General features: G+C 42.3%; 45 protein-coding genes and 2 tRNA genes. 28 read left to right on the top strand and 19 right to left on the bottom strand.

The annotated features are described in order from the left end of the window. Nucleotides 1-543 precede the first annotated feature (543 nt). The 4 genes from idi to PR766_RS03335 all read right to left on the bottom strand — a co-directional run bounded on the left by idi (nucleotide 544) and on the right by PR766_RS03335 (nucleotide 4,693). Nucleotides 544-1,065, bottom strand: coding sequence for an isopentenyl-diphosphate Delta-isomerase (idi, locus tag PR766_RS03350; protein ID WP_154636312.1), 522 nt, complete (start codon nucleotides 1,063-1,065; stop codon nucleotides 544-546). Between the two features lie 177 nt (nucleotides 1,066-1,242). After that, nucleotides 1,243-1,881, bottom strand: coding sequence for a two-component system response regulator NarL (narL, locus tag PR766_RS03345; RefSeq protein ID WP_006662852.1), 639 nt, complete (start codon nucleotides 1,879-1,881; stop codon nucleotides 1,243-1,245). A gap of 38 nt (nucleotides 1,882-1,919) precedes the next feature. After that, the gene (narX, locus tag PR766_RS03340) at nucleotides 1,920-3,698 is read right to left on the bottom strand and encodes a nitrate/nitrite two-component system sensor histidine kinase NarX (protein ID WP_006662851.1); all 1,779 of its coding nucleotides are present in this window, start codon (nucleotides 3,696-3,698) and stop codon (nucleotides 1,920-1,922) included. 74 nt (nucleotides 3,699-3,772) lie between these two features. Continuing rightward, entirely contained in the window at nucleotides 3,773-4,693 is a 921-nt protein-coding gene (locus PR766_RS03335) for a DUF808 domain-containing protein (RefSeq protein WP_006662850.1), read from the bottom strand. A 210-nt stretch (nucleotides 4,694-4,903) separates the two neighbouring features. Here PR766_RS03335 and PR766_RS03330 point away from each other — a divergent pair, with 210 nt between their 5' ends. The 5 genes from PR766_RS03330 to PR766_RS03310 all read left to right on the top strand — a co-directional run bounded on the left by PR766_RS03330 (nucleotide 4,904) and on the right by PR766_RS03310 (nucleotide 10,471). Continuing rightward, nucleotides 4,904-5,890, top strand: coding sequence for a glycosyltransferase (locus PR766_RS03330; RefSeq protein WP_154636313.1), 987 nt, complete (start codon nucleotides 4,904-4,906; stop codon nucleotides 5,888-5,890). A gap of 236 nt (nucleotides 5,891-6,126) precedes the next feature. Further along, complete coding sequence (locus PR766_RS03325) at nucleotides 6,127-6,873, top strand: helix-turn-helix transcriptional regulator (RefSeq protein WP_006657081.1); 747 nt, start codon at nucleotides 6,127-6,129, stop codon at nucleotides 6,871-6,873. A gap of 348 nt (nucleotides 6,874-7,221) precedes the next feature. After that, nucleotides 7,222-8,523: an NAD(P)/FAD-dependent oxidoreductase gene (locus tag PR766_RS03320; RefSeq protein WP_006657082.1), complete on the top strand. Its 1,302-nt coding sequence runs from the start codon at nucleotides 7,222-7,224 to the stop codon at nucleotides 8,521-8,523. Nucleotides 8,524-8,579: 56 nt separating this feature from the next. After that, nucleotides 8,580-8,948, top strand: a complete 369-nt coding sequence (locus PR766_RS03315; RefSeq protein ID WP_006657083.1) for a cupin domain-containing protein — start codon at nucleotides 8,580-8,582, stop codon at nucleotides 8,946-8,948. 29 nt (nucleotides 8,949-8,977) lie between these two features. Then, the gene (locus tag PR766_RS03310) at nucleotides 8,978-10,471 is read left to right on the top strand and encodes an aldehyde dehydrogenase family protein (protein ID WP_036960937.1); all 1,494 of its coding nucleotides are present in this window, start codon (nucleotides 8,978-8,980) and stop codon (nucleotides 10,469-10,471) included. A gap of 58 nt (nucleotides 10,472-10,529) precedes the next feature. Here PR766_RS03310 and PR766_RS03305 read toward each other — a convergent pair whose 3' ends face one another. Next, nucleotides 10,530-11,198 carry a helix-turn-helix domain-containing protein gene (locus tag PR766_RS03305; RefSeq protein WP_006662847.1) on the bottom strand — a complete coding sequence of 223 codons (669 nt, stop codon included), beginning with the start codon at nucleotides 11,196-11,198 and terminating at the stop codon, nucleotides 10,530-10,532. A gap of 398 nt (nucleotides 11,199-11,596) precedes the next feature. Between PR766_RS03305 and PR766_RS03300 the strand changes: the two genes are divergently transcribed. From PR766_RS03300 to PR766_RS03280, 5 genes are all read left to right on the top strand, one after another. Beyond that, nucleotides 11,597-13,090 (top strand): APC family permease, encoded by a 1,494-nt coding sequence (locus PR766_RS03300; RefSeq protein ID WP_036974943.1) that lies wholly within the window; start codon nucleotides 11,597-11,599, stop codon nucleotides 13,088-13,090. Beyond that, nucleotides 13,065-13,670, top strand: a complete 606-nt coding sequence (locus tag PR766_RS03295) for a DUF3156 family protein (RefSeq protein WP_230082061.1) — start codon at nucleotides 13,065-13,067, stop codon at nucleotides 13,668-13,670. The genes PR766_RS03300 and PR766_RS03295 overlap by 26 nt, the downstream gene beginning before the upstream one ends. Nucleotides 13,671-13,820: 150 nt before the next feature. Further along, nucleotides 13,821-15,260 (top strand): alkaline phosphatase, encoded by a 1,440-nt coding sequence (gene phoA / locus PR766_RS03290; RefSeq protein WP_154630301.1) that lies wholly within the window; start codon nucleotides 13,821-13,823, stop codon nucleotides 15,258-15,260. Between the two features lie 188 nt (nucleotides 15,261-15,448). Next, on the top strand, nucleotides 15,449-15,979 hold the full coding sequence (locus PR766_RS03285) for a GNAT family N-acetyltransferase (RefSeq protein ID WP_036960931.1): 531 nt from the start codon (nucleotides 15,449-15,451) through the stop codon (nucleotides 15,977-15,979). 152 nt (nucleotides 15,980-16,131) lie between these two features. Beyond that, nucleotides 16,132-16,386 carry a DUF1435 family protein gene (locus tag PR766_RS03280; protein WP_154636314.1) on the top strand — a complete coding sequence of 85 codons (255 nt, stop codon included), beginning with the start codon at nucleotides 16,132-16,134 and terminating at the stop codon, nucleotides 16,384-16,386. Between the two features lie 106 nt (nucleotides 16,387-16,492). On the opposite strand, the gene PR766_RS03275 is transcribed toward PR766_RS03280, so the two are convergent. The 3 genes from PR766_RS03275 to rsmC form a co-directional block, all read right to left on the bottom strand. After that, nucleotides 16,493-16,578: transfer RNA gene (locus PR766_RS03275), tRNA-Leu, on the bottom strand. A 122-nt stretch (nucleotides 16,579-16,700) separates the two neighbouring features. Continuing rightward, nucleotides 16,701-16,786 (bottom strand) — tRNA-Leu (locus tag PR766_RS03270). A gap of 176 nt (nucleotides 16,787-16,962) precedes the next feature. Beyond that, a complete protein-coding gene (gene rsmC / locus PR766_RS03265) occupies nucleotides 16,963-17,976 on the bottom strand; it encodes a 16S rRNA (guanine(1207)-N(2))-methyltransferase RsmC (RefSeq protein ID WP_006662842.1) in 1,014 nt (337 codons plus the stop codon). Between the two features lie 134 nt (nucleotides 17,977-18,110). On the opposite strand from rsmC, the gene PR766_RS03260 reads away from it, so the two are divergent. Both PR766_RS03260 and rimI read left to right on the top strand, forming a co-directional pair. Next, nucleotides 18,111-18,521 carry a DNA polymerase III subunit psi gene (locus tag PR766_RS03260; RefSeq protein WP_006657092.1) on the top strand — a complete coding sequence of 137 codons (411 nt, stop codon included), beginning with the start codon at nucleotides 18,111-18,113 and terminating at the stop codon, nucleotides 18,519-18,521. Beyond that, nucleotides 18,490-18,960 (top strand): ribosomal protein S18-alanine N-acetyltransferase, encoded by a 471-nt coding sequence (gene rimI / locus PR766_RS03255; protein WP_006657093.1) that lies wholly within the window; start codon nucleotides 18,490-18,492, stop codon nucleotides 18,958-18,960. The genes PR766_RS03260 and rimI overlap by 32 nt, the downstream gene beginning before the upstream one ends. 58 nt (nucleotides 18,961-19,018) lie before the next feature. Here the strand turns inward: rimI and PR766_RS03250 are convergent, their stop codons facing one another. After that, nucleotides 19,019-19,963: a LysR substrate-binding domain-containing protein gene (locus tag PR766_RS03250; RefSeq protein ID WP_036960924.1), complete on the bottom strand. Its 945-nt coding sequence runs from the start codon at nucleotides 19,961-19,963 to the stop codon at nucleotides 19,019-19,021. Nucleotides 19,964-20,059: 96 nt separating this feature from the next. Here PR766_RS03250 and PR766_RS03245 point away from each other — a divergent pair, with 96 nt between their 5' ends. From PR766_RS03245 to deoD, 11 genes are all read left to right on the top strand, one after another. Further along, complete coding sequence (locus PR766_RS03245; protein WP_006662839.1) at nucleotides 20,060-21,130, top strand: tartrate dehydrogenase; 1,071 nt, start codon at nucleotides 20,060-20,062, stop codon at nucleotides 21,128-21,130. A gap of 184 nt (nucleotides 21,131-21,314) precedes the next feature. Then, a complete protein-coding gene (gene prfC / locus PR766_RS03240; protein WP_006657097.1) occupies nucleotides 21,315-22,904 on the top strand; it encodes a peptide chain release factor 3 in 1,590 nt (529 codons plus the stop codon). A 294-nt stretch (nucleotides 22,905-23,198) separates the two neighbouring features. Continuing rightward, a complete protein-coding gene (locus PR766_RS03235) occupies nucleotides 23,199-23,342 on the top strand; it encodes a Hok/Gef family protein (RefSeq protein WP_071524961.1) in 144 nt (47 codons plus the stop codon). Nucleotides 23,343-23,610: 268 nt separating this feature from the next. Then, entirely contained in the window at nucleotides 23,611-24,024 is a 414-nt protein-coding gene (locus PR766_RS03230) for a BON domain-containing protein (protein ID WP_006657098.1), read from the top strand. A gap of 144 nt (nucleotides 24,025-24,168) precedes the next feature. Next, nucleotides 24,169-25,248 carry a patatin-like phospholipase family protein gene (locus PR766_RS03225; RefSeq protein WP_006657100.1) on the top strand — a complete coding sequence of 360 codons (1,080 nt, stop codon included), beginning with the start codon at nucleotides 24,169-24,171 and terminating at the stop codon, nucleotides 25,246-25,248. Further along, a complete protein-coding gene (locus PR766_RS03220; RefSeq protein ID WP_006657101.1) occupies nucleotides 25,238-26,038 on the top strand; it encodes a TatD family hydrolase in 801 nt (266 codons plus the stop codon). The genes PR766_RS03225 and PR766_RS03220 overlap by 11 nt, the downstream gene beginning before the upstream one ends. 280 nt (nucleotides 26,039-26,318) lie before the next feature. Beyond that, nucleotides 26,319-27,614, top strand: coding sequence for a NupC/NupG family nucleoside CNT transporter (locus tag PR766_RS03215; protein ID WP_006657102.1), 1,296 nt, complete (start codon nucleotides 26,319-26,321; stop codon nucleotides 27,612-27,614). A 459-nt stretch (nucleotides 27,615-28,073) separates the two neighbouring features. Then, entirely contained in the window at nucleotides 28,074-28,853 is a 780-nt protein-coding gene (gene deoC, locus PR766_RS03210) for a deoxyribose-phosphate aldolase (RefSeq protein WP_006657103.1), read from the top strand. A 101-nt stretch (nucleotides 28,854-28,954) separates the two neighbouring features. Next, nucleotides 28,955-30,277 (top strand): thymidine phosphorylase, encoded by a 1,323-nt coding sequence (deoA, locus tag PR766_RS03205; protein WP_006662838.1) that lies wholly within the window; start codon nucleotides 28,955-28,957, stop codon nucleotides 30,275-30,277. Between the two features lie 81 nt (nucleotides 30,278-30,358). Beyond that, nucleotides 30,359-31,582 carry a phosphopentomutase gene (gene deoB / locus PR766_RS03200; protein WP_006662837.1) on the top strand — a complete coding sequence of 408 codons (1,224 nt, stop codon included), beginning with the start codon at nucleotides 30,359-30,361 and terminating at the stop codon, nucleotides 31,580-31,582. 101 nt (nucleotides 31,583-31,683) lie between these two features. Next, nucleotides 31,684-32,400, top strand: coding sequence for a purine-nucleoside phosphorylase (deoD, locus tag PR766_RS03195; protein WP_006657106.1), 717 nt, complete (start codon nucleotides 31,684-31,686; stop codon nucleotides 32,398-32,400). 292 nt (nucleotides 32,401-32,692) lie between these two features. Here the strand turns inward: deoD and PR766_RS03190 are convergent, their stop codons facing one another. Next, nucleotides 32,693-33,184 (bottom strand): GNAT family N-acetyltransferase, encoded by a 492-nt coding sequence (locus PR766_RS03190; RefSeq protein ID WP_006662836.1) that lies wholly within the window; start codon nucleotides 33,182-33,184, stop codon nucleotides 32,693-32,695. 173 nt (nucleotides 33,185-33,357) lie between these two features. Between PR766_RS03190 and PR766_RS03185 the strand changes: the two genes are divergently transcribed. Beyond that, on the top strand, nucleotides 33,358-34,437 hold the full coding sequence (locus PR766_RS03185) for a hypothetical protein (RefSeq protein WP_051420280.1): 1,080 nt from the start codon (nucleotides 33,358-33,360) through the stop codon (nucleotides 34,435-34,437). A 61-nt stretch (nucleotides 34,438-34,498) separates the two neighbouring features. Here PR766_RS03185 and PR766_RS03180 read toward each other — a convergent pair whose 3' ends face one another. The 5 genes from PR766_RS03180 to PR766_RS03160 form a co-directional block, all read right to left on the bottom strand. Continuing rightward, the gene (locus PR766_RS03180; RefSeq protein WP_154636315.1) at nucleotides 34,499-37,288 is read right to left on the bottom strand and encodes a M16 family metallopeptidase; all 2,790 of its coding nucleotides are present in this window, start codon (nucleotides 37,286-37,288) and stop codon (nucleotides 34,499-34,501) included. Next, entirely contained in the window at nucleotides 37,278-38,984 is a 1,707-nt protein-coding gene (locus PR766_RS03175) for an ABC transporter ATP-binding protein/permease (protein ID WP_006662833.1), read from the bottom strand. Before PR766_RS03175 ends, PR766_RS03180 begins: the two co-directional genes overlap by 11 nt. Nucleotides 38,985-39,031: 47 nt before the next feature. Beyond that, the gene (locus PR766_RS03170; protein ID WP_154636316.1) at nucleotides 39,032-41,785 is read right to left on the bottom strand and encodes a TonB-dependent receptor; all 2,754 of its coding nucleotides are present in this window, start codon (nucleotides 41,783-41,785) and stop codon (nucleotides 39,032-39,034) included. A 118-nt stretch (nucleotides 41,786-41,903) separates the two neighbouring features. Next, the gene (locus PR766_RS03165) at nucleotides 41,904-42,905 is read right to left on the bottom strand and encodes a FecR family protein (RefSeq protein WP_154636317.1); all 1,002 of its coding nucleotides are present in this window, start codon (nucleotides 42,903-42,905) and stop codon (nucleotides 41,904-41,906) included. Then, nucleotides 42,905-43,441: an RNA polymerase sigma factor gene (locus PR766_RS03160; RefSeq protein WP_154636318.1), complete on the bottom strand. Its 537-nt coding sequence runs from the start codon at nucleotides 43,439-43,441 to the stop codon at nucleotides 42,905-42,907. Before PR766_RS03160 ends, PR766_RS03165 begins: the two co-directional genes overlap by 1 nt. Before the next feature lie 165 nt (nucleotides 43,442-43,606). On the opposite strand from PR766_RS03160, the gene PR766_RS03155 reads away from it, so the two are divergent. After that, nucleotides 43,607-44,389: an energy transducer TonB gene (locus tag PR766_RS03155; protein WP_036978404.1), complete on the top strand. Its 783-nt coding sequence runs from the start codon at nucleotides 43,607-43,609 to the stop codon at nucleotides 44,387-44,389. A 10-nt stretch (nucleotides 44,390-44,399) separates the two neighbouring features. Here the strand turns inward: PR766_RS03155 and PR766_RS03150 are convergent, their stop codons facing one another. After that, nucleotides 44,400-45,152, bottom strand: coding sequence for an AhpA/YtjB family protein (locus PR766_RS03150; protein WP_112860352.1), 753 nt, complete (start codon nucleotides 45,150-45,152; stop codon nucleotides 44,400-44,402). 142 nt (nucleotides 45,153-45,294) lie between these two features. On the opposite strand from PR766_RS03150, the gene serB reads away from it, so the two are divergent. The 3 genes from serB to nadR all read left to right on the top strand — a co-directional run bounded on the left by serB (nucleotide 45,295) and on the right by nadR (nucleotide 49,332). Next, the gene (serB, locus tag PR766_RS03145) at nucleotides 45,295-46,272 is read left to right on the top strand and encodes a phosphoserine phosphatase (RefSeq protein ID WP_006662828.1); all 978 of its coding nucleotides are present in this window, start codon (nucleotides 45,295-45,297) and stop codon (nucleotides 46,270-46,272) included. Nucleotides 46,273-46,627: 355 nt separating this feature from the next. Further along, entirely contained in the window at nucleotides 46,628-48,010 is a 1,383-nt protein-coding gene (gene radA / locus PR766_RS03140) for a DNA repair protein RadA (RefSeq protein WP_006662827.1), read from the top strand. A gap of 77 nt (nucleotides 48,011-48,087) precedes the next feature. Beyond that, nucleotides 48,088-49,332 (top strand): multifunctional transcriptional regulator/nicotinamide-nucleotide adenylyltransferase/ribosylnicotinamide kinase NadR, encoded by a 1,245-nt coding sequence (nadR, locus tag PR766_RS03135; RefSeq protein WP_006662826.1) that lies wholly within the window; start codon nucleotides 48,088-48,090, stop codon nucleotides 49,330-49,332. A gap of 43 nt (nucleotides 49,333-49,375) precedes the next feature. Here nadR and ettA read toward each other — a convergent pair whose 3' ends face one another. The 3 genes from ettA to PR766_RS03120 form a co-directional block, all read right to left on the bottom strand. Further along, the gene (gene ettA, locus PR766_RS03130; protein ID WP_006662825.1) at nucleotides 49,376-51,043 is read right to left on the bottom strand and encodes an energy-dependent translational throttle protein EttA; all 1,668 of its coding nucleotides are present in this window, start codon (nucleotides 51,041-51,043) and stop codon (nucleotides 49,376-49,378) included. Between the two features lie 360 nt (nucleotides 51,044-51,403). Then, nucleotides 51,404-51,601, bottom strand: a complete 198-nt coding sequence (locus PR766_RS03125; RefSeq protein ID WP_036978398.1) for a hypothetical protein — start codon at nucleotides 51,599-51,601, stop codon at nucleotides 51,404-51,406. A gap of 44 nt (nucleotides 51,602-51,645) precedes the next feature. After that, the gene (locus tag PR766_RS03120) at nucleotides 51,646-52,407 is read right to left on the bottom strand and encodes a hypothetical protein (RefSeq protein WP_036978395.1); all 762 of its coding nucleotides are present in this window, start codon (nucleotides 52,405-52,407) and stop codon (nucleotides 51,646-51,648) included. Between the last annotated feature and the right edge of the window lie 219 nt (nucleotides 52,408-52,626).

Genomic DNA, 52,626 nt, shown 5'->3' with positions numbered 1-52,626 from the left:
GGAAGAAAATTTGCGTATTTCTCAGCAGCTTCTCATCACCCCTTGAAAGGTCGTATTCACCGATATCGCATCATAACCACGACGCCCTATTTAGTGTGACACTCCAGAGAAATTTAGAATATGGTGCTTGTGCTGAACGGGGAGATGAAAAATGCTAAGCTTCGTTAATACCGATTTATTTGGATGGCACAGCCTAGATTGGCTTGATTGATTCGCTCGAAATGATGTTTGGGACAGTCAGCATCACAATGAAACACTGCCTATTAGCACCGCTTTCCTTTCACACAACAAAAAGTATCCGATCACAACCTAAGTGTTCATATAGCTCCCATATTTCACGTAGCCCGGAAGTGCGAGTATAGAATATTGAGGGAGAGTTTTAAGGAGGTTGGAAAATGAAGGCAGATGACAGTATTTTATGCTGATGAAAAATTCTAGACTTTCTCTACTTACCAAAGATAAGTATCTTTAAAATCAATGTGATATAAATAAATTACTATTCAACGCCAAAATTTATCTATGATGATTTGATGCTAATGAGTATCAAGAATAGAAATTTAATAGTGGGTATTTTTCCCAAATTTTTTTAAACCATGGTGTAAATTTTTCAGGATGAATACGGATTTCTTTGTCTAGAACGTCTAGGCTAACCCATCGAATAGCGCTGACCTCATCAGGATTTGGTATGACTAGTGCATCATAGTAACCTACAAATAAATGGTCATACTCATGTTCAATTAACCCGCCATAGACATCTGCTTTATAAATAAACTCACCAACATGTTTTAATTCGGTTGAGAAACTGAGTTCATCATTTAAGCGACGCAACGCCGCATCGTGGGTCTCTTCTTGTGGTCTTGGATGACTACAGCAGGAATTCGCCCATTGCCCTGCAGAATGGTATTTATGGAGAGCGCGTTGTTGAATGAGTAATTCGTTCTTATGGTTAAAAATAAAGATAGAGAATGCACGGTGTAAGCAGCCACGCTGATGAGCCAGCAATTTTGGCATTGTCCCAATTGGCGTATCTTGTTGATTAACTAAAATAAGCAGTTCTTCTATCATTTGGTTCATCTATCTAAGTAAGGGGCATAAGCAAGTGTATTATAACTGGAAAGAAAGGACTTGTAGATTAGAGCTATCGAGATTTGAGCGGATTAGCCATAAATAGTAGAGAGGACATTCATAGCTAAGTGAATGGCTCATTTAGCTATGAATGAAGTGAATATATTGAAAAATATATTATTTTTGTTGAAGAACCCAAACAGCGGCTTCAACTCTAGATTTTAGATTTAACTTTTTAAGTAAATGTTTTACATGTACTTTTACAGTACTTTCTGCGATATCTAAATTACGGGCGATCATTTTATTTGAGAGTCCCTGTGCAATAAGTTCTAAAATATCGGATTCTCTTGGTGTTAATGCAATGGCATCACTTTCGTTTTGAGACTGGTTTTCTCTTAATGATTCAGCAAGAACGGAAGTCAGTGTTGGGCTAACGACCATTTTTCCACTCGCAGCTTCTTTGAGGGCAATGATAAGCTCTTCTGGTTCCATATCTTTCAGTAAATAGCCATCAGCGCCTCTTTTTAGGGCACTGATTAGGTCATCGCTGTAATTGGAGACTGTAAAAAGAATAATTCGACCTGAAAGTTCGCGCTTTCTCAATTCATCGAGTGTCTCAAAACCATTCATACCTGGCATATTGAGATCTAGCAGGATCAGGTCAGGATCTTGCTCTTCTGCAATTTGAATTCCTGTTTTGCCATCTCCAGCTTCTCCAATAACTTGCAGTGAAGGCTCTAAGCTAATCAGCTGTTTTACGCCATTTCTGAGCATTGGGTGATCATCAATAAGAAGGATTGTTGATTTTTCAGTCATTATATTTTTAGTCTCCATGAATGATTTGATCCGGTGTTTTAAATGTCAGATAAAGGGAATGTGACTTTCACTTCTGTTCCCCCTTCGGCTCGTTGAGTAATGTAACACTCGCCATTTAGGCTGAGTGCCCTTTCTCTCATAATAATTAAGCCATAATGGTTAAGTTTATTTGGGTTATCGTCGATACCACTGCCATTATCATCGATCGTAATGGTGACAGTACCTCTATTTTGGCTTAATGAAACTTTAGCCCACGTTGCATTCGCATGCTTTAAAATATTACTTAGGGCCTCTCGAATTATTTGTATGATGTGGATAGATTGATGGGGTGAGATACTTTTTGCTGGGATCTCATAGTTAAGCTGGATGTTGAATCCTATTCGCCCGCTGAATTCTCCTAAGGTGCTTTTTAATGAAGGTAATAAGCCCGATTCAGTAAGCTTCAAGCGGAATGTTGTCAGCAATTCACGCAGCTGACTGTATGCGGTATTAATTTCTGTGCGCATTTCATTGAGTAAATGCAGTGTAGTTTCAGGTAGCGGCTCTGGTTGCATTTGGAGATAGCTTATTTGCATTTTTAAGCATGAGAGGGATTGTGCAATTGAGTCATGGAGCTCTCTAGCAATAGCCGCTCGTTCATCCATGATCAACAATTGTTGCTGTTGCTCTATCTGTTGTTCCATGGTGAGCATGCCAGAAATTTGTTTAGCGAGCATTAGAACTAGTTTATTTTTTTCGTCAGAAAAAAGTTGATTTTGTTTAATTTCACCGATAATCACACCATATCGATGCATATTATCTGACAGATCCCACTGCAATGTTTGGGAGTCTTCCGCCAGATTATCCTTGGATAAATGCGATTTAGTTGAAGCCAGTTTTTCGTCGTTGATGTCTAAATTGGCAGAAGCATACGAAATTTCATGAAAATACTGCTCGTTGCTATCTTCATATAATTTGAGGCGTAAATTTTCTAACTGCGTAATATTCTTTAGCTCAGTGAGGACTTTTTGTAACCTCAAATAGAGTGTTTCCGATGAATGTAATATTTGATTTGATTGATAGAGATATGACAAAACACGATTCTTAGCGAGAAGATCGGCAGTTTTTTCTGCGACACGTTCTTCAAGTTGATGGTAGCTTTGGGCTAATTCATCAGACATATGATTCAGGGTTTCACCAAGGGCATTAAGTTCATCTTGTCTATTGTTTTTCATGGGAAAACGCTGTGTGAAGTCTTTACGCCCAATCGCATTAACCATGGAGAGAAGCTTCATCCATGGGTAGTAAATTTTTCGTCTTAAATGCCAGATTGTCCCCATGAGTAGCAGGAAAACTAAACTAATAAAAATAAGTTGGGTCATGGCAACATAAGCGATTTTCTTCTCAGTAATATCATCAATATTGTGGACCAATTCATTGAGCATATTAACGAAAGTAATGACTTCATAGCGTGCATCATCCGGTGATGACGCGCGAGTGAGGGCGGGTCTTAACGTATTGAGCCAAAACGCATGGATTTTATCAAATTCAGGAGTAAGGTTTTCAATTTTAACGACTTGAGTTAGTTCAGGGCTGAGTAAGTCTTTTTCTAAGGCATCAAGATAATTTTGGTTATGTTCATTGATAGGTGTTAAAGAGAGTAAGCGATAACTTTGCATACGCAAGGAACCGGATGTATTAATAGCATGGGCATTGCCTTGTGCACTGATGATCATGCGATTGGAAATCGTCATACCGATGATCCCCAAAACCGCGATAAGCAGCATTAACCCGATAACTTGGTTGATAATCGAAAATCGTCGATAAAGTGTCGGCATTTTCTCTTTTTCCTGAAACAAAATAGACTGACTATTACCATAATGTATTTAAGGATATTAGTCAGTTTTTAGCGTTAATTTGTTTGTTTAAAACGAGCAACAAAGTTTATAACAAAAACAATAAGTAAACCGATTACTAGACCAAAGATTAAATTGAGGATAGAGGGTGCTAAAAATTGAAGTGTATTCCCGATGATGTGAATACCGCCTATCTTTCCTGCTATGTTTTCTATCCATGAGTGTAAATAGGTAATCCCGTGCGTGAGTATGCCGCCGCCAACCATAAACATAGCAGCAGTACCGACAACAGATAATGTTTTCATTAAATAGGGTGTTACATAGATTAATCCGTTACCGAGTTTACGGAGCAGAAAGGCAGTTTTTTTCTGTAGAAAGAATCCCAAGTCATCGAGTTTAACAATACCAGCAACTAACCCATAAACCCCGATAGTCATGACAATGGCAATAATCGATAACACGACAAGTTGGTTCAGGATTGTTGTTGAAGAGACAATACCTAGGGTAATTGCGATAATTTCTGCGGATAAAACAAAGTCTGTACGGATTGCGCCTTTAATTTTTTGTTTTTCAAATGCCGCTATTTCATGTTCTAAAAGCTGAGCTTTGTGTACGGTTTCTGCCGGTGAAGTCTCATGTTTTTGAAGAAACTTATGAGCAAGTTTTTCAGCACCTTCAAAACAGAGATAAGCGCCTCCAAGCATTAATAATGGAGTCACTGCCCACGGTATAAAAGCGCTGATCAATAATGCGAGTGGAACCAATATGAGTTTATTGATAAAAGAGCCTTTTGCGACCGCCCAGACGACTGGAAGCTCTCTGTCAGCTCGAACCCCGGTGACTTGTTGTGCATTTAAGGCGAGATCATCACCTAAAACACCGGATGTTTTTTTCGCTGCCATTTTTGTCATTACTGACACATCATCTAAAACGGCGGCAATATCATCTAATAAGGTAAGTAAGCTACTTCCAGCCACAGGAGGATCCTTTTGTTATTGTGAGGTATCATTAATGTTCCTTAGGTAAAGGAAGTAAAAATTAGTTCACAGCTATTTGATAATTTGAGTAATAATAAGGATAAGTGAAGTCATTTCTATCATAATAGTATTGATTTAATTATGAAATTTCTCATGAAACACAAAAATATATTTTGTTATCATCATTTCCAATGAGTGTAAGGTTAACCCATGTCTTTTCAACCAGTATTAAGTATTGTTGTCGCGGTTTATAACGGCGAAAAGTTTTTACCCCATTTTTTTGACAGCTTAATTGCCCAAAAGTTAGAGAATTGGGAATTGATCATTGTGAATGATGGTTCGAAAGATGATAGCGAGTCAGTGATTCGCCAATACGAAGATAAGTTTGAAAATATCAAGGTGCTCGCTCAGGAAAATCAAGGTGTTTCAGTCGCACGTAATACAGGAATGGCAGTAGCAACAGGGCAATATATCACTTTCCCAGATATTGATGATGAGATTGATGCGAGGATGTATGGTCGCCTACTGGAGATTGCACTTGCCGGTGACTTAGACGTTGCGACCTGCAATGGTACTTACGTGTACACCAATGGGGATGCGCCAAAGGCTATTTTTCCACCAAATAAAGTTCCTTCTACTGGTGTGATCTCGGGCTCTCAATGGTTACAAATTGGTTTGAGTTCCCGTAAATTTCTCCATGTAACTTGGTTGAATCTGTATCGCTTGTCATTAATTCGAGAACACAATTTTACCTTTGAACCTAGATTGCACCATCAAGATATTCCTTGGACTACCGAGATGCTGCTCGTTGCTAAACGAGTGCAGTTTATCAATGAACAATATTATGAATATCTGATTCATAACCAATCCGTTTCTCACTCTTTAACCGGAGATGAGCGCTCCGTACGTAAGATCAATACCTACCTGAAGATCTTGGATATGCTGATGGATATCTATAAACGTCATCCTGAGGAAGTGAAGCAAGCACCTGCTTGTTTATGGCAGGTGGGGAAAGAAGGTTTAGGCGTTGTTTTAGCGCTATTAGCGATTAAATCACCTGAAACGCAGAAGCAGATGGTTCAACTGTTTTTTGATAAAGGTTACTGGGATATTGTTTGGAAGCATGCCACAACACTGAAATTAAAATGGCGTTTGATCCGTCGTTACAGCAAATTGAAGGCCATTATCAATAAATAGTTCTCTAGCAGCCTTTCGGGGCTGCTCTCTTTTATTTCTCTTGTACTTTCCTCGATCCTTCAACTTATTAAATAATTGATAAAATACTATTAATATCTATAGTATATATTGTGATTTAATTAACATATTAATAACAAAAAAATTGAGCTTCCTCTCAGAATATGGTCTTTATAGGGTCATAGTTCGCCAAATATACAGGGTGATAAATTATTAATAAGTTAATGAGTGAGGGCTGAATGGATCATTATCTGCATAAATTACCTGACCTTATTGACTCAGTTGCCACCAATCAATTTTATCCAAACTTATTATCATGGTTGTCTTCGTTTGTGGTTTTTGATAATGCAATTATCTATGCCTTTGAAAAAGATGGTGCTCCACGTTTTCTATCGAAAGTTGAAAAGCGTAATAGTGATAGCGTTAATCGCATTTATCAGCGTGGGGCTTATTTGATGGATCCTTTCTATCAAGAACTACAAAAAGGCGGCAGTTCGAAGGTATTAACATTGAAAGATGTTGCCCCTAAAGGTTTTTATCATACGGATTATTATCTTAATTTTTATCGTAAGACGGGTTGGTGTGATGAGGCAGGTTTACTGTTGGAATTATCCGCTGATAAGCAATTAGGCATTTTCTTTGGGAATGAAGACCAACCGTTTCTTGCTGATGAGAAGAAACAAGGTTCATTAAAGGAAGCCTTTGATATTATTAGAAGTATTGCTCGATTACATAAGGAAGTTGTGCCCAATTCAGTATCCAGTCATTATCGTAATACGGACTTACAGACTTGCTTTGGTTTGACGCCGAGAGAGTGTGAAGTTGTGGCGTTAATTTTGGAAGGTAAAGGCTCCCCTCAAATCGCTGAATCGCTGTTTATCAGCTTAGGCACTGTCAAAAATCACCGCAAAAATATCTATCAAAAATTAGACATCAACTCGCAGGTTGAATTATTTAATTTGTTAATGACCCCAATAAAACAGTAAATTCCGTGGCTTAAAATGATTTTCGTTACCTGTTTAGTATTTAGACTGAATAATGAAAATATGTATTATTTTTCAATGAATTAAAAATAATTATTCACTTTAAAAACACGTGAAATTCTATTTTTATCATAAAGTATTATATTTTTTATTAATATAATAATAAATATATATCATTTTGAATTTAAATAGAAAAGTTTTTAATTGATTTAATCTTGTTTATAAGTAAATATTGTATCTGCGTCACAAATGTTGGTTTTATGTTTCAAATGTCCCTAAAGGGCTATGTAAATGTTAATGTTAGGTTAAGATAATCAAGGTTATTCCCAGATACTAGATAGGGTATCAATTATGAATAACCAAGTAGAATCATTAACTTATTACTCAGCAACCAAAAAATATGACCTACGTTTTCCGACATTGAAAGAAGACATTGATGTTGATGTGGTGATCATCGGTGGTGGGTTCTCTGGTATTAACACGGCATTAGAGCTGTGTGAAAAAGGCATAACTAACATTGCTATTTTGGAAGGACGCCATCTTGGTTATGGCGGTACAGGGCGCAATGGTGGGCAAGTCATGGCAGGAATTGGTCATGACCTTGATGCAATTAAAAAACATGTTGGCTCTGAAGGCTTAGAAACGATTTTTAAGCTAAGCAACATGGGGGCAGGGATCATGCGCGACCGTATTGCTAAATACAATATCGATGCGGATTTTTGTCATGGCTATGCCTATTTAGGTAGCAATAAGCGCCAAGAGAAAACGCTGCGCAGCTGGCTGGCTGATTTTAAAGCTGTCGCACCCGATGAAGAAATTGAATTTTATACAGGATCTGATTTAAAGCAGATCATCGGTTCTGATGCTTACACATGTGGAATCAAACACATGGGAGGCGGTCATGTTCATTCACTTAACCTGTTATTGGGTGAAGCGAAAGCGGTGAGCGAATATGGCGCAAAAATTTTTGAAAACAGCCAAGTTTTGAATGTTGAGTACGGCGATACGGTAACGGTTCGTACCGCGATGGGCTCCGTGAAAGCGAAAAAAATGCTGTGGGCATGTGATGGTTTTTTGAATGGTCTCGAGCCGACGCTATACCCAAAAACCATTAATACCTATGCGTATCAGTTAATGACTGAAGAATTATCTGATGAGCTGATTGAACGTATTAGCCCAATTCGTGGGGCATACAGTGATATTCGCCCGGTTATCGATTACTACCGTGTGACTAACGAGAATCGCCTGTTATTTGGTAGCTCAACGTACTTTTTAGAATACATTCCATCCGACTTGAAAGCGTGGAACCGTAAGCTGATGTTGAACGTTTTCCCATACTTGAAAGATGTGAAAATTGAACTGGCATGGGGTGGACCAATGGCATGTAGTGCTAATCTCTTTCCACAGATTGGGACTATTCCAGGGCATAAAAACGTGTTCTATGTACAAGGTTATTCAGGCTTTGGTGTTACACCGAGCCAGATCGTGTGTAAGGTTCTGGCTGAAGGCATGGTAGAAGGCTCAAGCCGTTATGACCTGATGAGCTCTATTCCTCATGCTGACATTATGGGCAAGGACAGTATGCGTAACGCCATCGTTTCTCTTGCTAAATGTTGGCATCAGGTATCTGGATACTGGCAAGGTCGCCGCTAGGTTTCTTAAATTTAATTTCCATTTTTGATTTCATTATATAAGAGAAGGTAAGAGAGATGATCAGCCCATTACTGTTAAATAAAGCACTTCCTGAATTACTGAACATTGGTAGCGTGAGCAATTTAGGTTCTGTGGTTGTTGAAGGCGATCCACAAGCTAGCGTGTCAATGATCCACGGTGAGCCAACCGATAATCTGACTTGTGGAATTTTTGCTTGCACAACTGGGAAATTTAAAATGGTTTACCCATTTGATGAGATGGCAACTGTCCATGAAGGTTCTGTGAAATTAACAGATGTGAAAACGGGTGTAACAGTGGAATACCATAAAGGGGATTCTTGGTTTGCTGCAAAAGGAACCGAAGTACTTTGGGAAATCAGTGCACCACGTTTTGTAAAACACTATTTAGCCTGCGTAAATGCATAATTGAATCAATTCACGAGGTGGAGAAAACGATGAGTGAGTTAACCCTATTACCAGAAGTTAGAGAATTCTTGAAACGTCAGCATGGTCATTTTATCAATGGATTGCCTGTTTCTGGCAAGGGAGAGGCTTATTTCGATGTCGTGAATCCAGCTACCGAGCAAGTGATTGCCAAAGTTAAAGAAGGGACGCGCGAAGAAGTTGATATTGCCATGAATGCGGCCTATGCCGCATTCAAAGGCTCATGGGCAAATACTACACCGATGGAACGAGGCAATTGTTTGAATCGTTTAGCGGATTTGCTCGAAAAACACTTAGAAGAATTAGCACAATTAGAAACCTTAAGTTCCGGCAAAACGATTCAGTTATCGCGTTTTCTGGAAGTGGGTTCAGCGGCACAGTTCTTACGTTACTTTGCGGGATGGGCGACGAAGATCAGTGGTGAAACTCTGAATGTCTCATTACCGTCTTTTAATGGTGAAAAATATTCGGCATTTACCCAGCGTGAGCCTGTCGGGGTCGTTGCGGGGATTATCCCATGGAACTTTTCCATTATGATTTCCATTTGGAAATTAGCGGCGGCATTGACATGTGGCTGCACGATTGTGCTGAAGCCAAGTGAATTTACGCCTTTGACGATGTTACGGGTAGCGGAGTTAGCGAAAGAGGCTGGGATCCCTGATGGGGTTATTAATATAGTGAACGGCGGTGGGCGCGAAGTAGGGCCCGCTTTAATTAGCCATGAGTTGTGCTCAAAAGTGACTTTCACCGGTTCAGTACCAACAGGGTTAGCGGTTGGACGCTCAGCGATGGAAGGTAAGTTAACACGAGTGACATTAGAGCTCGGCGGTAAAAATGGCGCCGCATTCTTAGCAGATTTATCCGTTGATAAAATTGTTAGTGGCATTATCGAAGCGGGTTATTTAAATCAAGGGCAAATCTGTGCAGCGGCAGAACGTTTTTATGTTCCATCGACATTGATGGATGCTGTACTGGAAGAGCTAAAAGCCCGTTTATCAGCTATGAAGATTGGTTCTCCATTAGATGAAGACACCCAAATGGGACCGTTAGCCAATAAAGCTCACTACAATAAAATTTTAAGCCTGTTTGAAAAGGCGCGCCAAGATGGCAGTGAAATTATCTATGGTGGGCAGCCAATTGCAGGTGCAGGGTACTTTGTCCCTCCAACAATTATTCGTGCAAAGAGTCCTGATGATGTCTTAATGAAGGAAGAGACATTCGGTCCTATCGGTACTTTCTTAGCTTATGATGATGAAGAAGAGCTGATTAAAATGATGAATAGCACGCCGTTTGGCTTAGCAGCAAGTGTGTGGACGAATGATCTCAGTAAAGCAATGCGTATGGTTTCGCAAATTGAAGCGGGGACTGTTTGGGTGAATATGCATACTTTCCTCGATCCTGCTGTACCTTTTGGTGGGATTAAATCTTCAGGTATCGGTCGTGAATTTGGAAGTGCCTTTATTGAGCATTACACAGAATTAAAGTCCGTCATGGTGCGTTATTAGAGCGTTAGTGTTTTTTTCTGTAAAGCAACAGTTTTCCCGGTCTCTGTACCGGGATTTTTTATAGAATTTTATCTTGGCGGATGATAAACCCGGATGAGACTAACTCAGTCCGGTTATTCACATTGGCTTTGGTAAAAATGTTGCGAAGGTGGGTTTTCACGGTGGAAAGGGAAACACCCAATAGTAGCGCAATTCTTTTATTACTTGCTCCTTCACGTACTAAGTGAATAATTTCTTGCTCTTTTGGGGTGTAGGAGACCAGAGAGTCCGGTTTCACATCAAACGTCATTAATTCTGCGATGGGCAATATAGCATTGAGCCTGACCACTTCCTGTGGCGTAAATGGGGTATCCCTCAATACAGAAATACCCGCCACAATTTTATTTTTTCGACGAATAAAGATTTCTGCCATGTCTGCAATGTGGTTCGGCTGCATAAAATCATGGAAGAAAGTTTTATCTTGCTGGCGCATCTCTACGGGCATTTTGACTAAGCGCAGATCTTCACCGCGAAAATGGTCGGGGTGCAAGGGGTCATGTTGGGAAAATGCAGAGAGGTACTGTTCATGCATACGCGTAGAAATGCCGTATAACACATGACTTTCTGGTTGCCACTGTTCATTGACTAAATAATATACTGCCGCAGAAATTGGGATGATATGGGCAATAGTATTGAGACAGCAGTCGATTAAGCTCTGTTGACTCTCACTAAATAACGGTTGTTCCATCATCGCTCCTCATTCAAATTCTCTACTGACTATCATGCAATTTAATTGGATTAACATAAAACAAACATGTTAATAACGTGAGCTTGATTACACTATTCAAAACTTGTTTTTAACTGCTCAAAGGGGATTTTCTGCCCTTGGGTATCTTTTGCGACTTATTTATTAATATATTAATGAGGTGCTTTTTGTCTAATCATTGATATTTAAATGATTATTATATTATTTATATTGTAAAACGGTACTTTTCGTTTCAGTTGATTGTTGTTCCCCTCTCTCTGGGTATCGTTCTAAAGGACGATGGCGACATGTTTATGTTTATTTCTATAGTGAGTAAGCAGTCACTTTATTTTTACAAAAAATTCACAATCTTGACTGTGAGCAGAGAGAGGGAAGCAAAAATGAATTTATCCTCAAAATTAACATCACATATTGAGAAAGGTAAGGTTGGCTTTCCAACTACGCTCGCCAGTTCGGTCGGCGTGATTATGGCAAGCCCAGTGATCCTCACGGTAACCAGTGGATTTGGAATCGGGGGCGATACCTTTGCCTTAGCGGTTTTATTGAGCTTTATCATGATGCAGGCTCAATTAACCACATTCTCTGAAGCCGCGGCAATTTTACCCACTTCGGGTTCAGTCTACGATTATATCTCTTGTGGCATGGGGCGCTTTTGGGCGATTACCGGTGCGCTGTCAGCTTATCTGATTGTCCACGTTTTTGCGGGGACCGCGGAAACGATTCTGTCTGGCATCATGGCATTGGTGAACTTTGAAAGCCTCAACACCGTGTTAGAAACCAATAACTCGTCTTGGATGGTAGGAGTAGGGCTAGTCGTTGCATTCGGCTTACTGAATGCATTTGGTATCGAAGCTTTTGGTAAGGTTGAAGTGGTACTGACTTTCGCGATGTGGAGTACATTGGTGATTTTCAGTATTTGCGGCTTGATGATGCCATTCCATGTATCCGCGGAGGGCTGGTTTGGTCAAGGTCTGAATATTTCTGACCCTACCGTTGTGCTCAGTTTCATTGGTATGGCGATGTTTATGTTTGTTGGTTGCGAGCTAGTGACACCAATGGCGCCAGAAATTAAAAATTCTGCCAAGGTTATTCCTCGTGCAATGACGATTGGTTTATGCGGTGTTGCATTTTGTATGTTCCTCTTTGGCGCGGCACTGACGAATCAAGTCGAAAACGTGATTGTCGATCCACAAAATGGTGTGAGTCTATTAGAAACGCCGATGGCCATTCCTGCGTTTGCTGGGCAAATCATGGGTGACTTCGGTAAATATTGGATTGGTATTGCGTTATTGCTGGCGGGTGGTGCGACTATCAATACATTAATGGCGGCCGTTCCTCGTATTCTGTATGGCATGGCGTTAGATGGTGCATTACCAAAGGCATTCGCTTATTTACACCCTCGCTTTAAAACGCCAGTGTTCGGTATTTTAGTGGCGGTGATGATCCCTTGCTTACACGCATTTGCTATTCAAGGGGATTTAGACAGAATTATCCCGTTGGTGCTGGCGGCTGTGTGTTCGTGGGGAACTGCGTACTTATTAGTGACGATTTCTGTGGTGCTATTGCGTATTCGTCGCCCTGATTTACACCGTGCTTATCGCTCGCCATTCTTTCCAATCCCTCAAATTATTTCAAGTGTGGGGATAATCCTAGCGATTGTTTACATCACGCCTCCGGGTATGAATAAAGCAGATGTGTATATTCCATTTGCCATTATGTTGGGATTAACAGCGAGTTATGCATTAGGTTGGACCGTGTTAGTGCAGAAAGTAAATCCATTTAAACCCGTTCCGGTTGAACAGGTATTGTCTAACTCATTTGAAGATGACAATTCAGAGGAGGTGGAAATTGAGCCTTTACGTAACCTTGCCTAAATTATCGTGGTGGAAAAAGTTAACCCAAAAACGCCTCCCGACAGGGTATCAAGCGGGGTTAACGTTAAATAGGATAGAGAAAGATATCGCCCCTTATGTTTGTGAATGGGGGGCACCTGGAGTGCTCCTCATCCAATTGCCTCAAGGCATTAAAGTGGAAGTGACTGAGCGTGTAAAAACCTTGTTTATGGCGTTTATTGTGCATAGCCGTTTTGCAGTTTCAGGTAAATGTGATAGTGCGCTGGTGGCACAGATTGATGTGAAAACCGCAGGGTCTGCACGAAAAAAACAGGTGCGTTTTACCAGCCAGCAAGCCGATGGGCAGCCCTTTATTGAAAGTTTGGAGCAGTACCCAGTGATCCGCCAAACTTTCGAAGAGCTAGACTTCACTCATTGTCATATTGCTGTCAAAAATGGGGTTTGGCGGTGTGAAATTGAGCCTTATACTGCATCGGAAATGGTTAGTCGGATCCCAGCAGCTCGGCGTTATTTACGTTTGACTAACCAGCAGCGCCATCGCTTATTAAGCTCATTACAGCTGATTTCCCAACTCATCACTCAACACGTTTCACATCGATAACGCCCAAATTGGGCGTTTCGCATTTATGACAAACATCTTGATATCGACATAAAACCGTCATTCAACTGTCATCTAGCTGCTCTAGCATGCTGGTCAACTATTCGAAGCATACTTATTTACTCTTCTTATTGATTGGCAAGGATAAAACTTATGACAGGTCATTTTATGAAATCTATGTTAGCCGTCGCCGTAAGTACGTTAATTTTAGGGACTGCAATTCCTGCCCATGCAGCAGATAAAAATGAGGCAGTTTCAGAAAGCCGCGCTGCAAAAGGGGATATCACGAAATTTGGTGGAGCTCGTCGTTTATCAGCTGAACAGACGGATATCATGAAAGCTGCACTGCATAATGGTCAAGCAAAGAACGTCATTTTATTTATCGGCGATGGTATGGGTGATTCTGAAATTACCGTTGCGCGTAACTATGCGGAAGGGGCGGGTGGTTTTTTTAAAGGCATTGATGCGTTGCCAATTACAGGGCAATACACCCACTATGCATTAGATAAGAAAACACAAAAGCCAGACTATGTCACTGATTCTGCTGCCTCTGCAACGGCATGGTCTTCCGGTGTGAAAACCTATAACGGTGCTTTAGGGATTGATGTGTTTGGTAATGACCATGACACATTAATTGAAATCGCTAAACGTAATGGCAAAGCAACAGGGAACGTGACAACGTCTGAAATTCAAGATGCGACACCAGCGGCTCAGTTTGCCCACGTAACGGGGCGTAAATGTTACGGCCCAGAAGAAACCAGCGAAAAATGTGCAACGAATGCATTAGAAAATGGCGGTCGTGGTTCTATCTCTGAACAGTTAATGATTACCCGCGCCGATGTCACATTAGGTGGTGGTGCGAAAAGCTTTAAGCAGGAAGCTAAAGCGGGTGATTACAAAGGGAAAACCTTGGAGCAACAAGCGGCAGAGCGTGGATTCACTATCGTCCGTGATGCTAAATCACTCGATGCAATCAAAGAAGCGAACCAAGATAAACCTGTATTAGGTCTGTTCCATGATGGCAATATGACGGTTGCGTGGGAAGGTCCAAAAGCGACATATCACGGTAACTTAAATAATGCCGCACTGGAGTGTAAACCAAACGCTAAGTTAGATCCGAATGCGCCGACATTGGCTCAAATGACAGAAAAAGCAATTAATTTACTGGAAACAAACCCGAATGGTTTCTTCCTGCAAGTTGAAAGTGCTTCTATTGATAAGCAGGATCATAAAGCAAATCCATGTGGTCAAATTGGCGAAACAGTTGCTTTAGACCAAGCTGTTCAAGTGGGTTTAGATTTTGCTAAGAAACATGGCGATACGCTTATTATCGTGACGGCTGACCACGCACATTCAAGCCAGATTATTCCTGATGGCACGAAATCATCCGGTTTAACTCAAGCGCTGATCACAAAAGACGGTACCGTGATGACCGTGAACTACGGTAACTCTGAAGAAGACGATTCACAGGAGCATACAGGTGCTCAACTACGTGTTGCAGCTTATGGTCCACATGCTGCGAACGTGATGGGTCTGACTGACCAAACCGATTTGTTCTTTACCATGCGTGATGCAATGGGATTGAAGCAATAAACCAACCCTTGTAGTTAAAAATTCTCTGCGGCAGGATGCTACAGAGAATTTTTTTTGTTTATAAAGCCCCATAAACCTCGACTCAATTTCTCCTTCATATCTGCATTTCTTTTTTATTACACAGCTTGTATGCTCTCTATCTATTCGATTTATCTCGAATTTATATAAGAACTAAGAGAACAATAATAATGAGAAAAGTACGTGAACTCACGCGGGATGAAATCCCAAATCTGTGGTCGATTGATCGAACTGAATTGATTGAACATCTTTATCTTCACCAGCGGGGTAAATTAGTGTTATCTGCCCAGCGATTTGATATGAAAGGTTGGCCTGAAGGTGAAACGGATGCTTATACACCGCATTTACTTGCTAGCTATGATAACGGGGCTGTTTTCTTTGGGGTGTTTGATGAGGATAGCCTGATCGCCGCAGCCAGTTTAGATAACGTATGGCGCGGGGAAACACTAGATTTGCTACAACTCTCTTTCCTCCATGTTAGCCATCGCTATCGTGGTGAAGGACTGGGTGGAAAGCTTTTTAAACTTTGCCAACAACGAGCATTAGAAAAAGGCGCTGCTGGACTATATGTTTCGGCGACTCCGTCAGAAAATACAGTGCATTTTTATCAATATATGGGCTGTGAACTGCTCGAAAAGCCAGATCCTGAACTGTTTGCGCTAGAGCCTGAAGATATTCACTTTGTTTGTATTTTTGAGTGATGTTTTTACCGTAGGGGAAATATTTTCCTCACAAAAATTTGATTGATTTTTATAGAAACGTAGATATGATTGATAATCATTATCATCTTTAACGAAATTATAGACTAACTATGAGTTAGCTAAAGACTCGTTAGCTATAAATGGGAGGCGTTATGGGAACTAGCGTATCAAAAGCAACAGGGTTGCGGCGTATTGGCGCTGGTTTGTGGGGCGCCTTCGCGGTGGTGTTACTGAGTATTATGTATTTGCTGAGCAATATGGGGTTTGATCCACTGAAAGTGGCAATGATCACCTTGATGATTGCGACGGCAGGCATGCTGTTTAATCGGGGTTCACGGCGTTTACTCATTATTCCAGCAGTAATGTCTTTAGGCTGTTTCTTGCTGATTTTTCTTATGCGAAGCTAAGATTATCTAAGCGATATCTAGGTTAGGAATATTGCGTGAATGTCCATCGAGGATTGAATATCTGAAGGTTGAATTCTTGAAGATTAAGGTTACGAATCATTAACAGTGGTGCGAAAGGGGGGACTTGAACCCCCACGTCCATAGGACACTAACACCTGAAGCTAGCGCGTCTACCAATTCCGCCACCCTCGCAAATACTGTCAAAATTCTTTCTATTGATACTTGCCTATATCATGCTCGACACATAGATAACTATCTGATACGGATAGCGAAGAGCAGTCAACGCATAAATAATTGAAATTATAAAGAGTAAGTGGTGCGAAAGGGGGGACTTGAACCCCCACGTCCATAGGACACTAACACCTGAAGCTAGCGCGTCTACCAATTCCGCCACCCTCGCAATACTAACTCTTTTGCATAATTGCTCATGCATCAATAGTACGGTGCGGATTTTAGGCTAATTTCGACAGACGTCAATAAATTTTTATCAGCGGTATATTGTTTGATGAAAAAACGGTCAACTTGATATGTTGACCGTTAGAAAAGAAAATTCACACGGATAACGTGCTGGTCGCTTTAGCGCTTAATTGCTTCGTAAACTTTAAATTTCCCTGTCTTAGCCAGTACAACATGACCACCGAATGCTTTATCGAGTAGATCAGGGTAAGGTAAAAATGCATTGGCGACGATGCGTAAACGACCACCTTTTTTCAGGTACTTAGGTGCTTGGAAAATCAATGTCTCTACCGCGTTATAGCTGGTGTTGATCCCATCATGGAACGGTGGATTAGAAATGATCCAATCAAATTTATCATCAAGGTCGGAATAGACATCACTTGGGATTATTTTTCCGGTAAGGTTGTTAGCCGCTAGAGTTGCCGTTGCAGAATTAATGGCTGATGCACTGACATCACTTAAGGTTAAGGTGACCGCTGGGTTTTGAGTACCAACCACCGCAGCAAGTACGCCGTTACCACAAGCCAGATCAAGCACATTACCGCTCATTGGCTCGGTCAATGTGGAAAGCAGCAAATCACTGCCGATATCTAACTCGTTATGGCTGAATACACCTGGAAGCGCATGAATTTTCACGTTATCAACTTGGTAATTGCGCCACCAACGCTTGATATCAAATTCAGTTGGCTGTTCTAATTCGCCATAATAGAGACCACAGCGACGTGCGGAGTCAATTTTTTGCAGTGTCGCAATCCCTTCCATAATCGCTTCGGCACTTTTGACGCCGCTACGATTTTCACCGACGATAAAAATTTGGCTACCTACAGCTAAATGTGTGCATAAATCATCGAGTTGGAAAGCGGCTTCTTGTTTGTTCTTGGACCAAAAGTAAATTAAGGTGTCGCAAGGTTTAACGAATTCCGCGGTTGCTGTTGAAGCAAACAGAACATTTTCACCCAATGCCGGCTGTAAGTTTTTCCAGCGATGGTACTGGTTAGTGAGAACGCGCACGCTGGCGGCTTCTAAAATTGTGCCCAGTTCATCCTGAATATCGCCTGCCAAAAGAACATGACGATCGATAAAGTGCTCTAAATGGCGTTGAATAACTTCGCTGGCGGGTGTCAGTAATGACATATTCTGTCTATCTCCTAAAATGAATATAACCACGCGGACTACCTTACCAGAAAAAAGATAAATAGCATTGCTCTGTTGGCGCTATTAATCCCCTTTGATAAGATGTGGTTGTTAACTAACGACTGGATAAAGCAATGACACGACGTGACAGACTTTTAGAACAAATGGGGATCACTCAATGGATGGTGAGAAATCCGACTGTGTTACGTGGTGAACGTGGTGTTCGCATTCCTGAGTCGACTAAGCTTATTATTATTACTGATGAGAACCTTGATTTAAACAGTCAGCTGTTAAAAGATATTTTTCTCGCAATGAAGATCAACGATGTTGATATTGTCTGTATTAATTCTCAGCAGCTAAAACTCATTCCAACACCAATAACTATACCTTGTTGGGTGATAGGGGATGGTATTCATCCCGAAGGTTCAAAAGTTACATTTATTTCTCCTGTTTTGTCTGAGCTGATAGCAAGCAGTAATGCTAAACAGGCACTATGGAAACAAATTTATCAATATGATGAAAATTTCAACACTCAAACAATCTGATCTCGCTACCGCCTTCTTAATTGAAAAGTTAAGTCATGATTTTCCATGGACTGAGCGAGTTTTTTATGGGAATCAAGGTGAAAAGTACCATAATCTAAAAATATCAGTTAATAATCAAATTGTTGGGTATGCAATAACACAATATGTATTAGATGAAGCTACGCTGTTCAATATTGCCATCCATCCTGATTTTCAAGGCCATGGCTACGGTCGTTTGTTATTAGAAAGATTAATTAACGACCTTGTTAGTCGAGGGATTTCGACGCTGTGGTTGGAAGTGAGAGAATCGAACGCGTCTGCGATTCATCTGTATGACAAACTGGGCTTTCAGCAAGCGACAGTGCGTAAAGATTATTATCCGACGAAAAATGGGCGGGAAGATGCGTTAGTACTAGCATTAACCTTGTTCAGTGAGGATATGTTTAGTCAAAAAGCGTAATACATTTTTCTAAAGAAAAACCATGGTAAGACTTGCGTGTTATCGTGGTTTTTTGTATTTAATCGCTTCCAACATAATGATATTCATCGTAAAAAATATTCGGTAAATGGGTAGTGAGGTACTTTTCAAGATTTTCAATGAAAACCCTAAGACTAGCACTATTACGTAAACTACGTGAATAGACAGCAAAAACGTCAGCGCCTTGATGCCATTGTGGTAGAACGCGCACTAATTTTCCTGACTGAAGTTCAGGGAGAACACTCCAAAGTGAACGTAATAAAATCCCTTCACCACTGAGGCACCATTGTTTGGCGACTTCTCCGTTATTGACCATTAATTTACTATTCGGTGTGATGGTCATGCTTTCTTGTTGGTGCTCTAATTTCCAGATTGCGGGAGCTTGATTGCGCTCTTTGATGGCAATACACGAGTGTTTTTGTTCAAGTTCTTGAGGTAAAGATGGTTGCCCATATTTTTGGATATAGGCGGGAGAGGCACAAAGTACTCGGTTATTGCGGGCTAACCGACGTGCAATGAATTGATCTGAAATGGTACCGCCAATGCAGATATCAAGATCGATATTCTCACTGATGATATCGATTGAGCGATCCGTTAGCGTCAGATCAATACCTAAAATCGGGTAATCGGCACGTAATGCCAGAATAAAGGGATTCAGGTAGGTGCTACCAAAGCCTGTACTGCAACTGATGCGCAGTTCTCCGCGGATCTCATCGCGACAAGCTTGTAATTCTCCCTGCATTCGCTCTAATTCTTCCAGTAACAACTCACTGCTACGCAGAACAATTTTCCCTTCTGGCGTCAATTGAATGGCGCGAGCATTACGGAAAAACAGTGTTTGCCCTAAGTTTTCTTCCAGTAATTTAATGCGTTTCGATATATAGGCTGGAGATACCAATAGTAGCTCAGCCGCTTGGGAGAAGCTCATCAATCGGGCGACGGTGACAAATACACGGATATCTTCAAGCAACGGTAGCTTGTTCATAGTTTGTAAACCTAGGGATTACAGTTCATGCCTATACTTTATCACAGCAAGCCATAAACTGGAGAACATGCGTAGATAATAATAAGGGCGTTGAAAATGGCACAATTTAATATAGCAGTCATTCCGGGTGATGGAATTGGAACGGAAGTGATCCCTGAAGGATTACGTGTTTTAGAGGCAGCAGCACAAAAGCACGGTGTAAAGCTTAACTTTGCACACTTTGATTGGTCGTGTGAAACCTATCACCGTACTGGTCGTATGATGCCGGAAGATGGTCTAGAACAACTGAAAAAATTTGATGCCATTTTCTTAGGTGCCGTTGGGTTCCCAGGGGTTCCTGACCATATTTCCTTATGGGGTTTGTTGCTGCCAATTCGCCGTGCGTTTAATCAATATGTGAATTTGCGTCCGGTACGTTTATTTGAAGGGATTAAATGCCCGCTGGTGGATAAAAAACCGGGTGATATTGATTTTTATGTCGTGCGCGAAAACGTAGAGGGCGAATATTCTGCCATTGGCGGAATTCAGTATGAAGGGACGGAAGATGAAATGGTGTCCCAGCAAAGTATTTTTACCCGCAAAGGGACTGACCGAATTTTAAAATATGCTTTCGAACTTGCCCGTTCTCGCGATAAAAAACATTTAAGTTCAGCCACGAAATCCAATGGATTATTTCACTCAATGCCGTATTGGGATAGCCGTGTGGCTGAAATGGCGAAGCAGTACCCTGATGTAAAAGTTGACCAATTCCACATTGATATTTTTGCGGCTAACTTAGTGAGAATGCCGGAATTTTATGATGTGATTGTGGGATCAAACTTATTTGGAGATATTTTGTCAGATCTTGGGCCCGCCTGTACGGGGACGATTGCGATTGCACCGTCCGCGAATATCAATCCTGAAAAACAGTTCCCATCGATGTTTGAACCTGTGCATGGTTCTGCACCGGATATTGCTGGGAAAAATATTGCTAACCCAATTGGCACTATCTGGGCGGCAGCGATGATGATGCAGCATCTTGGTTGCCAAGAAATGCACGATACGATTATGTCAGCGGTTGAAACGGCTATTCGTGAGCGCCGTCATTTGACTCGCGATATGGGCGGAAATGCCAGCACACAAGAATTAGGGCTGGAAATTGCTCAGTTAGTGACAGTGTCGGTGTAAGTTTATTGGGCTCCATCCTGTGGGTGGAGCGCCTAACATTTCAGGCTCTGATTGTTTATAACCCCAAGATCTGCGAAAATAACCGCCAATTACGATTAACAATACGGATTTGCTGCGCTAGAGCCACCTCGAGCCTCTTCCTGATGCCCATACAAATCTGGATATAGACGAAAAGAACGGTTAAATGACAGATCAGAATTTTCTCCATGAAGTTAGCACCCGTAGAACGTTTGCTATCATTTCTCACCCCGATGCCGGTAAAACCACGATCACTGAAAAAGTATTACTTTTTGGACACGCAATTCAACGTGCGGGAACGGTAAAAGGTCGCGGTTCTAACCAGCATGCCAAATCAGACTGGATGGAAATGGAAAAGCAGCGTGGTATCTCAATCACCACCTCTGTGATGCAATTTCCCTATAATGATTGCTTAGTGAACCTGTTAGACACCCCAGGACACGAAGACTTCTCGGAAGATACTTATCGTACATTAACTGCCGTTGACTGCTGCTTAATGGTTATCGACTCCGGTAAAGGGGTTGAGGATCGTACTCGTAAGCTGATGGAAGTTACCCGCCTGCGCGATACGCCAATTCTGACCTTTATGAACAAATTGGACCGTGATATTCGCGACCCAATGGAGCTGTTAGATGAAGTGGAAAATGAGCTGAAAATTGCTTGTTGCCCAATCACATGGCCAATTGGCTGCGGTAAGTTATTCAAAGGTGTTTACCACTTACTGCGTGACGAAACCATTTTGTATCAAACAGGTCAAGGTCATACAATTCAAGAAGTCCGCATCGTTAAAGGGTTAAATAACCCTGAGTTAGATGCGGAAGTGGGCGATGAGTTAGCGTCTCAATTACGTGAAGAGCTGGAGCTAGTTCAAGGGGCTTCCCATGAATTTGACCACGATGCCTTTATCGCGGGTGAGTTAACCCCCGTCTTCTTTGGGACTGCATTAGGTAACTTTGGCGTCGACCATATGCTTGATGGCCTTGTTGAATGGGCACCGGCACCGCAAGCACGTAAAACGGATGTGCGTGAAGTGGAAGCCACTGAAGAGAAATTTACAGGTTTCGTTTTCAAAATTCAGGCGAATATGGATCCAAAACACCGTGACCGTGTTGCCTTTATGCGTATCGTCTCGGGAACCTATGAAAAAGGCATGAAACTGCGTCAAGTTCGTACTAAGAAAGACGTAGTGATTTCAGATGCTCTAACCTTTATGGCGGGTGACCGTTCTCAAGTCGAGAATGCGTATGCAGGGGATATTATTGGCTTGCATAACCATGGAACTATCCAGATTGGTGATACCTTCACGCAAGGCGAAGAGCTGAAATTTACAGGGATCCCGAACTTTGCACCTGAATTATTCCGTCGTATTCGTCTGCGTGATCCTCTGAAGCAGAAGCAGTTACTGAAAGGCTTGGTTCAGTTATCAGAAGAGGGTGCCGTGCAGGTATTCCGCCCATTAACGAATAATGACCTGATTGTGGGTGCGGTCGGGGTACTGCAATTTGACGTCGTCGTTTCTCGCTTAAAAAGTGAATATAACGTTGAAGCGATTTATGAAGCCGTTAACGTGTCTACCGCACGTTGGGTTGAGTGCGATGATGTGAAAAAATTCGAAGAATTTAAGCGCAAAAATGAGCAAAATTTAGCGTTAGATGGTGGTGACAATTTATCTTATATTGCACCAACAATGGTTAACTTGAACTTAACCAGCGAACGTTATCCTGAAGTGAAATTCCGTAAGACACGCGAACATTAATCATTCTTTATTCTTCACGTGATAATTTTGAAATGGCCAACTTAGTTGGTCATTTTTGTTATATATCTGATTAATTATCAATTTATTCAATTAAGTAGCTACTGGAACGAGTATTTTTTCGTGAAGGGCATGCTGCTATGATGACTGTGGGTGCTTGGATCATTTTGGTTCAAGCAGACAACAGGTTGTGAGGACTAAAAAGACGAAAGCCCCGAGTTCTATTTAACAGTAACTCGAGGCAGTCTCCAACCAGCAACTGGATTCTGTCTCCTTTTTGTACAGGAGTCAAGAGGAATGACCAAGTTCGCTCTGATAGGGCTAATGACCGTGTGTATCACGGTATTGTGTCTTTCACTACAACTGCGGGATCGGTTATGTACGGTCAATGTAGTGAGTGGAAATACAAAGGTTCAAGCTACTCTGTTATGTATTGAGTAGTCTGGTGGGGGAGTTATCCCCCACATTTCTCTTCTGTTGTTCGTTGGTGGTACAGGCACCCTATTTTTCTATTCTTACTACAGCCTACAGCTAGAGAATGATTTGTCGCTTTCTGATTTGAATAATCGAATTAAGAATATTTTTCTGGGAATAAAATTTTTCCTTTAGTAATCCTCTGATAGATGAGTTATTTGACTTTATTTTTACCTATTTTTTACTTAGGCTATGACATTGTTAGTTTATTAATCATACCAAGAGGAAGGTTCCAATGAAAAAGATCGCCGTTTTACGCTCTTTAGGTGTCATTGGGTTGAGCTGGGCACTTTTTGCTTGTAGCTCATCATCGGATAGCGCCTTGAAAAAACAAGCTTCGGAAACTTGGGACAGCGCAGCTAAAACTGTTGAAATGGCAGGAAAAGATACAGGAAATGCCATTTCTAGTGGCGTGAAAAGCACCGACACTTATATGGATGATTCATCTATTACTGCGGATATTAAAAGTAAGCTCTTAAGTACGAGTGGAATCCCAAGCAATAGCGTCTCAGTGAAAACGATTCAAGGTGTGGTTTACCTCTCAGGTTTCCTTAAATCTAGCGAACAAATAAATCAAGTTGTACAAATCGCCTCGACAGCAAAAGGTGTAAAATCAGTACAAAATGGTTTAGTTCTGGCAGATAAGTAATTTCTTTTAAATGGGCTTTCAATTGAAAGCTCATTTTGCTATTTGCTCTCCCAGAGAAAAGCGGTTTAATGAAAACCAATGTCATTTGATTGATAGTGGGATTGATGAACGAGTCGTCAATGTCAATATAGATAAAGGGTTACTATGGGAAAGCATGTTCCAGTCACTTTAGGCACGATTGAGCCACTCGCATTTTCTGACGAAATTAACGGAGGAAAAACCGCACTTATTTGTGAAGGAGGCGGTCAGCGTGGTATTTTCACTGCGGGTGTATTGGATGAGTTTTTGATAGAAAACTTTAACCCTTTTGATTTGATGATTGGAACCTCTGCAGGCGCTCAAAATCTATCGGCTTATATCTGTGGGCAAGCAGGTTATGCTCGCCGAGTCATTACGCGCTATACCACCAACCTTGATTTTTTTAACCCACTGCGATTCATTCGTGGCGGGAATTTAATCGACCTTGATTGGTTGATTGAAACGACGGCGAAAGAGTTCCCTCTTAATATGGATGCAGGGCTTGAATTGTTAAAGTCTGGGCGTGAATTCTATATGGGAGCAAGCCGTAGTGATGATTTTTCTGCTGAATTTTTACAACCGGATGCGGATTCGTGGTTAGACATCATTCGCGCTTCCAGTGCAATTCCTGGGTTTTATCGGACAGGCGTTGAATTTAGTGGTGTGCGATATCATGATGGTGGAATCAGCGCAGCTATCCCTGTTGAAGAAGCTTATCGGCGTGGTGCTGACACCATTGTTGTAGTTCGTACAGTGCCTTCTCAGATGTATTTTACACCTGAGTGGGTTAAGCGTATGACGCGTTGGTTAGAAGGGGATAATTCGGCGTTACAGCGAATGGCTGCGATGTTAAAAGTTCACTTAAAAAGCTATCGTAAAACCCAAGAGTTTATTGAAAACCCACCTGATGGCGTACAAATTTTTGAAATTTACCCGCCCACACCGCTGAAAAGTAGTGCGTTGGGTAGTAAAATTAGTGCCTTAAATCAAGACTATCATGTAGGTCGTCGTTGTGGACGCTATTTTATTGCTGCATTGGCTCAACAATTTGCCAGTAATGATACGAGTTTTAATCGATTTTCTAAGCGTAGACATTCGTTAGAATTGGCCCATATAGAAGATCAGGAAGAATCCTTACTAGTCGAAAAGGTGGCTGATGTTGTTGGCGCTAACGTTTTGCAAGGTAGCCAAGTGCATGATGGATAATCCTCGTTTTATCGATACCCACTGTCATTTTGATTTTCCTCCATTTAGCGATGCATTGTCAGACAGCTTAGAGAAAGCCGCAGAAGGAGGGATAACAGATATCATTATCCCAACGGTGAGTGCAGATAATTTTCAGCGAGTTTGGAGTCTCTCTCTTGATTATCCCCAGTTGTATGCCGCAATGGGGTTTCATCCCTTGTATTTAAGTCAGTTTCAAGAAGTGCATTTTGAAATGCTGGTAGATTTTTTGGCGCGTAAAAGTAAAAAATGTATCGCTATTGGGGAGATTGGACTCGACCTCTATATGCAAGATCCACAATTTGAGCGCCAACAAATACTGCTTCAGCGTCAACTGAAGTTAGCTAAACAGTTTGACTTACCGATTATCCTGCATTCGAGAAAATCCCATGATCAACTAGCTGCCATGTTACGTCGCCATGATGTTCCTGCTCGTGGTGTGGTGCATGGCTTTGCGGGTAGTCTCTCTCAGGCTGAAAACTTTGTGAAATTGGGATATTACATCGGTGTTGGCGGAACAATCACTTATGAGCGGGCCAATAAAACACGCCAAGTGATGGCACAACTTCCGCTAAGTTGTTTAGTGTTTGAGACTGATGCGCCGGATATGCCTGTATCCGGTTTTCAAGGTGAACCTAATCGACCTGAGCGTATTCAGTGGGTATTTCAGTCTTTATGTGAGCTGCGACACGAATCTGCCGATGAGATAGCACAACAACTTTACAACAATAGTCGGACGTTATTTAATCTAAATCAGACCGAAATGCGCTAATTGATAATTATTTCTTATGTATTTCCATGAGTTACTCAAGTAAAACCATTCAGTTTTTTACCTAATAGACTATCGTATTCGTGCCTTTCCAGACTAAACTGACTGCCTATTGTGATGTTTATCACAATATTTGAATTTATGTTGCTTATTGCACTTTGGATTTGTGATGAATATTGCGGGTTATTAATGATGACTGGTTATAATCATCGAACTAAGACTCGCGGAGCCTTACGAGTTTATTTATACATTAACCTAGAATTAAGTGAACAGGGATACTTCCATGCAACTCATTTTGAGTATTGTTGGGATGGCGGTGCTTATTGCGATAGCCGTTCTTTTCTCCAGCAATCGTCGAGCCATTAGACTTCGTACAGTCGGCGGTGCTTTTTTAATCCAAGTCGCCATTGGTGCATTTGTTCTTTATGTCCCTGCGGGGCGCAGTGTTTTAGAAGGTATGTCTAACGGCGTATCTAAAGTTATCGGTTATGGCCAAGATGGGATGAGCTTTATCTTTGGCGGACTGGTTTCTGACAAAATGTTTGAGTTATTTGGCGGTGGCGGTTTTATCTTTGCTTTCCGTGTATTGCCTATCATCGTGTTCTTCTCATCATTGATTGCAGTCCTGTATTATCTTGGCATCATGCAACTGGTCATCAAAATTCTAGGTGGTGGTCTGCAAAAAGTTCTGGGAACCTCAAGAACCGAGTCTTTATCTGCAACAGCGAATATTTTCGTTGGTCAAACAGAAGCCCCTCTGGTTGTTCGTCCTTATATTTCGACCATGACGACCTCTGAACTATTTGCCATCATGTGTGGTGGTTTAGCCTCTGTAGCGGGCTCTGTCTTAGCTGGTTATGCGCAAATGGGCGTTCCAATGGAGTACCTGATTGCAGCATCCTTCATGGCGGCGCCGGGTGGTTTGCTATTTGCTAAATTAATGGTGCCAGAAACAGAAGTGGCTAGAGATAATGTGGATGCCAAAGATTTAGTCGCTGAGGAAGATCGCCCAACGAATATCATTGATGCCGCAGCATCTGGTGCAGCATCCGGTATGCAGCTGGCTCTGAACGTGGGGGCTATGTTACTCGCGTTTATCGCATTAATCGCTCTGATCAACGGTATTTTAGGTGGCGTCGGTGGTTGGTTTAACTATCCACAATTATCCCTAGAATTATTATTGGGCTGGGTATTTGCGCCAATCGCATACCTTATTGGTGTGCCATGGAGCGAAGCGACCATTGCAGGCTCATTTATTGGTCAAAAAGTCGTTGTAAACGAATTCGTGGCTTTCATGAACTTCGGTGAATATATGAAAGCAGATGCGGATGTGATTGCAGCGGGTAAACAAGTTCTGTCTGATCACTCTAAAGCGATTATTTCTTTCGCACTGTGTGGTTTTGCAAACTTGTCTTCTGTGGCAATTTTGCTGGGTGGCTTAGGTGGAATGGCTCCAAATCGCCGTAGTGATGTAGCTCGTTTAGGTATGAAAGCCGTTATGGCCGGTACGCTCTCTAACTTAATGAGCGCAACCATCGCAGGCTTCTTCTTAACCTTGGCAGCAATGACCGCAATGTAATCCCTCTATTTTGCAGCGGAAGGGCAATTTGTCTTTCCGCTGTCATTTTATTCTGAGATATTCTTTTTCTGTTTTGTATCGTAACTCTTACTTTTTCAACTATCCTTAACGTAATCAATTTATGACGAAGCGGCGGCAGTCAGTATAATGACGGTGAAACAGTGAGTGATTACCTGCTATACTGTGATATTGTTCACGGATATATATTTAATAATGTAACGTTCAGTCGATAAATGTGATTTGTAGCGCATAAAATATCCCAGTTACGTGGTCAAATAGGTATTAGTAAGTTGCCACGGAACTGATAGTTCTTAGAGTCAACTGACTCTAGGGCACCGTGCGGTGAGATGGATCTCAGCTGCTGAGTTTGGAAAACCTAACTAGCATCTTTATGGAACAAGCCCGCTCGCCAACAAAGAACGTATCGTTCTGAAAGAATTAACATCGTTGGAGAGTTATATGACTGATTTAAAAGCAGCAGCGCAACGCGCACTGACCCTGATGGACTTAACCACATTGAATGATGACGACACTGATGCGAAAGTTATCGCACTATGTCATCAGGCAAAAAGCCCTGCAGGCCACACCGCTGCTATCTGTATTTATCCTCGTTTTATTCCTATTGCACGTAAAACATTACGTGAACAAGGAACACCCGATATCCGTATTGCAACTGTCACCAACTTCCCACATGGTAATGATGATATTGAAATTGCATTAGCAGAAACGAAAGCGGCTATCGCTTACGGTGCTGATGAAGTTGATGTTGTTTTCCCTTATCGTGCATTGATGGCAGGGAATGAAAAAATCGGTTTCGATTTAGTGAAAGCATGTAAAGATGCATGTGCAGAAGCAAATGTATTACTGAAAGTAATCATTGAAACAGGCGAATTAAAAGACGCAGATTTAATTCGTAAGGCATCTGAAATTTCAATCAATGCAGGTGCTGATTTTATTAAGACATCGACAGGTAAAGTACCTGTGAATGCCACTTTAGAAAGCGCTGAAATCATGATGCAAGTCATCCATGATATGGGCGTCGCGAAAAGTGTTGGTTTCAAACCTGCTGGCGGTGTTCGTACCGCTGAAGAAGCAGCACAATATTTAGCCTTAGCAAGCAAAATCTTAGGCGACAATTGGGCGGATGCTCGCCATTTCCGTTTTGGGGCATCTAGCTTATTAGCGAACTTATTAAATACGCTAGGATTTGACGTTAAAAAGTCTACTAGCAGCTATTAATAATCGCAGTCATCAGTGATATCAGACTATTGCCCAATCGATTCTGGGCAATAGCAGTGACTGTTTAGCCGAAGAATTCGATGTAAATTAAGGAGCCTATTGTGTTTCTCGCTCAAGAAATTATTCGTAAAAAACGTGATGGCAAATCATTAAGTGAAGAGGAAATTCGTTTCTTCATCAATGGTGTGCGTGATAACACTGTTTCTGAAGGTCAAATTGCTGCCTTAGCAATGACTATCTATTTCAATGACATGACAACGCCTGAACGTGTCGCACTGACGCTCGCAATGCGTGACTCAGGTTCCGTATTAAATTGGAAATCACTGAATCTGAATGGTCCATTAGTGGATAAACACTCCACGGGTGGCGTTGGTGATGTCACTTCATTGATGTTAGGTCCAATGGTCGCGGCTTGCGGTGGTTATGTACCAATGATTTCTGGTCGTGGTTTGGGTCATACGGGTGGAACATTAGATAAGCTTGAAGCCATTCCAGGATTTGATATTTTCCCTGACGATGAACGTTTCCGAGATATTATTAAGCATGTTGGTGTGGCGATTATTGGACAAACTAATTCGTTAGCACCTGCGGATAAACGCTTTTATGCGACCCGTGATATCACAGCTACTGTTGACTCTATCCCACTGATCACTGCCTCTATTTTAGGTAAGAAGTTAGCCGAAGGTTTAGATGCTTTAGTGATGGACGTTAAGGTGGGTTCTGGCGCATTTATGCCAACGTATGAAAAATCAGAGCAACTGGCTGAATCCATTGTTCAAGTGGCGAATGGCGCGGGCTGTAATACCACGGCACTACTAACCGATATGAACGAAGTTCTCGCATCTAGCGCAGGTAACGCTGTCGAAGTCCGTGAAGCCGTCCAGTTCCTGACGGGTGAATACCGTAACCCACGTTTATTTGAAGTTACGATGGCGTTATGTGTTGAAATGTTGGTATCGGGTAAATTGGCAGCTAATCGTGAAGAGGCCCGCCAGAAATTACAAGCGGTACTGGACAACGGTCAAGCCGCTGAAGTATTTGGTCGTATGGTTGCGGCACAAAAAGGTCCAAAAGATTTTGTTGAGAACTACAACAAATATCTGCCAACAGCAGTGCTTAGCAAAGCTGTTTATGCACCACAAGCCGGCATTATCACACAAATGGACACACGAGCACTGGGTATGTCTGTGGTAACGTTAGGTGGTGGTCGTCGTAAAGCAACTGACCCAATCGATTATAGCGTTGGTTTAAGTGAAATCGCAGCATTAGGTAGCAAAGTTGATACCCAAACTCCACTTGCGATTATTCATGCCAATAGCGAAAAATCATGGGAAGATGCGGCGAAAGAAGTTCGTGCTGCTATGATTATTGGGGATAAAGCCCCTGAAGCGACGCCTATGGTCTATCGTCAAATTAGTGAATAAACCGATATCCGCATTTTTCATCGAAAGGTTCGGGTTAGATTGAAGCGATGAACAGATAAGCTGTATCGCAGGAGAATAAATATGAAACGCACATTTATTATGGTATTGGATTCCTTTGGGATCGGTGCTGCGGGTGATGCCCACAAATTCGGTGACGAAGGTTCAAACACACTTGGTCATATCGCAGAAGCTTGTGCTCGCGGTGAAGCTGATAAAGGTCGTAAAGGTCCATTACACCTGCCTAACTTAACAAAATTAGGTTTAGGTAAAGCAGGAGAAGAATCGAGCGGAAAATTCCCTGTGGGTCTGGATCCTAATGCGGAAATCATCGGCGCTTATGGTTATGCAAGCGAGCTTTCTTCAGGTAAAGATACGCCATCAGGTCACTGGGAAATCGCAGGTGTTCCTGTTCTGTTTGACTGGGGCTATTTCGAAAAACATGAAAACAGCTTCCCTCAGGAGCTGTTGGATACACTGGTCGAAAAAGCCAATTTACCGGGTTATTTAGGTAACTGTCACTCATCGGGTACAGTGATCCTTGATGAACTGGGTGAAGAGCACATGAAAACGGGTAAACCGATTTTCTACACCTCTGCGGACTCTGTATTCCAAATCGCGTGCCATGAAGAGACTTATGGTTTAGATAAGCTGTATGAACTGTGCGAAATTGCCCGTGAAGAGTTAACCAAAGGTGGTTACAACATCGGTCGTGTTATTGCGCGTCCATTTGTCGGTGACAAAGCGGGTCATTTTGAGCGTACAGGTAACCGTCATGATTTAGCGGTTGAGCCACCAGCGCCAACTGTTCTGCAAAAATTAGTCGAAGAGAAACAAGGTGAAGTCGTTTCTATCGGTAAAATTGCAGATATTTATGCACACGTCGGTATTACTAAGAAAATCAAAGCAACGGGTATTAACGCGTTATTTGATGCCACTTTAGAAGAGATGAAAATTGCGGGTGATGACACGATTGTTTTCACTAACTTCGTTGATTTTGACTCAGCTTATGGTCACCGTCGTGATGTTGCAGGTTATGCCGCAGCGTTGGAATTATTTGACAGCCGTCTGCCTGAAATGCTGAAACTGGTTAAAGAAGACGACATTCTGATCTTAACTGCAGACCATGGTTGTGACCCAACATGGCCAGGTACTGACCATACTCGTGAGCATATCCCTGTTCTGGTGTATGGACCGAAAGTTAAACCGGGTTCTTTAGGTCACCGTGAAACGTTCTCGGATATTGGTCAGACAGTCGCAAAATATTTTGATTTATCACCAATGGATTACGGTAAGCCTATGTTCTAAGGTCAGTTTCTTTACTGAAACGACCGTAAGGTGATTTAAAAATAAGGCAGGCAACTGCCTTATTTATTGTGAACAATTTTAATGATTAAAAGGGAATACGAATGGCTACTCCACATATTAATGCAGAAATGGGTGATTTCGCTGACGTCGTACTGATGCCGGGTGACCCACTGCGCGCGAAGTACATTGCAGAAACTTTCCTTCAAGACGTCCGTCAGGTTAATAACGTACGTGGTATGTTAGGTTTCACAGGAACTTATAAAGGTCGTAAGATCTCAGTTATGGGTCATGGTATGGGTATTCCTTCATGCTCTATCTATGCGAAAGAGCTGATCACTGATTTTGGTGTTAAAACACTGATCCGTGTAGGTTCATGTGGTGCGGTGATGGATGACGTGAAACTGCGTGATGTGGTTATCGGTATGGGCGCATGCACAGACTCTAAAGTCAACCGCCAGCGTTTTAAAGACCATGACTTTGCTGCAATTGCAGACTATGACTTAGTTCATAACGCAGTTGAAGCAGCAAAAGCGCGTAACGTGAATGTGCGTGTAGGTAACCTGTTCTCTGCGGATTTGTTCTATTCTCCAGATCCAGACATGTTTAAAGTGATGGAAAAATACGGCATTCTGGGTGTAGAAATGGAAGCCGCGGGTATTTATGGTGTTGCTGCTGAGTTTGGTGCTCGTGCACTGACAATCTGCACCGTTTCTGACCATATCAAAACGGGCGAGCAAACTACCTCTGAAGAGCGTCAAACTACGTTCAATGAAATGATTGAAATCGCATTAGATTCAGTTCTGTTAGGCGATAAGTAATCGCTGATTAGAACGCCAATCTGAAGACAAAAATGCCACTTTCGAGTGGCATTTTTTTATCTAATTTTTAGCTTAAAAGCTCACTTTATTATTTATTCACTAAATAAAAATACTACAGTTAATGATAAAAATGGTGATGAGGCTATACCAGCACTGCATTATCCTAATAGGTCGATAGCATGGTCGGGTTCATCTATCATTATATAGGCTGGATATTTTTATTGTGAATCTACCTATTCAGTTCATGGTTTAGAGATACTGAATAGGTAATTGATATAAGGAAGGAATAGACTTACTTTATTCGGCTCATCATAATGGCATCCACATATTCACCATCACGAAAAGCATAATCACGCATCACGCCTTCTTGCTTGAAACCAAACTTTTCATACAGACCCAAGCCACTTCCATTCGCAGCAAAGACTTCCAATTCAATACGATGGACATTCAACCAGTTATCACAGTAGTCCACCATCACTTGCATTAATTGTGAGCCAATTCCTTTGCCTTGATAGGCTTCACTGACCGTAATACCAAAGCTTGCTACATGCCGACGTCGCACTTGTGAGGGTTGATGCACAACCAGTAACCCTACTACGGTTTCATTGATTGTTGCCACAAACTGGGTGACGAGGGGGTCATTCGCACCTAGCCGTGCTTCCCATGTTTTTGTCGTTGGATAAGGGAGTTGTAAAGTATTGGCATAGGCGGAGTAATCCGCATGCATTTGCGTGATTGCAGGAACATCATCTAATGTGGCTCTGCGGATGGTTACGTCACTCATATATAGCTCCTCATTTTTATACCCCATAGTAATCACATTAATGAAATAGCCTGTCAATAGTGGATATTCCTTTATTAAAAATAATAATATATGAGCAACGGTAAATGATATTTTTATTTATTGCTGATTTTCTATTATCTAGATTCTGATAAGTATGAATAAAAGGGAGAGCTATGTTTAGTTCTATAGACAGTAGTCAATATCATAGTAATAAATTAATGAAAGCAATAATTAGACATAAACATAATCAAAAAATTACGGATAAAACCATAAGTAAAATAAAAAAATACACCAATAAAGTGAAAAATACGAGTTCACCAATAAATTTTAAAATTCAAATCACGGCGGCTAAGAGTCAGTTAATTGATGCCCCTAAGAATGAAGAAAAAATCATAAAAATCCTTGATGAAGTTTCTAAAGTATCCAATTTACCCGATGCTAAAGTGGTATCATCAACAAGAAATACGATATTAAAAAATAATCAAATATTATTGGTTAAACAAAATTTAAAAAATTTCTGGGATAATCTCTCTGGGGGGAGAGACAATCGAGTTATTCTTCCAAGGCGTACTGTTGAAGATATTTTTGATCTGAAATGTCATTATGTCTCTAAAAAAACACTAAGAAGAATGAATGAAAAAATAGGTATGCTGATTGAAGATAAACCACAGCATGAAGCAATAAAAGAAATAGAGAATCTACAAGATAAATTAATAGAAAAAAATATTAAGCCTAAAAATCATTTTAAATTAATGAAATCAATGAATAAATTGAAAGAAGAAATAAGTTTGAAGGGAAATGATACTACTGTAATTCAATCGCCAGAAATTAGAGAGGATGAACCCTCACATTTATTACAGGCGGAAATATCGAATAGAATGAAAAATAATGAATTAATTTTTGATTCAAATGAATTGATAGAGTGTTCGCCTGAGTTTAATGATTTGAAAAATGCGGTTAAAGAGCATTTTAAGAATGTCAATGTTGCTGAAGGGATAATTAAAAAAATAACAAGTCATCTGAAGGTGTTAGAAATTGTAGAACCTAGAGAAATAATTAAGGATAAATTATTTTATATAGAAAAGTTGATAGGATTAGATGAGAAATTTTTTGATAAAAAAACAATGGTTCATTATCTAAAAGAACGACTCTCCTTTTCCGTTGAGAATCTTAAAACGTTGTTTAAGGTGTTTACTGAAGAAAGAGCAAAATATTTATTAATACAAAAACAAGCTTTAGTGTATCAGCTGTAAACTAGGAATAAAAAAGGTATTCCACAGACCCAATGCTATCGGGTCTGTGGTTTTTATATCACTAAGGCGTCATCATAAACACTTTCTGATTCTGTCCTAAATATTGTTGAGTCAGTCGGTTGATGTCTTGAATATTGAGCTTATTAATGATCTTCTGCTCTTGGGCAATTTTTTGGAATTGTCCATCATCCGCTGCGACTTGAGCTAAAGCTTCAGTCCAATAACTGGAGCTATCCGTGACTTGGGCATTTTCTGTCAGCCAAATATTTTTGGCTTCGGCTAATTCTTTTTCTGTTACACCTGATTGGCGGAGCTGTGCAACGGTATTCCGTGCAAGTGTAACCATCTCAGACGCGCGCTCAGGCGCGGTAGTAAAATTCAATCGCCCAGAATAGTAGGGCTGTGGTTTTTTCGCTAACATTTGTGAAAAACTCAGCGCATAGATACCACTGGCTTTTTCTCGTAGCTCGCTACGCAGACGCTGGCTAACAATGGTATCAATGAGCTGCAAAGCGAGTTGATCTTGCTGGGACCATTGTGCTGGTGCTGCAAATTGAATACTCACCATACTCTTATCGCTACTACTGATTGGATACTGTTGTTCGAAGCTGGTCATCTTCGGCATAATCCCTTGGTTACGCCAAACTAATTTGCCATCGTGAGCAGGTAAAGACGCCATCCATTGCTCCAATATGGGTTTTAATTCACGCGCATTCATCGCGCCAGTGATCACTAATGTCATGTCTGATGTCGAAGTGAGTAACTGACGGTTAGCCTGCTGAAGTTGCTGGGCAGTAAAGGTTTTCCAAGCACCTTCAGGGGAGATAACCAATAGCTCACCATGTTGGTAACTTTGTTGATTAATATGGTCAAGGAAAGTGCGCTCAACGGGCATTTTCGACAAGTTCAGCGCAAAAGCTTGTTTGTGTTGTTCCAGCTTTTCACCACTAAATTGCGGCGCGGTGAGTTTTAAATTCAGTAATTGTAATGCTGTTTCGAGGTTATCTACGGGGGTTTTACCACGATAACCATGGCTAAGTAGCTCGCTATATGGGCGCACGCTAATCTGATTTTGTTTTGCCAATAACGCTAAATCTCGAGCACTGTAATTTCCATAACCACTGCTTTCTGGTAGCTTCATCGCCCAATCAGTTAACCCTGCGGTTTGTGGCGTTTCAAGTGAACGTCCACCGGGCAGTTGCAAGTTAAATTGAATATCATCTTTCAGGTTTTTATCCGTTTTAACAATCACCTTAATGCCGTTGCTGAGTATCCATTGTTCAGTTTTAGCGATAGGCAATGAAGATTGTTCAGTGATAGACCCTTTTGCTACAACAGGTAATTTCAGGCTAATCGCTTGAGAGCGCAGCGTGAACGGGCCTGGTTGTGTTTGGCGAATACGCTGCCATTGTTCACTGAAGGTCTGCTTATTGACCGCAGTTTCATCCGTATCTGGACCAATCAGCGCTAAGCGAGGTGATGCGGTTTGTAATAAGTTTGCCACATGGCGTTGCAGATCTTGCGGTTTGATGCCTTTCGTTAATTGGTAGCTATTATCCAGTTGTTGGCGTTTGTTCCACATCGGCATCTCATATTCAAGGGCCGTGGTGAGTTGACCTGCAAGATACTCATTGCTGTAACGCTGCTCGGAACCCGCTTGTTGGCTCAGTTTTGCCAACATGGCTTGTTTTGCGGTATTTAATTCTTGCTCAGTCACTGGTTCAGTCGCAAGGCGCTGTAATTCAGTAAATAGCACTTCGGTTGCACCGGTATAATCATTTCCTTTTGGATGGATGATCATTAACTGCTGAAGACGTTGGTTATCCAGCATGGAGCCTTGCTCATTAATACTAATGGACGGCAGAATGCCATTATCAACCATGACTGAGAAACGTTGGTTTAAGATGGCTAGCCATAAATTATCCATCAGATCGTCAGTTTGACCTTGGCGTGTATTCAGCGGTGCAGAGACATTTTTTTGTAATGCAAACTGTACGTATCGTGCTCCCTGTTCCTTATCGAAAACTCCTTGAACTAACATGTTCTTGGAATCAGCAAAGCGCTTCCATTCAGGTGCATCTTGGGAAATTTTGTCTGGCTTAGGTAATGCGAATAAGGTTTTTACATCCTCGCGCACGGCTGAAGAGTTGAAATCACCAATAACCAGTAAACTCATACGTTGAGGTTGGTACCACGTTTTATAGTAAGCTTTGGCTTGCTCAATGGGAGCTTGGCGAACCACATCAAGGGAGCCAATGGGATTGCGCTCCACATAACGGCTGCCGTGATAGCGTAGTTTCTCGAGGCTGTCATTAATACGATAGCCCATGCCTTGGCGTAAACGCCATTCTTCAATAATGACAGGGCGCTCTTTTTCAAATGCGTCGGCATCGAAAGTCATATTGGCTGCCCAATCCGCCATGACTTGCAACCCTGTACGGGTTTGAGCTGGCGTTGCGTTAGGGAGGGAAAGCTTATACAGCGTGCTATTCAGGCTCGTTATGGCATTGACATGGCTACCCAGTTTTAGCCCTTGTTGTTCAAGTTGCTTAAACCCTGTCGTGCCCGGAAAATGTTGCGTTCCTTTAAATGCCATGTGCTCCGTAAAGTGGGCTAAACCTAATTGCTGTTCTGTTTCTTGTAATGAACCCGCATTGACTAACAAACGCAGCTCAACACCCGGTTGATTACGCTGTAGCAGGTAAACTTGTAGCCCATTATCGAGCTGGTAATGCTGTAAATCTTGACGCACTGGCAGTAATTTCTGCTCATCAGATTGTAGAGATGCACTGCTAACACAGCCGCCTAAAAGGGCTGCCACGAAGGCTGCTAATGTGATTTTACGAAGCATATTCAGGGGTTCCTGTCATGAATGGCGTATTCCGCGTGGTTTCAGATAGACGCAGATGCTTATCCGCTAATTGGTCAACAAAGCTTTGATGGCTGACTAACACAATGCTGCTTGTCGGGAGTTGAGCTTTTAGCATTTGCAGTAATGCTAGGGCACTTGGTTCATCAAGGGCGGATGTCATTTCATCCAATAGCATTAATTTAGGTTGGTTAAGCAGCAGTCGTGCAAACATAATTCGCTGCTGTTCACCGCCAGAAAGCCGGTTATTCCAATCAGTTTCTAGTGCGAGTTGTCGATGGAGTTTCTCTAGCCCAACGAGAGTGAGGGCGTGTTTTAGCTCCGTAGGGGTAAATTTGCTGGCATCTTGCGGATAACTCAATAAGTTATCTAAACGGCTAATTGGCAAATAGAGACGCTGTGGAACCCACATCAGATGCTCCGTGCGACTGATTTTGCCATCAAAGAATGGCCAGTGACCGCTTAAAGTACGTAATAAGGTGGATTTACCAATCCCCGAACGACCGGAAATCAGCAGCAATTCTCCTGAGTTCACCTGCAAATTAACGTGATTCAGCAGTGAGCGGTGATCTGCCGTAAATACATGTAATTCAGCGGTTAATGGCGCATTGTTTTCTTCAAGTGTCGCCTCTGGAGTTTTATCGTTTTCGAGTAACACGACGAAGTTATACAGACGAGCGACGGTCGCTTGCCACGCTGCAATTTCTTTATAGGCAAAAATAAACCAGCCCAGAGACGTCGCTACGCTGGTGAAGGCTTGGCGTAGCTGCATTAATCCACCCAACATAATTTCGCCCGCTAAAAATTTAGGTAAAGCTAACAACACTGGGGCGAGGGCGGTCACTTGCTGATAGCCCACGGTATAGAATGATAAGTTTCGTTCACAGCGGATCAACTGGTTCCAGTTACGGATGATTTCGCTAAAGCGAGTCATCAGCTCTTTACGATCTTGTAATTCACCGCGCTGCCCTGCAATGGCATCGCCATGCTGGCGGCAGTTAATCAGCGAGCTACGGTAGTCCGCTTCACGGCGCTGTTTATCCATATGGAGGCGGCGTAATGGGTAACCAATCAATTGGGTTAGTGCGATACCGATGATGGTGTAAATAATACATGCCCAAAACATATAGCCGGGAACGGTCCAATCACTGCCTGCAAAGCTGAAAGAGAGGCTCCCTGAGAGGGTCCATAAAATGGCAGCAAAAGAGATTAACGTCAGCATAGAGTGCAAAAACGTCACAAGCAGATTCAATGTCGACTCGATCAGCAAGCGAATATCTTCCGCAATTCGTTGGTCTGGGTTATCCGGCTCTTGGGACGTTAATCTCAGCATGTAATGCTTACTATTTTGGGATAACCAGCGACCGAGCACTTGCTCAGTCATGCCTTTACGCCAGCGAATAATCAGCATTTGCTTGAGGTAATTTCCCATGACGACCACAAAGATCAGTCCACTGACTAGAATCACAAAATATTGCAGTAGTCCATAAAGTGCTTGCCCATCCAGCTTTTGCAGCGCGTTATAAAAGTCGCCATTCCACATGTTCATTTTGACATTGAACCACACGGAAGAGAGGGTAAGCCCTAATGAGGCAAATAGCAGCACCCAGCACAAAAGGGCAGCTCGCTGCCCCCAAAAAGGTTTTACTAAATAAAGAAATTGTTTAATGGTCTTCATGACTCGATTTCTTGGTTATGGTGTTTAACATTGCTCACAGTAATCACTTAGAGGTCATAATTCACTTGTAGCCAGAATTGACGACCTGGATCATAAGATTTAATGGCTCGGTCATTGAACATAAAGCGATCTGCAATATTTTTGTTATTCAATACGTTATTGACTTCAACAGAGAAACCAAAGCCGTAAGCAAAGTCAGGTTTCCAGCCTAGGCGGGTATCCCATGTGTATTTGCTCGCGAAGTTTTGCTTGGTGTATTTGCGTAATTGACCGTTTTCTGGATCGGAATAGTAAGCGTTGTCATAACGAACTGCTTGGTCACGAGAACCCCACCATTGCAGGCGGTTGTACCATGTGACGTCATACTCATCCCATACACTGGTGAGTTCAAGGTTAAGCTTAATCGGGGAGTTAAAGCTGGTAGAGGGTAATTTTGAGGCATCAATGACTTTTCCGTCATACCACACTTTATTGAGATTGACTTTGTTGCCGGGGTCGAAAGCGTTATAGCCAGCATCTTTTGGCGTATTGCTTTCACTTTGTTGCCAAGTGAATGAGGCATTCATGACGTGAGAGGCTTCAGCCCATTCCCATGGTTGGCTATTTTTAACGGACAGTGTAACGGTATCGTGAGAACTGCGTCCGCCATTATCGTACATACGGATGCTACGTTTATCTTCATCGCGGCTATTGTATTTGGTGCGGGTGCGAACTTCATCATAGCCTTCACGGTGAACATACTGTAAGCGCCAAGTCGTCGATAAGATTTCTTGTTGCAGTGCGAGCGTTAATTCATCGTTGTAAGGTGTTTTAAGAGAATCGATACCTTCGTAGTCGCGAGCATCATTCCAGTCATTTTTATTAGGATCGACATCGCACGAGACGGTACAGTTTTGCATGCCCGCATTCTGCGCCCCATATAGAGCGTAAGTTAGCATTGAGCGACCATAATAACGGTTCGCACCTGCAATGAGCAGGGTTTGATTATCGCCAAACAGGTCATACGTTCCGGAAAGTCGTGGGGCAACATTGGTTCGATTGACAAAATCATCTCTATCTAAACGTAAGCCAGGACGTAGCGTTAATTGACCATATTGCAGATTATCATCGAGGAAGATGGCGTAATTGGTGTAATCGGCCGAGTGGGTACCGGCTTGGAATCGTGTGATATTTTGGGCTGAGCCAATATATTCTATATAGTCAGCAATGCCGATAAAACGGTAACGATAATAATCTTTATCGCGTTTATAGGTTCCTTTAGTGTATGCAACCTCAGAGCCTAATGTGGGTTGATGTGTTATCCCGAGTCCATCAGTCATCGTATTTAAGCGCATCACCGCTTTTGCTGAGTGTACTCGTTGCTCCGTTGTTAAATCACCTTGACCACCGCTACGTAATGATTGTGGATTTTTCCAATCACTGTAATCCAGTAATTCAACATAGTCTTTTTGATCGTTTTTACGGTCATCTTTGAGATCTTGGGTATTTGCCGTTAATTCCAATTTCCCGATATCGAATTCATGTTTGAATACACCCGTAAATCCCAGACCATCATGGGTACTGTCATAACCTGAATTTAATACTGAGCTGGCGAACAGGTAACTGTCGTATTTTGCGTAGTTGATGGACAGGTCGACAGAATCTCGCGGCGTCAGATCCATCGTATACTTCAGGAAAAAGTTATCTGAGTCGCGGCGCTGCTTTCTCGTGCCTTCAGGGGAGTAAATCTCTTCAAGCTGACCTTCTCCATTGAGTGTGACCCCTGTCCCACCCGTCACCGTCATCGGAATGGTTGAGCTACGGCGAGACGCCGAGAACACCACGCCTGAATTTTCCGTTACTCCGAGTTCAAACCAGCCACCAAAATCATTTTTATCGTAGCGATTTTGGAAACGAGCAGGATTGGCGGTATCGTTTTTGGTGGTATCAATAGCTTGGGTTGAATCGTGGAACAGGTTATTCCAACCAGAACGGGTTAAGCGGTAATAGGCATGGGCGCTATTCTCACCTTGCCAGCGGCGGCTATTCACTTCAACGGTGCCTCCCGTAAAGCCACCAAATTCCACGGGAATATTGTTATCGTAAACCGCCATGCTATCAATTAAACGGCTATCGATGTAAATCCCTTGATCGCTACTGCTTAATCGCGTTGCGGTTTCCCCTAAGCCACTGTCAGCAGGGTCAAAGTCATTATTGAAGCTGATCCCATCAAGCCGATAGGCGTTTTGATAGCTGCTGGAACCATGGATCGAAATACGCGAAGGCTTGATCTCTCCTTGGTTCATTGAGTTGCTATCATTATTCGCAAACTGCACTGCGGGGTTCGTTTTCATTAAATCTGTGATATTGCCGTCACCTGTATTTTTTTGGCTGATCTCTTCTGAGGTGACGTATTGCGGTGCGGACATAACATCCATCGCAGGATGATTTTGAACCACGCCGGATACTTGGGTTTCAGGTAGAACTAACGTACCTTGATTTAAATTCTGGGGGCGAATAACCAGCATACCGTTTTCGTTAACCAGCTCTAACCCGCTACCAATAAGAATTTTTTGTAATGCGGTTTGTGGGGTATAGCTGCCAGAAAGGGCGGGGGCGCGCAGACCGTTCAGTTGGCTTTTGTCATACAGGAGTGACACTTGACCTTGACGGCTAATTTGCTCAATTGTGCTCGCTAGCCCTTGCTCTGGTAGTGAAAAGCTGATTTCTTGGGCGATAGCAGATTGGCTGACTAAGGCACTGGTGACCGCCAGTGACAGCGCAATCGGCTTGAATCGACCGAGTGTGAATTGAATTGCCATGGATATCCCTTATTCTTAAGCTGCACAAAAAGCGTGCTAAAAAGTAGTCAATAAAAATGAAGCTACTTAAGAAGAGGGTGAAATGAGAATTATCCTCACCTGTAAATGAAAATATTTTTCATTTATTTTTTTTGTTTTGGATAATCAAAAGGTTATTTTTATCCTGATACACCACTTGCACAGGAAGGAGGGCTGGAAGTGCCTGAAAAAAGGCATCTGGCTGCTGGAGATTGATGCGCCCAGAGATTTTTTGGTTTGCTAAGCTACTTGGAGAGAGCTCAACCTGAAAGTTGGAATAGGTTTTTAACTCGGATAGCACCTCGGAAAGGGGTTTATCCACAAAGGTTAATTCCCCAAAACGCCATCTTGCGACATCTTGAGGCGTCACTGAGTTAAGGGCGATTTTGCTGTTGATACTTGAGCTCAATGCACCTTGCCCTGCGAGCAATAACACAGTCTTTTGGTCTTTGAGGCTCTGAAAGCTAACAATCCCTTGACTGACATTAACCGCGACTTGCTCGCCTTTTTTATTCACTTCAAATTCCGTTCCTACAACCTGAATACGTCGCTGATCCACATTGATGACAAATGGGCGATAAGGGTTCGATTTGACTTTAAAGTAAGCGGAACCATGGTCTAGATAAAGCTGGCGGATGGGGGTTTCATACGCCACTCGGATGCGGGTATCACGATTGAGAAATAGCACAGAGCCATCAGATAACGTCACTTCTTTGGTTGAATCCGTCGAAACTAATGTCATATTGTTCAATAGCATGGATGGCAGCTGGCTATAAGGTAAGAACAAAACTACCGCAATAAAACAGGCGGCAACAACATGACCGAGTGGTTTCCAAAATGATGATAATCTGAATGTTGATGTCGTGGTTTTGGTCGGTGCCGGGCGTGGAACTTTTTCAATATCTTGCCAAATACTCGCCATTGCCTCATAGGCATCTGCATGTGCTTTTGACGCTCGCAGCCAAACTTTAAATGCTTGAGATTGTTGATCACTAAGTTGCTGACTGTGCATGCGCGTAAACCACAGTGCCGCCTCTTCGTCGATGCGTTGTTGCTCGACTAACGGGGTATTATCAGGCTGCTGGGTTTGATTCTCTGCCATTAGGGATGCTTGCTCTGGTCGTCAAGATGTTTCTTACAATGCACTAATGCTGCGGCAATATGCTTTTCCACCATACTGATGGAGATTTCCATACGCTCAGCAATCTCACTTTGAGATAACCCATCAAAGCGATACAGCAAAAAAGCTTCTCTGCGACGTGGGGGCAAAAGATCAATGGCCTCACTTAGCCGAGCAATTCGCTGCTGGTGCTCTAAAATTTCACTCGGATCTTCCGTGGTTTGTTCAAAATTTTGCTCATGGGATACTTCATCAATCGAGGTATGGGACTGGCTCTGTTGATGATTGCGTCGCCAATGGTCAATCAGCACATTGCTGGCAATTTTGAACAAATAAGCACGGTTCTCCTTCACAGGATCCTGTGCTTTACGGTTTAGCCATAGTGTAAACACATCCTGTGATAAATCATCCGCATCGTTACTATTACCTAGTCGACTGCGGAAAAATCGCACAAGTTGACCATAGGTTGATTGATATGCCCCACTGATCTTGCGGGCAAGGGATTTATCGATAGTCATTGTCTGGTGTCAAAAGTAAAAATGGTTTAATAATGAGCTCAAATTGACTTTATAAATTAAATCAATACCTTGTAGTTATTATTGTTATTTTATTAATAATAATGAATATCATTTTGATTTGTATTATGCCTATAATCTGCGAAAAATAAAGATGTGAGGCAAAATATGAACAGCAGTGTGGGGCAGCTGGGAAGCCCAATTTTTCGCCCTGTGGGTGGTTTATTTGTGAGTCTTGTTTTCCATGGGATCTTGGCAATGATTTTTATTGGATGGTTTACGTCAAACCTACCAAAAACGGGGGTTTTGCCACCTGCAATCTCTTTGCAATTAGGGCTTTATCAGCTGGAACAGCAGAATGAGCCTGAAGTGAATAATGCGCCCAAGCAACAGATGGCAACGCGTGAAGAAGTTGAGCCTGAAGTGGTTGAAAAAATAGAAAAACTACCTCAGACACCCCTTGTTGATAATGGAACGTTAACCCGTGTAACGGAGAAAAAACGCCCACCGAAGAAAAAGCCTGTTCAAGAGAAAAAAATGGTTGAAGAAGCCCCAGCTTCTACCCAAGAATCTGAAGTTACTTCAGTTCCAACCTCAGGTAGCGCTTCCAATAGCAGCGCCAATTTTTCTAGCAGTGCTGCTGCTCCTGTCAGTGGTCACCATGGATGGGAAAGCGAGGTTCATCAACGTTTAGCTAAGGCAAAGCGCTATCCTCGTGCTGCATTGCGCTTTCGTTCAACGGGTGTTTCACAGGTCAAAATTATCGTGGATAATCAAGGGCAGTTAGTCAGCGCGAGCTTGGTTAATTCATCGGGTACGAAGATCCTGGATAAAGAAGCACTCGAAACTATCCAACGTGCGGCACCGTTTCCAATGCCACCTGAATCCTTGCTTGCAAATGGTAAAGTGGAGCTTATTGCGCCGATCGTGTTTGATACTACGTCGATCTAGATAGAATTTACTATTTTGCTGAAAATTTACGAGCGACCCTTCTTGGTCGATGGGGGCTAGGCACTTTACGCCTTTTTGCACGTGGTGGTTTGATGGAGGGGCTTCGAGAATCCGTTGCCCCTTTGCTGCTTTGGAGCAGTAATTCACTTTCTTCTTCACTTTCCACGGGTTCAACGATTAACGGCTGTTGCTGACCTTTCTTTTTCTTCAAGCGCATCAGGGTATTCGCCAAAATAAACCCAATACATAAAGATAATAGAATGAACACCCGCATAATATTGGTGGTGTTATCCGCTTGTTGAAGGTCTGTAGTGAGCGATTCGGTATCAATGGTAAGACGTAAATAACCATTAGGTTCTTTAGCGCCTTGGACTGGGATCACTAATTGGTAGTGAAAATTCTGTAGTCCCGTGTTGCCTTCAAGGGAAAGTCGTTCTTTGACGGTGGTGCTTTCTCCAACTTGTGTGACTAACGTCCCTGCCGCAGTATATAAACTGGCATCCAAAATATATTGGTCTTTCGCGAGATGATTTAAATTGGCATTAATTCGCTCTAAATTAAAATCTTTGCTGCCGGGAACCATATAATCAGATAAGCTGAAAGCCACTTGCTCAGCGAGTACTTGAGTTAATTGCTTAAATTGTTCTAACCGGCTTTGGCTTTGGCTATAACCTAAATATGAAACCCCATGCATTAAGAAGGTGATTAATGCAATACAAACAATGACAATAACGGTTTTGTGCAGTCTAAAAGGGAGTTTCATAGAAATCATCGTGCTCTTTGTCTGTTTTATAGCAATAAGCCAAGTCATGAAGCGTTAACTTGCTGGGAAATTTAAGTATAGTAATTTTATACAGGGTATACATTATAAAAAAAAGTTGTGTCCACTACAGGAGCTAATTTTCATGCCAACGAGTTTGACCTATTGTTATCTGCCTGATGAAATTCAAAAATGGCCGGGTTTACCACTGTCATTAAGTGGTGAAGAAGTGATGCCATTAGATTATCGTGCAGGGGACACTGGGTGGCTGTTATATGGTCGCGGTTTAGATAAAGCGCGAATTAGTGATTTCCAACAGCGTTTAGGGATTGCGATAGTGATCGTTTCCTCTTGGCGCATCGATGATTACCAAGTTGTACGCATTGCCGGTAGCATCACGCCGCGGATCAAAAAATTGGCAGATGAAAGCCAGCTTGATGTTGTGCCATTAGGGAAAATTCCGCGTCTACGTTCCCCAGGGATCTTACTCATGGACATGGACTCAACTGCGATTCAAATCGAATGTATCGATGAAATTGCCCGTCTTGCCGGTGTTGGCGATCAAGTTGCAGATGTGACCGAGCGCGCCATGCAAGGGGAGCTCGATTTTACCGAAAGTCTGCGGGCTCGTGTGGCACTGCTAGAAGGTGCCGATGCAGCCATTCTTGACCAAGTCCTCGAAAATTTACCGCTAATGCCGGGTCTCACTAGCTTAGTGCGCAAGTTGCAAGCGATGGACTGGCATATTGCAATTGCCTCTGGTGGATTTACTTTCTTTGCCGATAACCTGCGTCAGCGATTAAAGCTAGTTGCTGCGGTTGCCAACCAACTCGAAGTCAAAAATGGCAAACTGACAGGTAAAGTGAAAGGGGCGATTGTTGATGCAAAATATAAAGCGCAAACCCTCGTCAAATTAGCGGAAAAGCTAAACATTCCTATAGAACAAACAGTTGCTATCGGCGATGGTGCAAACGACCTGAAAATGCTCAGAAAAGCAGGGTTAGGCATTGCATATCATGCGAAGCCAAAAGTCTATGCAAGGGCAAAGGTTGGGATCAAGCATGCGGATCTGATGGGTGTCCTGTGCGTCCTCAGTGGGGGGCTCAAGCACGAAGAGCGCTAATTTTCGTCATATTTCACGCTACGACGTTGTTGGCTGCTTTCGGCTACTCGGGTCACATACTTGTGTATGCTCCCCGAGATATCCTCACTTGCCGCCTAGTCGTAGCGCGAACTATTTAGAAAATGGGTGGAATTTCGTCATATTTCGGGTTGTAGGGGTGTTGGCTGCTTTCGGCTATCCTAGTCACATACTTGTGTATGCTCTTAGGAATACCCTCAATTGCCGCCTACCAACAACGCCGAACTATTTAGAAAATTTGTGGAAGATATAAACCAAAGAATTTAAGAAAAAGAAAGTCAAAGATATAGATAATTAACGAGTTTGGTGTTTTTTATTGGGTGATTAAGGAGTGGCTGTGGCGAAAGGTGCAAAAAGAGCATTTGTGTGTAATGAGTGTGGGGCGGATTATCCGCGCTGGCAAGGGCAATGTAGTGCCTGTAATGCATGGAATACCATTACGGAAGTGCGCTTGGCATCGACGGCAGCGGCTCGTACCGATAGGCTGACGGGCTATGCCGGCAATGCTGCAGGCGTGAGTAAGGTCCAAAAACTGTCGGAGATTAGCCTTGAAGAATTACCGCGCTTTACCACCGGTTTTAAAGAGTTTGACCGAGTGCTGGGTGGCGGGGTTGTACCGGGTAGCGCCATCCTCATTGGGGGGAACCCAGGTGCAGGTAAAAGTACTTTGCTGCTGCAAACCATGTGTTTGCTATCACGAGACATGAAAACCCTCTATGTCACAGGGGAGGAATCATTGCAGCAAGTGGCAATGCGTGCCCATCGATTAGGGTTACCCACCGATACACTCAATATGTTGTCAGAAACTAGCATTGAACAAATCTGCCTGACAGCGGAACAAGAACAGCCCAAGTTGATGGTGATCGATTCTATCCAAGTTATGCACATGGCAGACATTCAATCCTCACCGGGTAGTGTGGCGCAAGTTCGTGAAACCGCCGCCTATTTAACGCGCTTCGCCAAAACTCGCGGTGTGGCGATTATTATGGTGGGTCACGTTACAAAAGATGGTTCACTCGCGGGACCTAAAGTGCTTGAGCACTGTATTGACTGTTCCATCATGCTCGATGGTGATGCAGATAACCGTTTTCGTACCTTACGTAGCCACAAAAACCGCTTTGGGGCGGTGAATGAGCTTGGGGTATTTGCTATGACCGAACAGGGTCTAAAAGAGGTGAGTAACCCATCGGCAATTTTCTTAAGTCGTGGAGATGAAATCACATCGGGAAGCTCCGTGATGGTGGTATGGGAAGGAACTCGCCCACTGTTGGTGGAGATTCAAGCACTGGTTGATCACTCTATGATGTCCAATCCACGCCGTGTTGCGGTTGGTTTAGAACAGAACCGTTTAGCTATTTTGCTGGCGGTACTGCATCGCCATGGCGGATTGCAAATGTCTGACCAAGACGTATTTGTTAACGTAGTGGGTGGTGTTAAAGTCACCGAAACCAGTGCCGACCTCGCGCTGCTATTATCGTTGGTTTCAAGTTTTCGTGATCGCCCATTACCCCGTGATCTCGTCGTATTCGGCGAAGTGGGGCTCGCAGGCGAAATTCGCCCTGTACCGAGTGGGCAAGAACGTATCTCTGAAGCGGCAAAACATGGCTTCAAACGCGCCATTGTTCCTCATGCGAATATGCCGAAAAAGTTACCTGCCGATATGAAGGTGTATGGTGTGAAGAAATTAGCGGATGCGTTAAGCGTCATGGATGAGTTTTGAATCATTTAGATAATGATGAGATAGCGAGAGAAAAGGTTCCCTGCTAAAAGGGACTTAAAAGCGAAAGGATAAATAATATGGCTGAATTTGAGTATCTAAAGAGTGCCATCAAAAATGCTGGTTACACATTACAGCAAGTCGCGGATGCAACAGAGATGACCAAGGGCTATCTCAGCCAGTTAATTAATGACAAAATTAAAAGCCCTAGTGCACAAAAAATCGCGGCGCTCCATCGTTTTTTAGGGTTGGAATATCCTATCCAGCCAAAAACTATCGGTGTTGTCTTCGGTAAATTTTACCCTCTGCATACTGGGCATATCTACCTTATTCAGCGCGCATGTAGCCAAGTGGATGAACTGCACGTTATCCTCTGTCATGATGAGCCTCGGGATAAAGACCTGTTCGTGAACAGTTCCATGTCACAACAGCCAACGGTGAGCGATCGTCTGCGCTGGTTGCTGCAAACCTTTAAGTATCAGAAAAATATTCATATTCATTCATTTGATGAGCAAGGGATCGAACCCTATCCTCACGGTTGGGAAGTGTGGAGTGAAGGCATGAAAGGCTTCATGAAAAAGCATAACATCAACCCTAGCTTTATCTATTCCGGTGAGCCTCACGATGTGCACCGCTATAAAAAACACCTTGGGATCGAAACCATTCTTATCGATCCTGAGCGCACGTTTATGAATATTAGTGGCAACCAAATTCGCCAAGCACCTTTTCGCTATTGGGAATATATTCCAACGGAAGTTAAGCCATTCTTTGTGCGCAAAGTGGCAATCTTAGGCGGTGAATCAAGTGGGAAGTCGACGCTTGTTAATAAGCTAGCGAATATCTTCAATACCACCAGTGCGTGGGAATATGGGCGCGATTATGTGTTTAGCCACCTGGGTGGCGATGAAATGGCGTTACAATATTCAGACTACGATAAGATTGCACTAGGACACGCTCAATATATTGATTTTGCAGTGAAATATGCAAACAAAGTGGCATTTATTGATACTGATTTTGTTACCACGCAGGCATTTTGCTTACGTTATGAAGGTAAAGAGCATCCTTTCGTGCAGGCGTTGATTGATGAGTATCGTTTCGATCTGGTGATTGTACTTGAGAACAATACACCTTGGGTGGCTGATGGGCTGAGAAGTTTAGGCAGCGATAAAGACCGCATGGAGTTTCAGACGCTGTTGATTGAAATGCTGAAGAAAAATAGCATTGAATTTATGCATGTTGAGTCATCAGACTACGATTCACGTTTTTTAGAGTGTGTTTCTTTAGTTCAGCAATTATTGATGCTGGACGACTCAATTTCTGCATAAAAAATGGCACCCTAGGGTGCCATTTTAATATCGTCCAATCCGACTATTTGGTCATCTTTTTGTACTTGATGCGGTGTGGTTGCAGCGCATCCGCACCTAAAGTGCGTTTCTTATAATCTTCGTATTCAGAGAAGTTACCTTCGAAGAAGGTAATGTTACCTTCATCTTGATAATCAATGATGTGCGTTGCGATACGGTCAAGGAACCAACGGTCATGGGAGATGACCATTGCACAGCCAGGGAATTCTAACAGGGCGTTTTCCAGTGCACGTAAGGTTTCAACGTCGAGGTCGTTAGTTGGTTCATCGAGCAGCAGAACGTTGCCGCCAACTTGCAGTAGTTTTGCTAGGTGTAAACGACCACGCTCACCACCAGACAGCTCACCCACACGTTTACCTTGGTCAACGCCTTTAAAGTTAAAGCGACCTACGTAGGCACGGCTTGGGATCTCAAAGTTACCGATACGCATGATGTCTTGACCGTTAGAGATTTCTTCCCATACGGTTTTGCTGTCATCCATCGCATCACGGAACTGATCAACAGAGGCAATCTTCACGGTATCACCTAAGGTGATTGAGCCTGAATCTGGCTGCTCTTGACCGGAGATCATACGGAACAGTGTGGATTTACCCGCACCGTTTGGACCGATGATCCCCACGATAGCACCCTTCGGAATAGAGAAATTCAGATTATCGATCAGTACGCGATCACCATAAGACTTGCTCAGGTTTTCCACTTCGATAACTTTGTCACCTAAACGTGGCCCAGGTGGGATAAACAGTTCGCTGGTTTCATTACGTTTTTGATATTCCACGCTATTAAGCTCTTCAAAGCGAGCCAGACGTGCTTTACCTTTCGATTGACGACCTTTCGGGTTTTGACGGATCCACTCAAGTTCTTTCTCGATAGACTTACGACGAGCCGCTTCAGTTGACGCTTCTTGCGCCAGACGCTCATCTTTTTGTTCCAACCAAGAAGAGTAGTTACCTTCCCATGGAATACCTTCACCACGGTCAAGTTCAAGGATCCAGCCAGCGACGTTATCGAGGAAGTAACGGTCATGGGTGATCGCCACAACGGTGCCTTCGTAGTCGTGCAGGAAGCGCTCTAACCAAGCAACGGATTCAGCATCCAAGTGGTTGGTTGGTTCGTCGAGCAGCAGCATGTCTGGTTTTTCCAGCAGCAGGCGGCAGATAGCCACACGGCGGCGTTCACCCCCAGAGAGGTTTCCGATAATCGCATCCCAAGCTGGCAGGCGCAGTGCATCAGCAGCACGTTCCAGTTGGTTATCTAAATTATGGCCATCTTGTGCTGCAATAATCGCTTCTAGCTCGCCTTGGATTTTCGCCAGCTTGTCAAAGTCAGCGTCTGGATCGGCGTATTGCGCATACACTTCGTCTAAGCGAGTTAAGGCGTTCTTAACTTCGCTAACCGCTTCTTCAACGGCTTCACGAACGGTATGTTCCAAATTCAGTTTTGGTTCTTGTGGCAGATAACCGATTTTAATACCCGGTTGAGGGCGTGCTTCCCCTTCAATCTCAGTATCAATGCCAGCCATGATGCGCAGTAATGTGGATTTACCTGCACCGTTGAGACCTAAAACACCAATTTTCGCCCCAGGGAAGAAGCTCAGAGAGATGTTTTTTAAAATATGACGTTTCGGGGGAACCACTTTTCCCACTCGATACATACTGTAAACGTATTGAGCCAATTTATTTACCTTTTGTTTTATAACATAATTTTTAATTGCATCGCTCGGTTATTCACTTTGTAAGAACTCATAAATTCAAGGCGAATAGTGAGATTCCAAAAGCGAAAGTGTGTAAAACGAGCCACTCAAAAGTAATTGCGTCTAACTGTAATTGTTCCTGCCTTTATGTCAATAACTTCCCATGCAAGTGATGACAATTCAGGGGGCTATCACCTCATCATGCAATCAATATTAATTCATTATTGATGTCGATTATTACATATAACAAAAGGCTCGAAATAGGTGTTGAGTAGGGTGGGGATGATAATTGATGGGATCTGAACTGCAAACGGCTAGACCCCAATATATGAAGTAATGGTATTAAAGATAAGTGAAGTAAACCTCAGACATTTCACATTCGATACCATTTATAATAGCTGTAGAACGTTCGCCAATAAGGTTGCTATTTTCATCAATAAAATCAACAATGTCGAAATCTGTATTAATTCGCTCAACACCTAATTCTTGCAACGTATATATTTCACCTGAGATATGCCGTCCATTTGATGATTTACCCATATGCTCAATGAAGCGTAAATTTCATCATTTTTGTTAAGATATCCTTATTTTTTATTGTGAATAAGTAATATTGATTGCATCTTTTCATCTACAATCGACGAGTATGTTTCTGGGTGTTTTGTATCACAATCGAGAATGTAACGTGCCTCACCTCCTGTTCTGCCTAAGTATGAAATGTATGGATATTTTAAGTTGGTAAATTTTTTTGCATCTTCAACTGAGGTCAAAAATGCACAAGGGTTTTCCATGGCATTAATGACTAATTCTCTTTGTTGTAAATTATCAAAAATAAAAGGTGCTATTTTGAAAACAAAACAAGAGGTTGGTGTGTCATTGATGCGATAGTCATTACAATTGTTTTTCCGAATTAGAGGATTTGGTTCAGTGATATATTTGACTGTTACTCTCATTGTGGGAGTTATAATTGTATTAGGATCATGAACATCAATTTCTACCATCTCACCGTTTTTATTTATGAAATGCTTAGTCTCTAATAAAGTAAATGAATCGGGTTCAACTAACGAGCACCCTCCAATTAAGGCCGTATTTATAACTTCATCCTGTCCATTACATAAGTGTTGAGATACTTTGTTGTTTTTATTATTTTTTATTAAGCCAATTGCATAAGCTGCGTAGATGTTTTTACCAGTAATGTTTTCCATTAATGCGGATGTAGCGGCATCCTGTACCGCAATAGAGGGGATAAATCCAAACGAATCTCCTTTATGCATCGAGTATGCATTTGTAAAGAAAGGAATTAGCACAATACTGAACATTAATACATTAGGCTTACAACTAAAATTCATATACAAATCCACTCTTAGTTTGCCGAAAAAACATAAATAAATATTACATATAACACCTATAAATGATTATCATTACAAAATTTAATTTTGTTCAATAAAAATGAAAAGATAATAAATAACTCTGCCTCCCTACTTTAACTGAGATATTTCGACTTTGAATTTTCTAACATGCCAAGCTCAACAAGTTTTAAATATTCACTATCTGAGTTTCTGTCAAAC

It is taken from the genome of Providencia sp. PROV208 (genome assembly GCF_028479465.1).
GTDB classification, from domain to species: domain Bacteria; phylum Pseudomonadota; class Gammaproteobacteria; order Enterobacterales; family Enterobacteriaceae; genus Providencia; species Providencia alcalifaciens.
Note: the sequence above shows the minus strand (reverse complement) of the source record. Positions and strands in the feature narration are given on the sequence as shown.

What these genes read in the sequence shown, in the direction of transcription:
- PR766_RS03320 (WP_006657082.1), top strand. Translation starts at nt 7,222, where the DNA reads ATGAATAACCAAGTAGAATCATTAACTTATTACTCAGCAACCAAAAAA.
- narX (WP_006662851.1), bottom strand. Translation starts at nt 3,698, where the DNA reads ATGCCGACACTTTATCGACGATTTTCGATTATCAACCAAGTTATCGGG.
- PR766_RS03250 (WP_036960924.1), bottom strand. Translation starts at nt 19,963, where the DNA reads ATGAACAAGCTACCGTTGCTTGAAGATATCCGTGTATTTGTCACCGTC.
- PR766_RS03215 (WP_006657102.1), top strand. Translation starts at nt 26,319, where the DNA reads ATGCAACTCATTTTGAGTATTGTTGGGATGGCGGTGCTTATTGCGATA.
- PR766_RS03160 (WP_154636318.1), bottom strand. Translation starts at nt 43,441, where the DNA reads ATGACTATCGATAAATCCCTTGCCCGCAAGATCAGTGGGGCATATCAA.
- PR766_RS03260 (WP_006657092.1), top strand. Translation starts at nt 18,111, where the DNA reads ATGACACGACGTGACAGACTTTTAGAACAAATGGGGATCACTCAATGG.
- rimI (WP_006657093.1), top strand. Translation starts at nt 18,490, where the DNA reads ATGATGAAAATTTCAACACTCAAACAATCTGATCTCGCTACCGCCTTC.
- PR766_RS03125 (WP_036978398.1), bottom strand. Translation starts at nt 51,601, where the DNA reads ATGGGTAAATCATCAAATGGACGGCATATCTCAGGTGAAATATATACG.
- PR766_RS03180 (WP_154636315.1), bottom strand. Translation starts at nt 37,288, where the DNA reads ATGCTTCGTAAAATCACATTAGCAGCCTTCGTGGCAGCCCTTTTAGGC.
- deoB (WP_006662837.1), top strand. Translation starts at nt 30,359, where the DNA reads ATGAAACGCACATTTATTATGGTATTGGATTCCTTTGGGATCGGTGCT.
- narL (WP_006662852.1), bottom strand. Translation starts at nt 1,881, where the DNA reads ATGACTGAAAAATCAACAATCCTTCTTATTGATGATCACCCAATGCTC.
- PR766_RS03120 (WP_036978395.1), bottom strand. Translation starts at nt 52,407, where the DNA reads ATGAATTTTAGTTGTAAGCCTAATGTATTAATGTTCAGTATTGTGCTA.
- rsmC (WP_006662842.1), bottom strand. Translation starts at nt 17,976, where the DNA reads ATGTCATTACTGACACCCGCCAGCGAAGTTATTCAACGCCATTTAGAG.
- PR766_RS03285 (WP_036960931.1), top strand. Translation starts at nt 15,449, where the DNA reads ATGAGAAAAGTACGTGAACTCACGCGGGATGAAATCCCAAATCTGTGG.
- PR766_RS03230 (WP_006657098.1), top strand. Translation starts at nt 23,611, where the DNA reads ATGAAAAAGATCGCCGTTTTACGCTCTTTAGGTGTCATTGGGTTGAGC.
- PR766_RS03170 (WP_154636316.1), bottom strand. Translation starts at nt 41,785, where the DNA reads ATGGCAATTCAATTCACACTCGGTCGATTCAAGCCGATTGCGCTGTCA.
- PR766_RS03165 (WP_154636317.1), bottom strand. Translation starts at nt 42,905, where the DNA reads ATGGCAGAGAATCAAACCCAGCAGCCTGATAATACCCCGTTAGTCGAG.
- PR766_RS03245 (WP_006662839.1), top strand. Translation starts at nt 20,060, where the DNA reads ATGGCACAATTTAATATAGCAGTCATTCCGGGTGATGGAATTGGAACG.
- PR766_RS03155 (WP_036978404.1), top strand. Translation starts at nt 43,607, where the DNA reads ATGAACAGCAGTGTGGGGCAGCTGGGAAGCCCAATTTTTCGCCCTGTG.
- PR766_RS03185 (WP_051420280.1), top strand. Translation starts at nt 33,358, where the DNA reads ATGTTTAGTTCTATAGACAGTAGTCAATATCATAGTAATAAATTAATG.
- serB (WP_006662828.1), top strand. Translation starts at nt 45,295, where the DNA reads ATGCCAACGAGTTTGACCTATTGTTATCTGCCTGATGAAATTCAAAAA.
- PR766_RS03280 (WP_154636314.1), top strand. Translation starts at nt 16,132, where the DNA reads ATGGGAACTAGCGTATCAAAAGCAACAGGGTTGCGGCGTATTGGCGCT.
- prfC (WP_006657097.1), top strand. Translation starts at nt 21,315, where the DNA reads ATGACAGATCAGAATTTTCTCCATGAAGTTAGCACCCGTAGAACGTTT.
- PR766_RS03150 (WP_112860352.1), bottom strand. Translation starts at nt 45,152, where the DNA reads ATGAAACTCCCTTTTAGACTGCACAAAACCGTTATTGTCATTGTTTGT.
- PR766_RS03300 (WP_036974943.1), top strand. Translation starts at nt 11,597, where the DNA reads ATGAATTTATCCTCAAAATTAACATCACATATTGAGAAAGGTAAGGTT.
- phoA (WP_154630301.1), top strand. Translation starts at nt 13,821, where the DNA reads ATGACAGGTCATTTTATGAAATCTATGTTAGCCGTCGCCGTAAGTACG.
- PR766_RS03175 (WP_006662833.1), bottom strand. Translation starts at nt 38,984, where the DNA reads ATGAAGACCATTAAACAATTTCTTTATTTAGTAAAACCTTTTTGGGGG.
- PR766_RS03190 (WP_006662836.1), bottom strand. Translation starts at nt 33,184, where the DNA reads ATGAGTGACGTAACCATCCGCAGAGCCACATTAGATGATGTTCCTGCA.
- PR766_RS03310 (WP_036960937.1), top strand. Translation starts at nt 8,978, where the DNA reads ATGAGTGAGTTAACCCTATTACCAGAAGTTAGAGAATTCTTGAAACGT.
- nadR (WP_006662826.1), top strand. Translation starts at nt 48,088, where the DNA reads ATGGCTGAATTTGAGTATCTAAAGAGTGCCATCAAAAATGCTGGTTAC.
- PR766_RS03315 (WP_006657083.1), top strand. Translation starts at nt 8,580, where the DNA reads ATGATCAGCCCATTACTGTTAAATAAAGCACTTCCTGAATTACTGAAC.
- PR766_RS03220 (WP_006657101.1), top strand. Translation starts at nt 25,238, where the DNA reads ATGATGGATAATCCTCGTTTTATCGATACCCACTGTCATTTTGATTTT.
- idi (WP_154636312.1), bottom strand. Translation starts at nt 1,065, where the DNA reads ATGATAGAAGAACTGCTTATTTTAGTTAATCAACAAGATACGCCAATT.
- PR766_RS03305 (WP_006662847.1), bottom strand. Translation starts at nt 11,198, where the DNA reads ATGGAACAACCGTTATTTAGTGAGAGTCAACAGAGCTTAATCGACTGC.
- deoC (WP_006657103.1), top strand. Translation starts at nt 28,074, where the DNA reads ATGACTGATTTAAAAGCAGCAGCGCAACGCGCACTGACCCTGATGGAC.
- deoD (WP_006657106.1), top strand. Translation starts at nt 31,684, where the DNA reads ATGGCTACTCCACATATTAATGCAGAAATGGGTGATTTCGCTGACGTC.
- PR766_RS03330 (WP_154636313.1), top strand. Translation starts at nt 4,904, where the DNA reads ATGTCTTTTCAACCAGTATTAAGTATTGTTGTCGCGGTTTATAACGGC.
- PR766_RS03225 (WP_006657100.1), top strand. Translation starts at nt 24,169, where the DNA reads ATGGGAAAGCATGTTCCAGTCACTTTAGGCACGATTGAGCCACTCGCA.
- PR766_RS03235 (WP_071524961.1), top strand. Translation starts at nt 23,199, where the DNA reads ATGACCAAGTTCGCTCTGATAGGGCTAATGACCGTGTGTATCACGGTA.
- PR766_RS03325 (WP_006657081.1), top strand. Translation starts at nt 6,127, where the DNA reads ATGGATCATTATCTGCATAAATTACCTGACCTTATTGACTCAGTTGCC.